The 57671-nt window shown below is 70.8% G+C and carries 46 protein-coding genes and 2 tRNA genes (2 of these 48 only partly in view); 31 read left to right on the top strand and 17 right to left on the bottom strand.

Annotated features, from left to right (window positions below):
- On the bottom strand, positions 1-4618 hold the 5' portion of the coding sequence (locus tag CFK41_RS06830) for an ATP-dependent helicase (protein WP_096798976.1). It extends 77 nt beyond the left edge of the window; 4618 of the gene's 4695 nt are visible here — the first part of the coding sequence; its start codon is at positions 4616-4618; its stop codon lies beyond the left edge, outside the window.
- Between the two features lie 165 nt (positions 4619-4783).
- Between CFK41_RS06830 and CFK41_RS06835 the strand changes: the two genes are divergently transcribed.
- Together CFK41_RS06835 and CFK41_RS06840 are read left to right on the top strand one after the other, a co-directional pair.
- Positions 4784-5413, top strand: coding sequence for a superoxide dismutase (locus tag CFK41_RS06835; protein WP_096800980.1), 630 nt, complete (start codon positions 4784-4786; stop codon positions 5411-5413).
- Positions 5414-6099: 686 nt separating this feature from the next.
- On the top strand, positions 6100-6621 hold the full coding sequence (locus CFK41_RS06840; protein WP_096798977.1) for a single-stranded DNA-binding protein: 522 nt from the start codon (positions 6100-6102) through the stop codon (positions 6619-6621).
- Positions 6622-6717: 96 nt separating this feature from the next.
- Here the strand turns inward: CFK41_RS06840 and CFK41_RS06845 are convergent, their stop codons facing one another.
- Positions 6718-7245 carry a PPA1309 family protein gene (locus CFK41_RS06845; RefSeq protein WP_096798978.1) on the bottom strand — a complete coding sequence of 176 codons (528 nt, stop codon included), beginning with the start codon at positions 7243-7245 and terminating at the stop codon, positions 6718-6720.
- Positions 7246-7427: 182 nt separating this feature from the next.
- Here CFK41_RS06845 and CFK41_RS06850 point away from each other — a divergent pair, with 182 nt between their 5' ends.
- The 3 genes from CFK41_RS06850 to CFK41_RS06860 all read left to right on the top strand — a co-directional run bounded on the left by CFK41_RS06850 (position 7428) and on the right by CFK41_RS06860 (position 11968).
- Complete coding sequence (locus CFK41_RS06850; RefSeq protein WP_096798979.1) at positions 7428-10502, top strand: UPF0182 family membrane protein; 3075 nt, start codon at positions 7428-7430, stop codon at positions 10500-10502.
- Between the two features lie 173 nt (positions 10503-10675).
- Positions 10676-10749: transfer RNA gene (locus tag CFK41_RS06855), tRNA-Met, on the top strand.
- Positions 10750-11338: 589 nt separating this feature from the next.
- The gene (locus CFK41_RS06860; protein ID WP_096798980.1) at positions 11339-11968 is read left to right on the top strand and encodes an SGNH/GDSL hydrolase family protein; all 630 of its coding nucleotides are present in this window, start codon (positions 11339-11341) and stop codon (positions 11966-11968) included.
- 22 nt (positions 11969-11990) lie between these two features.
- Here CFK41_RS06860 and CFK41_RS06865 read toward each other — a convergent pair whose 3' ends face one another.
- The 6 genes from CFK41_RS06865 to CFK41_RS06890 all read right to left on the bottom strand — a co-directional run bounded on the left by CFK41_RS06865 (position 11991) and on the right by CFK41_RS06890 (position 18048).
- The gene (locus tag CFK41_RS06865; protein ID WP_169928797.1) at positions 11991-12806 is read right to left on the bottom strand and encodes a C2 family cysteine protease; all 816 of its coding nucleotides are present in this window, start codon (positions 12804-12806) and stop codon (positions 11991-11993) included.
- Positions 12807-12838: 32 nt separating this feature from the next.
- On the bottom strand, positions 12839-14059 hold the full coding sequence (locus CFK41_RS06870) for a pyrophosphate--fructose-6-phosphate 1-phosphotransferase (protein WP_096798981.1): 1221 nt from the start codon (positions 14057-14059) through the stop codon (positions 12839-12841).
- Positions 14060-14179: 120 nt separating this feature from the next.
- A complete protein-coding gene (locus CFK41_RS06875; protein ID WP_096798982.1) occupies positions 14180-14974 on the bottom strand; it encodes an inositol monophosphatase family protein in 795 nt (264 codons plus the stop codon).
- A 104-nt stretch (positions 14975-15078) separates the two neighbouring features.
- Positions 15079-16155: a ribosome small subunit-dependent GTPase A gene (rsgA, locus tag CFK41_RS06880; protein WP_096798983.1), complete on the bottom strand. Its 1077-nt coding sequence runs from the start codon at positions 16153-16155 to the stop codon at positions 15079-15081.
- Positions 16152-17477: a 3-phosphoshikimate 1-carboxyvinyltransferase gene (gene aroA / locus CFK41_RS06885; protein ID WP_096798984.1), complete on the bottom strand. Its 1326-nt coding sequence runs from the start codon at positions 17475-17477 to the stop codon at positions 16152-16154. The genes rsgA and aroA overlap by 4 nt, the downstream gene beginning before the upstream one ends.
- A 4-nt stretch (positions 17478-17481) precedes the next feature.
- Positions 17482-18048, bottom strand: a complete 567-nt coding sequence (locus CFK41_RS06890) for a hypothetical protein (protein ID WP_096798985.1) — start codon at positions 18046-18048, stop codon at positions 17482-17484.
- Between the two features lie 278 nt (positions 18049-18326).
- Here CFK41_RS06890 and CFK41_RS06895 point away from each other — a divergent pair, with 278 nt between their 5' ends.
- Positions 18327-19031 carry a sigma-70 family RNA polymerase sigma factor gene (locus CFK41_RS06895; RefSeq protein ID WP_096798986.1) on the top strand — a complete coding sequence of 235 codons (705 nt, stop codon included), beginning with the start codon at positions 18327-18329 and terminating at the stop codon, positions 19029-19031.
- Positions 19028-19363: a zf-HC2 domain-containing protein gene (locus CFK41_RS06900; protein ID WP_096798987.1), complete on the top strand. Its 336-nt coding sequence runs from the start codon at positions 19028-19030 to the stop codon at positions 19361-19363. Before CFK41_RS06895 ends, CFK41_RS06900 begins: the two co-directional genes overlap by 4 nt.
- A 134-nt stretch (positions 19364-19497) precedes the next feature.
- Here CFK41_RS06900 and CFK41_RS18285 read toward each other — a convergent pair whose 3' ends face one another.
- From CFK41_RS18285 to CFK41_RS06925, 5 genes are all read right to left on the bottom strand, one after another.
- Positions 19498-19572 (bottom strand): 50S ribosomal protein bL37, encoded by a 75-nt coding sequence (locus CFK41_RS18285; RefSeq protein WP_376768834.1) that lies wholly within the window; start codon positions 19570-19572, stop codon positions 19498-19500.
- A 184-nt stretch (positions 19573-19756) separates the two neighbouring features.
- Positions 19757-20401 carry a GDSL-type esterase/lipase family protein gene (locus CFK41_RS06910; protein WP_096798989.1) on the bottom strand — a complete coding sequence of 215 codons (645 nt, stop codon included), beginning with the start codon at positions 20399-20401 and terminating at the stop codon, positions 19757-19759.
- An 82-nt stretch (positions 20402-20483) separates the two neighbouring features.
- Entirely contained in the window at positions 20484-24362 is a 3879-nt protein-coding gene (locus CFK41_RS06915; RefSeq protein ID WP_096798990.1) for a multifunctional oxoglutarate decarboxylase/oxoglutarate dehydrogenase thiamine pyrophosphate-binding subunit/dihydrolipoyllysine-residue succinyltransferase subunit, read from the bottom strand.
- Between the two features lie 123 nt (positions 24363-24485).
- Entirely contained in the window at positions 24486-25580 is a 1095-nt protein-coding gene (locus CFK41_RS06920; protein WP_096798991.1) for a HAMP domain-containing sensor histidine kinase, read from the bottom strand.
- Complete coding sequence (locus CFK41_RS06925; protein ID WP_096798992.1) at positions 25577-26404, bottom strand: response regulator transcription factor; 828 nt, start codon at positions 26402-26404, stop codon at positions 25577-25579. The genes CFK41_RS06920 and CFK41_RS06925 overlap by 4 nt, the downstream gene beginning before the upstream one ends.
- Before the next feature lie 423 nt (positions 26405-26827).
- Between CFK41_RS06925 and CFK41_RS06930 the strand changes: the two genes are divergently transcribed.
- From CFK41_RS06930 to CFK41_RS06940, 3 genes are all read left to right on the top strand, one after another.
- Positions 26828-27670, top strand: coding sequence for a M23 family metallopeptidase (locus tag CFK41_RS06930; RefSeq protein WP_227873239.1), 843 nt, complete (start codon positions 26828-26830; stop codon positions 27668-27670).
- On the top strand, positions 27667-28725 hold the full coding sequence (tsaD, locus tag CFK41_RS06935; protein WP_096798993.1) for a tRNA (adenosine(37)-N6)-threonylcarbamoyltransferase complex transferase subunit TsaD: 1059 nt from the start codon (positions 27667-27669) through the stop codon (positions 28723-28725). The genes CFK41_RS06930 and tsaD overlap by 4 nt, the downstream gene beginning before the upstream one ends.
- 78 nt (positions 28726-28803) lie before the next feature.
- A tRNA-Arg gene (locus CFK41_RS06940) sits at positions 28804-28876 on the top strand.
- A 135-nt stretch (positions 28877-29011) separates the two neighbouring features.
- On the opposite strand, the gene CFK41_RS06945 is transcribed toward CFK41_RS06940, so the two are convergent.
- Positions 29012-31294 (bottom strand): bifunctional alpha,alpha-trehalose-phosphate synthase (UDP-forming)/trehalose-phosphatase, encoded by a 2283-nt coding sequence (locus CFK41_RS06945; protein ID WP_096798994.1) that lies wholly within the window; start codon positions 31292-31294, stop codon positions 29012-29014.
- A gap of 334 nt (positions 31295-31628) precedes the next feature.
- Here CFK41_RS06945 and lysA point away from each other — a divergent pair, with 334 nt between their 5' ends.
- The 5 genes from lysA to rho all read left to right on the top strand — a co-directional run bounded on the left by lysA (position 31629) and on the right by rho (position 38971).
- Entirely contained in the window at positions 31629-33041 is a 1413-nt protein-coding gene (gene lysA, locus CFK41_RS06950) for a diaminopimelate decarboxylase (RefSeq protein ID WP_096798995.1), read from the top strand.
- Positions 33042-33160: 119 nt separating this feature from the next.
- Positions 33161-34528, top strand: coding sequence for a homoserine dehydrogenase (locus CFK41_RS06955; RefSeq protein WP_096798996.1), 1368 nt, complete (start codon positions 33161-33163; stop codon positions 34526-34528).
- 4 nt (positions 34529-34532) lie between these two features.
- Complete coding sequence (thrC, locus tag CFK41_RS06960) at positions 34533-35591, top strand: threonine synthase (protein WP_096798997.1); 1059 nt, start codon at positions 34533-34535, stop codon at positions 35589-35591.
- Positions 35588-36502, top strand: a complete 915-nt coding sequence (thrB, locus tag CFK41_RS06965) for a homoserine kinase (RefSeq protein ID WP_096798998.1) — start codon at positions 35588-35590, stop codon at positions 36500-36502. The genes thrC and thrB overlap by 4 nt, the downstream gene beginning before the upstream one ends.
- Positions 36503-36826: 324 nt before the next feature.
- The gene (gene rho / locus CFK41_RS06970) at positions 36827-38971 is read left to right on the top strand and encodes a transcription termination factor Rho (protein WP_096798999.1); all 2145 of its coding nucleotides are present in this window, start codon (positions 36827-36829) and stop codon (positions 38969-38971) included.
- 105 nt (positions 38972-39076) lie between these two features.
- Here the strand turns inward: rho and CFK41_RS06975 are convergent, their stop codons facing one another.
- From CFK41_RS06975 to CFK41_RS06985, 3 genes are read right to left on the bottom strand one after another with little or no spacing between them, the layout of a single operon-like run.
- Complete coding sequence (locus tag CFK41_RS06975) at positions 39077-39970, bottom strand: carbohydrate ABC transporter permease (protein WP_096799000.1); 894 nt, start codon at positions 39968-39970, stop codon at positions 39077-39079.
- Complete coding sequence (locus CFK41_RS06980; RefSeq protein ID WP_096799001.1) at positions 39967-40947, bottom strand: carbohydrate ABC transporter permease; 981 nt, start codon at positions 40945-40947, stop codon at positions 39967-39969. Before CFK41_RS06980 ends, CFK41_RS06975 begins: the two co-directional genes overlap by 4 nt.
- Positions 40944-42179 carry an ABC transporter substrate-binding protein gene (locus tag CFK41_RS06985; RefSeq protein WP_227873240.1) on the bottom strand — a complete coding sequence of 412 codons (1236 nt, stop codon included), beginning with the start codon at positions 42177-42179 and terminating at the stop codon, positions 40944-40946. The genes CFK41_RS06980 and CFK41_RS06985 overlap by 4 nt, the downstream gene beginning before the upstream one ends.
- 348 nt (positions 42180-42527) lie before the next feature.
- On the opposite strand from CFK41_RS06985, the gene CFK41_RS06995 reads away from it, so the two are divergent.
- The 16 genes from CFK41_RS06995 to CFK41_RS07070 form a co-directional block, all read left to right on the top strand.
- Positions 42528-44540 (top strand): aldo/keto reductase, encoded by a 2013-nt coding sequence (locus CFK41_RS06995; RefSeq protein WP_096799004.1) that lies wholly within the window; start codon positions 42528-42530, stop codon positions 44538-44540.
- A complete protein-coding gene (locus CFK41_RS07000; RefSeq protein WP_227873241.1) occupies positions 44510-45520 on the top strand; it encodes a LacI family DNA-binding transcriptional regulator in 1011 nt (336 codons plus the stop codon). The genes CFK41_RS06995 and CFK41_RS07000 overlap by 31 nt, the downstream gene beginning before the upstream one ends.
- Positions 45521-45698: 178 nt before the next feature.
- Entirely contained in the window at positions 45699-45911 is a 213-nt protein-coding gene (gene rpmE, locus CFK41_RS07005; protein WP_096799005.1) for a 50S ribosomal protein L31, read from the top strand.
- A gap of 116 nt (positions 45912-46027) precedes the next feature.
- A complete protein-coding gene (prfA, locus tag CFK41_RS07010) occupies positions 46028-47164 on the top strand; it encodes a peptide chain release factor 1 (RefSeq protein WP_096799006.1) in 1137 nt (378 codons plus the stop codon).
- Positions 47164-48069, top strand: a complete 906-nt coding sequence (locus CFK41_RS07015) for a N5-glutamine methyltransferase family protein (RefSeq protein WP_096799007.1) — start codon at positions 47164-47166, stop codon at positions 48067-48069. Before prfA ends, CFK41_RS07015 begins: the two co-directional genes overlap by 1 nt.
- Positions 48066-49088 carry an L-threonylcarbamoyladenylate synthase gene (locus CFK41_RS07020; RefSeq protein WP_096799008.1) on the top strand — a complete coding sequence of 341 codons (1023 nt, stop codon included), beginning with the start codon at positions 48066-48068 and terminating at the stop codon, positions 49086-49088. The genes CFK41_RS07015 and CFK41_RS07020 overlap by 4 nt, the downstream gene beginning before the upstream one ends.
- Positions 49085-50209, top strand: a complete 1125-nt coding sequence (locus tag CFK41_RS07025) for an MraY family glycosyltransferase (RefSeq protein ID WP_096799009.1) — start codon at positions 49085-49087, stop codon at positions 50207-50209. The genes CFK41_RS07020 and CFK41_RS07025 overlap by 4 nt, the downstream gene beginning before the upstream one ends.
- On the top strand, positions 50193-50693 hold the full coding sequence (locus CFK41_RS07030; RefSeq protein WP_096799010.1) for a hypothetical protein: 501 nt from the start codon (positions 50193-50195) through the stop codon (positions 50691-50693). The genes CFK41_RS07025 and CFK41_RS07030 overlap by 17 nt, the downstream gene beginning before the upstream one ends.
- A 337-nt stretch (positions 50694-51030) precedes the next feature.
- Positions 51031-51705 carry a F0F1 ATP synthase subunit A gene (gene atpB / locus CFK41_RS07035; RefSeq protein ID WP_265415463.1) on the top strand — a complete coding sequence of 225 codons (675 nt, stop codon included), beginning with the start codon at positions 51031-51033 and terminating at the stop codon, positions 51703-51705.
- Between the two features lie 79 nt (positions 51706-51784).
- Entirely contained in the window at positions 51785-52015 is a 231-nt protein-coding gene (gene atpE, locus CFK41_RS07040) for an ATP synthase F0 subunit C (RefSeq protein ID WP_096799012.1), read from the top strand.
- 11 nt (positions 52016-52026) lie between these two features.
- Positions 52027-52572, top strand: a complete 546-nt coding sequence (locus CFK41_RS07045) for a F0F1 ATP synthase subunit B (protein WP_096799013.1) — start codon at positions 52027-52029, stop codon at positions 52570-52572.
- Positions 52573-52581: 9 nt separating this feature from the next.
- On the top strand, positions 52582-53397 hold the full coding sequence (locus CFK41_RS07050; protein WP_096799014.1) for a F0F1 ATP synthase subunit delta: 816 nt from the start codon (positions 52582-52584) through the stop codon (positions 53395-53397).
- 98 nt (positions 53398-53495) lie between these two features.
- Positions 53496-55121: a F0F1 ATP synthase subunit alpha gene (atpA, locus tag CFK41_RS07055; protein ID WP_096799015.1), complete on the top strand. Its 1626-nt coding sequence runs from the start codon at positions 53496-53498 to the stop codon at positions 55119-55121.
- A 72-nt stretch (positions 55122-55193) separates the two neighbouring features.
- On the top strand, positions 55194-56105 hold the full coding sequence (locus tag CFK41_RS07060; RefSeq protein ID WP_096799016.1) for a F0F1 ATP synthase subunit gamma: 912 nt from the start codon (positions 55194-55196) through the stop codon (positions 56103-56105).
- Positions 56106-56170: 65 nt separating this feature from the next.
- Positions 56171-57643 carry a F0F1 ATP synthase subunit beta gene (gene atpD, locus CFK41_RS07065; protein WP_151904698.1) on the top strand — a complete coding sequence of 491 codons (1473 nt, stop codon included), beginning with the start codon at positions 56171-56173 and terminating at the stop codon, positions 57641-57643.
- Positions 57640-57671, top strand: partial view of a F0F1 ATP synthase subunit epsilon gene (locus tag CFK41_RS07070; protein WP_096799018.1) — the start only. Its footprint extends 250 nt past the window's final position; the window shows 32 of its 282 coding nt (coding positions 1-32); its start codon is at positions 57640-57642; its stop codon lies off the right edge, out of view. Before atpD ends, CFK41_RS07070 begins: the two co-directional genes overlap by 4 nt.

The following is a 57671-nucleotide window of genomic DNA, read 5'->3' on the forward strand; positions in this document are numbered from 1 at the left end:
ACGCGACCGCCTCGGCGTCGATCGGATGGCCGTTGATCCGCTCGATCCGCAGCTGGGGGAGTCGGGAGTCCTCAGCGACCGCGCGCACCAGCTGCGCGGCGACCTCGGCGGTCAGCTCGTCCTCCGCCCACCACAGCAGGTGCTTCGCCCCCCGATCCACCACGGCCGCGACCGCGCCGTCGCGCAGCAGCACGAGGGCTCCGGCCCGGCGGGCGGGCCTCACTGTGGTGCCCTCGGGCGGCAGGATCGTCAGCGACGGCCAGGGCAGGGCGGCGCCGTAGGGGTTCGCCGGATCCGTCGCCGCGAGGGCGAGGGTGGTCCCGGCACCGGCGGACTCCTCGCTCACGGCCTCCCGCTCCCGGTCGCGGAGCCGGTCCACGGCCTCGACCGGGGCGAACTGCGAGGCCCCCAGCCCGTCCACGAAGTAGCCGCGGCGGCAGCTGCCGTTCTCCTCGAGCACCGCGAGCACCCGGTAGACGGCGGCGAAGCCCCCGGGGATGTCCTCCACGTCCATCGCGCCGCGGGTGACGACCCCGTGCCGGTCCAGGAGCAGGGTGGCGAGCGCCGCGGACCGCGCCGAGGGATCCACGGCCTCGACCCGCACCGCGGACCACCTGCCTGCCCCGGCCGCGCCGGTCGCGAGCTCGGAGACGGAGGAGACCCCCTGTCGCATCATCGCCGCGGACAGTCGTGCGGCACCGCGACGGGACAGCGATCGCGAGCGCGCCGGGGCCCGCGCGGTGCGGGAGGCTCCAGAGCCCCGGTTGTAGGACCGCAGCACCTCGAAGGAGTCGTTGGTCAGCAGCCCGGAGAAGGCGAGGTCCCACAGTGCCTCGTGCAGCTCCGGCGGGGCGACCGCCGCGCCGTCGTCCGCCAGGGCGGTGAGGATCTCGCCGTGACGCAGCGCCCCGGGCGTCCCGCGCAGCAGGGCCAGCACGCGCGCGGCGACCGACCCCGCGGCCAGTGCGTCAGCGGAGTCCTCGAGCGCGGCGGCGTCGAGCCCGAGCGGCAGCGCGTCGGCGAGATGGAGCCGGACCCAGCCGTCGTCCCCGCCCAGCCGTCCGTGCCCGGTCCACACCAGCTCGCCGGAGGCGAAGGCGGCATCGAGCATCGCGGGGGTCAGGTCCGGCAGCCGGGCCGGCAGCACCTGCGACTCCCAGGCGGACAGCGGCAGCGAGACCCCGGCGAGCTGGTCGATCACCGAGAGCAGGCCGTCCTGGCCGTGCCAGGTCGCGCGGCCCCGTCGGCCGTCCTCGCGCCGGCCCGCCACATGCTGCCACTGGCCGAGGAACCGTGCGTACACAGGACCCTCGACGGGGGCGATCTCCTTGCGGGAGGCGGCGAGGCTCGCCCGACGGATGCGGCGCAGCACCTCGGCATCCACCCACTCCTCGCCCTCGCGGCCGGGAGTGAACTCGCCCTGCTGCAGCACCCGCTCGGCGGTGAGCTGCTCGAGCGCGCCCCGTGCCACGCCCGGGGCGAGGCCGAAGGCCTCCACCGGGGCATGCGCCGGGAAGGGGCCGCGGCCCCTCGCCCAGCGGGAGAGGAGCTGGGCGACGGCGCGGTCGACGGGGGCCAGGTGCGCCTCGGGGATCCCGGGCGGCAGCGCGGTGCCCAGGGCGTCGCGCAGCAGGCCGGCGTCCTCGATCGCGACGAGGTGCTCCACCCCGGACAGGCGCACCGTGAGGATCCGACGGGAGCGCTGGAGCTCCTCGAGCGCCGCGTCGAGGTCGAGCTCCTCGGCCCCGCGCCGCGCGAGCTCGGCGCGGGGGAGCGGGCCGAGCCGGCGCAGCGTGTCCGCGATCTGCTCGGGGCCGCGCAGGGCACGCTCCGCGGTGAGGCCCTGGAGACGCTGCTCCACCTCGGCGATGACCTCGGCATCCAGCAGCTCGCGCAGGCTCACCGAGCCCAGCAGCTCGGCCAGCAGCGACTGGTCCAGCGCCAGTGCGGCGGTGCGGCGCTCGGCGAGCGGCGCGTCGGCGTCGTAGATGAACTGGGCGAGGTAGCCGAACAGCAGCGAGCGCGCGAAGGGGGAGGGCGCCGGGGTCTCCACCTCCCGCACTTCGATGCGGCGCCGCCCCACCTGCGTCATGAGCTCGACGAGGGCAGGAAGGTCGTAGACGTCCTGGAGGCATTCGCGCGCCGCCTCGAGCATGATCGGGAAGTCGGGATGGGGTCGTGCCACCTCGAGCAGATGCGAGGAGCGCTGGCGCTGCTGCCACAGCGGGGAGCGCTGGTTCGGGTCCCGCCTCGGCAGCAGCAGGGCGCGGGCGGCGCACTCCCGGAACCGGGCGGCGAACAGGGCGGAGGAGCCGACGAGACGGCGCACCTCCTCCTCGATCTCCTCCGGCGTGAACACGAACAGGTCCGCGCCGGGCGGCTGCTCGCCGTGGGGGATGCGCAGCACGATCCCGTCGTCGGCCGCCATCACCTGGCCGTCCAGGCCGTAGCGCTCCTCCACGCGCGCTCCGACGGCGAGTGCCCACGGCCCGGTGATCCGCTGCCCGTAGGCGCAGTGCAGCACCACCCTCCAGTCGCCGAGCTCGTCGAGGAACCGTTCCACCACGAGCTGCTGCGGGCCCGGCACCGTGCCCGTGGCCCGGCGCTGCTCGGCGAGATGATCGAGCAGGACGGTGCGGGCGTTCGTCTCCAGGCCCAGGGCGCCGAGCTGCTCCTCCGCCTCGGCGCGGTCCAGGGAGGAGAGCTCGGACTGCGCGGCGGCGATCGCCCGGCCGAGGCTCGCGGGGCGGCCGTCGCCATCTCCGTGCCAGAACGGGATCCGGCCCGAGAGGCCGAAGGCCGGGGAGACGGTCACCCGTGACGCGGTGATCTCCTCGATCCGCCAGCTCGTGGTGCCCAGCGTGATCACGTCGCCGCGGCGGGACTCGTAGACCATCTCCTCGTCGAGCTCGCCCACCCGTCGGGGCTGGGAGTCGTCGTCCCCGGCGACCAGGTGCACGGGGTACAGCCCACGATCCGGGATCGTGCCGCCGCTGGTGACGGCGAGGCGCTGGGCGCCGGGGCGGCCAGAGAGGACCCCGGTCTCGTGATCATGCACCAGGCGCGGCCGCAGCTCGGAGAAGTCGGTGGAGGGGTAGCGCCCGGCGAGCAGGTCGATGGTCTGGTCGAAGGCCGAGCGCGGCAGCGCCCGGTAGGGATGGGCGGTGCGGACCAGGTCGAACCAGTCGTCGATCTGCAGATCGTCCATCGCCGCGGCGGAGACGGTGTGCTGGGCGAGGACGTCCAGGGCGTTGCGCGGCACCGTCAGCGGCTCGATGCGCCCGGAGACGGCCTCCTGCACCGCCACCGCGGAGCGCAGCACGTCCGCGGCATGCAGCGGGTGCAGCGACCCGGTGGAGACGGCGCCGACGTCGTGCCCGGCCCGACCGACCCGCTGCAGCAGGCTCGAGACGGACATCGGGGCGGCGACCTGCAGCACCAGATCCACGGCGCCCATGTCGATGCCCAGCTCGAGGGAGGAGGTCGCCACCACGCAGCGCAGCGTCCCGCCCTTCAGCTGCTCCTCGATCCCTGCCCGCACCTCCTTGGACATCGAGCCGTGGTGGGCGCGGGCGATGTCCTCGACCCCCTCAGGCTGCTCTGCCTCCTCGTGCCCCGGTTCCCCGTCGCCCGAAGCGGCGGCGACCCGACGCGCGTGGAGCCGGTTCAGCTTCCCTGTGAGCCGCTCGGCCTGGCTGCGGGAGTTGGTGAAGACGATCGTCGAACGGTGCGCGAGGATGCGCTCGAGCACAGCCCGCTCGACATGCGGCCAGATCGTGCCGGAGACGTCCTCGTCGTCGACCGCGTCCGCGGGCGGCTCGATGGCCTGCAGGTCCGCCACCGGCAGCGAGACCGTGAGATCCCAGCGCTTGGTGGACTCCGGTCGCACCACGGTGACCTCCCGGGCGCGCCCGGTGCCGGTGAGGAAGGAGGCGACCTCGTCCACCGGCTCCACGGTCGCCGAGAGTCCGATCCGCTGCGCGGGCGCGGCGAGCAGGGCATCGAGGCGGGCCAGCGAGAGCGCCAGATGCACGCCGCGCTTCGAGCCCGCGACCGCATGCACCTCGTCGAGGATCACCGTGTCCACGCCGCGCAGGGTCTCCCGCGCCTGCGAGGTGAGCATGAGGAACAGCGACTCGGGAGTGGTGATGAGGATGTCCGGCGGATGCGCGATCAGGCGCCGGCGCTCCGCGGCCGGGGTGTCGCCCGTGCGCACGCCCACGCTGATCGGCGCGTGCGGGATGCCGAGGCGTTCCGCGGTGCGTGCCGTGCCCACCAGGGGCGAGGTGAGGTTGCGTTCCACGTCGACGCCGAGCGCCTTGAGCGGGGAGAGGTACAGGACCTTCGTGCTCCCGACCGGTCGCTTCCGGCGGGAGGTGGGGCCGACCACCCGGGAGGCCGGTGCGGCCGGGCGCCCGGCGAGGGAGTCGATCGCGGTGAGGAACGCGGCGAGCGTCTTGCCCGACCCGGTCGGGGCGACCACGAGCGTGTCATCGCCCCGCTCGATCGCCTCCCATGCCGCGGACTGCGCCGGTGTGGGCGCGTCGAAGGACTCCTCGAACCACGTCGCCGTGGCAGGGGAGAAGGACGACGGGAGTGCCCGAGCGGTCGTGGCCATCCCCCCATTGTGGACCGCGCCGCCGACATCCGGCGGGAAAGGCATGTGCACTGCCCGCCGCGGGTGCCCGCCCTGCCAACTCACCGGCCATCGTGGCAGGATGGAGGGCACGGCGGCTCCCGCATCGACCGGGCCCGCGCACACCACGACGAAGGGATGATCCACATGGCGGAGTACACGCTTCCTGATCTCGATTACGACTACGGCGCGCTGGATCCCTCGATCTCGGGGAAGATCATGGAGCTGCACCACTCCAAGCACCACGCGACGTATGTGAAGGGTGCGAACACGGCGCTGGAGAAGCTGGCCGCGGCGCGCGAGAACAATGATTTCGCGACGGTGAACCAGTTCTCGAAGGATCTGGCGTTCAACCTCGGGGGTCACACGAACCACTCGATCTTCTGGAAGAACCTCTCGCCCGAGGGCGGCGACAAGCCGACCGGCGAGCTGGCGGCGGCGATCGATGAGTTCTTCGGGTCCTTCGATGGTTTCCGTGCGCACTTCACGGCGGCGGCTCTGGGGATCCAGGGTTCGGGCTGGGCTGTTCTGGCGTACGAGCCGATCGGTGGGAACCTGGTGATCGAGCAGTTCTACGATCAGCAGAACGGTGTGCCGGTGGCGACGATCCCGCTGTTCCAGCTGGACATGTGGGAGCACGCGTTCTACCTGGATTACCAGAACGTGAAGGCGGATTACGTGAAGGCGATCTGGGACATCGTGAACTGGGCGGATGTCCAGGCGCGGTTCGAGGCCGCGCGGTCCACCGGGTCGGGCCTCGTGATCCCGTCGGTCTGATCTTGATGGTCTGATCTTCGCGGTCTGATCCTGGCGGGCTGCGTCCCGCCCCCTCCGGCCCGTGCCCCCTGATGCAGGGGGTGCGGGCCGGAGGTCTGTCCGGGTGGATGCCGTCTCCGGGGTGGTGCCTGCGCAGAGGTGGTGTGGTCACCAGAGCCATCCGCGTCTCGAGTGGTGTCGCCGGAGGGCGTGTAGCAACGCGAGGTGGCTATATCGCCAGCTCGCGTCGCTATAGGCCATTACGCGACATGGGCGAGCTGCGGGCGGCACCGCGGTGCGAGATGGCCGGTCTGAGGGTGCGCTGGTGTACGGGGCAGCGGATCTGCGGCGCGGCGGTGCGGGGCTACGGGTCGGCGGCGGCGCCGAAGCTGTTCCGCACGGGCGCATAGCGACGCGAGGTGGCGATATCGCCACCTCGCGTCGCTATAGGCCGGTCCGTGACACGGGAGCGACGCTCGACCTCTCCAGGAGCGGGGCGGCCGGACCGATCAGCCGACGCTTCGCCTCCGGCCCCCGCGCCCTAGCCGCCCACCCGGGCCGGCATGCGTGCAACGGATCCTCCCCAGGACAGGGTCGTCCACAGGAACCGACAGGGGATGGAACGCAGGGGAGCGGGCCGCGACGCTGAGGGGCATCGGCACGGTGCCGACGCCGGGCAGGCCCGGCCCTTCAGGAAGGACACCGCCATGCGGGACATCCAGACGATCATCATGGGCAACGCGACCGCGGACCCCACCGCCCACACGCAGGAGGACGGCTCCATCACCGCCAAGCTGCGGGTCGCCGTCACCGGGCGCTACTACAACGCCTCCCAGCAGGACTACTCCGATCGGAAGACCGAGTTCCTGACGGTGTTCGTGCGGCGCCAGGTCGCACGCAACGTGCTGCTGTCGGTGCGCAAGGGCCAGCCGCTGATCATCAGCGGCCGGCTCCACACCTCGGAGTGGACGGGGGAGGACGGTGCGCCGCGCTTCACGCTGAACCTCCAGGCCGAGTCCGTCGGCCACGATCTCACCTACGGCACGGCGGCCTTCCGTCGACCGCTGCGCGGTGGTGACACCCCGGACATCGATCCGTACACCGGCGCCATGGTCGATCTGGGAGCAGGTCCGGCGAAGGACACGGAGGAGGACGGCGACCGCCCGGATGGCGATCCGCTCACAGAGGAGGAGAGCTCGGCGGAGGAGCTCGCCACGGCGCCCTTCTGACCCGCCACGGCACCCGTCAGAACGGCGCCCGTCAGAACGGCGCCCTTCTCGATGGTGCCGTCCCGGCACCCGGTCGCCGGATGGCGGCCGACGTGATCAGGCCGTCGGGCGGAAGGTCTGGACCAGGGCCTGCGCGATCTCCGGGAGCAGCGCGGTGCCGAGGACGTAGCCGTCCTCGCCGCCGTGGTGCACCGCCGACCAGGTGGTGCCGTCCTCCAGCGCGCCGACCACGACGCGCAGCGGGCGATCGGCCGGGAGCTTGCCCTCGGCACCGTCCTCGCGGGCGGTCCAGGCGGTGGGTGCGAGATCGCAGGCGATCGCACCACCGGCCGCCAGGTCCGGCCACTGCGCCCTCTCGAGCGCGGCCAGCGGATCCTTCGCCGTCGCGGTGCCGTCGTCCAGATCGATCGGGGTCAGGTGCAGCTCGTCGCGGGAGGTCTCGCCGTCCGCACCGAGAAGCGCGGCGAGCGAGGGGGAGGCGGTCATCAGCTCGGCGCTGCGTGCCAGGGCGAACAGTCGGGGAGCGGGAAGCGGGCCGTCCTCCACGTGGCGGGCGATCTCGAGGACGGCGGCCGCCAGCGCGGCGGTCGGGGCGTCGAGGGGGTCCTGGGCCGGAGTCGTCATCGGATCGAGAGGTCCCTTACAGGTTCGGCCTGACAGAATGGGGGCGACCGTCGCTGTGATGCGGCGGCACCACACTGTACCCGGAGCCTGCAGCCGCCCGTCTGCGCAGCAGCCGACAGGATCGACGGCTCCGATACCGACGCCCGAGGATATCTGTGAGTTTCTCCGCCCCGTTCGGCGACATGCCCCGGCCGCGCCCCCGGCCGGCCCCTGATTCGAGTTCGAGCGGTCCCCGGAGGGTCTCGCCGCTGGCCATCACGGTGGGGGTCCTCGTCATCCTCGTGGTGGCGCTGGTGATCGCCTCCGAGGTGTGGACCAAGTATCTGTGGACCTCTCAGCTGGGCTTCACCGATGTGCTGCTCACGCGCTGGGGCACCCAGGCGGTGCTGTTCCTCGGAGGGGCCGTGCTGTTCGCGGTCCCGCTGTTCCTCAGCCTGCGGATGGCCTACTCGCGTCGTCCGGTGTATCCGCCGGTCACGCGGGAGCAGGAGGCGCTGGAGCAGTTCCGCGCCGCCGTGGACCCGCTGCGACGCGGTCTCACCTATGGCGCCCCGGTGGTCATCGGTGCCTTCGGCGGTCTCGCGCTCTCGCGCCGCTGGCAGGACGTCCAGCTGTTCCTGCACCCGCAGGACTTCGGCGAGGCCGACCCGATCTTCAACAATGACATCGGCTTCTACGTCTTCACGCTGCCGCTGATCGACATGATCATCTCCTTCGGGCAGTTCGTGCTGCTGGTCTCGATCGTCGGTGCCCTGGTGGGTCACTTCATCTACGGGGGAGTCAGCTGGGGGCAGGAGAACGGGCTCGAGGTCACCCGCTCGGCCCGTCGCCATCTCGGGATCCTCGCTACCATCTACGTGCTGCTCCTCGGCGCCGGCCACTGGTTCCAGCGCTACGACCTCCTCACCGCGGTCCACTCGCGGTTCGAGGGCGCCTCGTACGCCGACGTCAAGGCGATCCTCCCCGCCCAGACCATCCTCGCGATCGCCTCGATAGTGGTGGCCGCGCTGTTCGTGGTGTGGATCTTCCGCTCCGACTGGCGCATCCCCGCGATCGGCGCCGGCCTGATGATCCTGTCGACCCTGGTGGTCGGCAACCTCTACCCCTGGGCGATCCAGCAGTTCCAGGTCCAGCCCAACGAGCGTGCGCTCGAGCAGCCGTACATCCAGCACAACATCGATGCGACCCGCTCCGCGTTCAACCTCGAGGACGTCAACGAGGTCCCGTACACGGCGAGCACCGACGCGGAGTCGGGGGCGCTGCGCGAGGATGCCTCGACCACGGCGCAGATCCGGCTCATGGACCCCAACATCATCTCGCCGACCTTCGGCCAGCGTGAGGCGAACCGTCGGTACTGGGGCTTCGACGACGTGCTCAGCGTCGACCGCTACGAGATCGATGGCGAGCTGCAGGACACCGTGGTGGGCGTGCGTGAGCTGCGCCCGGACAAGTTCGGCCTGTCCGACCGCTCCTGGGTCGATCAGCACATCATCTACACCCACGGCTACGGCACTGCGGCCGCGCACGGCAACCGTCGCAACGCCGACGGCGAGCCCAGCTTCCTGCAGTCCGGCGTGCCGGGCGACGGGGCGTTCGGCACGTACGAGGAGCGCGTCTACTTCGGTCGCCACTCCCCGGACTATTCGATCGTGGGCGCCGCTGAGGGGGCCACCCCGGAGGAGTTCGACTACCAGCGCGGCGGCACCGATGACGAGGAGGGCGGCGACCAGGTCTACAACACCTTCCAGGGCGACGGCGGCCCCTCCGTCGGCGGCTTCATGAACCAGCTGCTCTACGCGATCAAGTTCCGCGATCCGAACATCGTCATCTCGAACTACCTCAACGACGAGTCGCAGATCCTCTACGACCGCGACCCGCAGCAGCGGGTACGCGAGGTGGCGCCGTTCCTGTCGCTCGACTCCCAGATGTACCCGGCCGTCGTGGACGACCAGCTGGTGTGGGTGGTCGACGGCTACACCTCGACCACCGAGTACCCGTACGCCCAGTCGGTGAATCTCGACCAGACCGTCGACGACTCGCAGACCGATCCCAACGCCACCGCGGCCAACCGTGACCGCTCGGCGAACTACATGCGCAACTCCGTCAAGGCGACGGTCAACGCCTTCGACGGTTCCGTGACCCTGTACACCTGGGACACGGAGGACCCGATCCTGAAGTCCTGGTCGGAGGTGTTCCCCGAGGCGCTGAAGCCGGCGTCCGAGATCAGCGGCGAGCTCATGTCGCATCTGCGCTATCCCGCGGACTACTTCAAGGCGCAGCGTCAGATCCTGTCGACCTACCACGTCACCGATGCGGATGACTTCTTCACCCAGCAGGATTTCTGGCAGGTCTCGCCCGACCCCACCGTCGCCGCGCCGACCAACCCGGACGGCTCGGCGGGGGAGCAGGCTCCTCAGCCTCCGATGTATCTGACCATGCAGATGCCGGATGCCGACTCCCCGAGATTCATGCTCTCCTCGAGCTTCATCCCCTCCGAGGGGCAGAGCGTCCTGACCGGCTATCTGGCCGTGGACTCCGAGACCGGAGACACGCAGGGCAACCCGGCAGAGAGCTTCGGGGACATGACCCTGCTGGTCCTGCCCACCTCGAACCCGGTCAACGGGCCGGGCCAGGTGCAGGCGACCTTCAACGCGGAGCCGAACGTCTCACAGGCGCTGAACCTGCTGAAGTCCGGCAACTCCGAGGTCATCAACGGCAACCTCCTCACGCTGCCGGTCGGCGGCGGCCTGCTGTACGTGCAGCCGGTCTACCTGCAGTCCTCGCAGACGGGTGGCGGCACGCAGTATCCGCTGCTGCAGATGGTGCTGGTCTCCTTCGGCGAGAAGATCGGCTTCGCGCCGACCCTCGACGAGGCCCTGGACCTCGTCTTCGGCGGTGACTCGGGAGCGACCGCCGGCGATGCCGAGGTCTCCGACACCGACGCGCCCTCCGGCACGGCGGACACACAGACGGGAGAGGGCACCGTCGACGAGGGGGAGGACGCCCCGGCCGACGGCGGGGAGGAGTCCCCGGCCCCGGCGGCCGACGGCACCGCCCAGGAGCGGCTCGACTCCGCGCTGAAGGACATGGACACGGCCGTGACCAAGTCCGAGACGGCGATGGCCGAGGGTGACTGGACCGCCTACGGCGAGGCCCAGAAGGAGCTCTCGGACGCCCTGAACCGGGCGATCGCGGCGAACGAGGAGCTCGGCGGGAGCGGAGTCCCGGCCCAGCCCTCCGACGGCGGAGGCGGCTGACCTCTCGTAGAGCACCCGCTCTGGGACGCCCGACCGGCACCGGCTCACAGCTGGTCCCGGCCGGGCGTTCCGGCGTTCAGGCAGGTGAACGGCCTATGAACGTGTCATGGCACACGTTGAACCCCATCTGGTTGGACGAGGGGGTCGGGTCGACGTAGAGTTATCCATGTCGCCGCGGGGTGGAGCAGTTCGGTAGCTCGCCGGGCTCATAACCCGGAGGTCGTAGGTTCAAATCCTGCCCCCGCTACGAGATAGGGTCCCTGACCAGCAGAAATGCTGATCAGGGGCCCTAGTTTTTTGTGCCTGCGAGGCGTCGCCGCCTGGGAAGAGGGTAGAGCGAAGCCCGCGAGAGACGTGTACTGACCGATCGGCCGATGCCACGCTGGAGTGGCCATCGTCGTGGTCGACGGCCGTATCGGCCGTCGTGCCCGACGCACCAGGCAGACCCGACGCGAGCAGGAGAAGCTCAAGGCAGCACAGACTATTCCGGAACCGCCGGCGTCCTTCCGCGACGCCGGGAACCGTCACGACCAGGAGGCATGCCTCGGAGCTTCACCTCTGACGCAATCGTGGATGACCGGGGTCGGCTCTTCGAAGGGCATGACCAGATCAAGGCATGCAGCGACGAGGAGTTCATCGGCGTCCCGCCGCCTCGCCGAACGGCGGCACTCGGAAGACGTTGCGCAATTCGGGGAAGCCGCGCGGGTTCGCCACCCTCGGGGCGGGAGCGATGTCCCGGGCGATGCGTTCCGCGACCACCTGGGACCTCTCCCGCCTCTGCGGCCTTCTTGAGACGAGCTGACCCAGGGGAGCGGCGGCTCTGACAGGATTGCCGCATGACGACCCCCGCCGCCCCCGCGCCGCGAACACTCCTGTTCATCGGCGATTCCATCACCGACGCCGGCCGCCGCGAGGATCCGGAGGAGCTCGGGCACGGCTACGTGCGTCTGCTCGCCGAGCACTTCGCCGCGCACGAGCCCACCGCCACCGTGATCAACCGGGGCATTGGCGGGAACAAGGCCTCCCATCTGGTGGAGCGCTTCGACGCGGACTGCCTCGAGCATCGCCCCGATCTGGTGACCCTCTACGTCGGCGTGAACGACTCCTGGCACCGCTTCACCCGCGGCGAGCACGTCCTCGACGAGGACTTCGAGCGGGACTACCGCCACCTGCTCGACCAGCTCGCCGCCACCGTGCCGGAGGCACCCGTGGTGGTGATCGTCCCCTTCGTCGCGGACATCGACGAGCTGACCACCACGATCCACAGCGATCTGGACGGCAAGGTCGCGATCATCCGCGCCCTGGCCGAGGAGCGCGGGCTCGCCCTCGTGGATCTCGAGGAGGTGCTGGCGACCGCCCTGGCAGCGGGGCACACCACCGCGAGCATCGCGGCCGACGGCGTGCATCCCACCCCTCCCGGGCACCGCCTCATCGCCGACGCCTGGCTCGACGCCGTCGGGCGCTGACGCCGGCGGCGGCGCGCCCGCCTCAGCGCAGCGGACCGGTGACGTCCACCGAGAGGAAGCCGCGGCGGAATCTCCGGGCGTCGAGCACCAGGAGGTCGGCCGGGCGCACCGGGTTCCGCAGGTGGATGTGCCCGGTGCGCTCGTCGGCGCCGACGACCGCGAACACATGGCTCGGCGGCAGCGGCCCGGCGGAGGTCGGCACGAGCGGGCTCAGCGGATGCGTCGAGGCGGCGATCGCCCGTCCCTCGGCGCGCCAGGCCGCGATCTGTGCGGCGCTCGGCATCTTCAGCAGGGTGCGCACCCGCTCACCCAGCAGCAGCTCGAGACCGAAGCGGGCGAAGCCGCGCTGCAGAGAGGCGTAGTCCCCGGCGACATGGAGGGCGATCGCCTTCTCCAGCACGCCCACCCAGCCAGGGTTCCCGCCGTCGCGCCGCCCGTACTGGAAAACGCCCCGGTCATCGACGGGTAGCCGGCGGTCCACCCGGATCGGTGCCGAGACCCCCGGCAGGTGCACGGCGACGATCCCGTCGGCCTCCTCGACGAGCAGCCGGCGCAGACGCTCCGGCGCGGTCTCGTGGATCGCGAGCATCGAGGCCATCACCCAGCAGTCCCCGAGCCGTCCCTGCCGCGGCCTCAGCAGGCGCTCCGGAGCCAGGGGCCCACGATCCTCGCGCAGCGCGGTGGCGTGCGTCCCGGGGGCCGGCGGGGGAGCGCCGCCGTCGCCGGTGCCGTCCTCCGACGTCGGCACCCCGAGATGCGCAGCGCGCGCCCGCCACATCAGGGCGAGCGCGCGCAGGATGCGGCGCCAGGTGCGCACGCGGGGGCGGTGCTCAGTCATCTGCAGCCCGCCCCCGCCTGTCGCACCGGAGCTCAGTGGGCCTCGGCCGCGACGACCGGCTGGCCGATGCGGTCCATGACCTCGTGGAACCAGGGCTGCGAGATGTCGAAGGCCTTGTGGCCGGCGACGCGCTCGAACTCGACGGCGCGCAGCACGTCGCCCTGCTCCTCGTCGTGCCCGACGAGGCCGGAGCCGCCCTCGAGCGCGACCTGCACCGCGTAGTCGGTCATCGACTTGATCAGGCGCAGATCCTCGGGGTTGGCCTTCGCGGAGCGGGAGAAGTAGCCCGACTTCTGGACCATGACCTTCTCCGCGCCGAGCTTCTCCGCGAACTGCTTCGCGAACCACTGGCCGGGGTTGATCGTGTCGATCTTGACGTGGCCGAAGGGATCCTTCTCCGGCTCCTCGCCTCGGGCCTGCATCTCGGCGATGATCTCCGGGATGCCGGCGCCCTCGGACAGGAAGATGTTCACGCAGCCGGCGTCGTCCATGACGGCCTTCAGACGCTCGGCCTCGGCGTCGATGTCGAGCTTCAGCTCGGGCAGGTACACGGCGTGGACGTCCCAGCGCTCGGCGCGGTGGCCGATCCCGGGCAGCCACTCCTGCTTCGAGTGCCAGTCCTGGTAGTACTCCGCGGCCTGGGCGGTGAGGTACCCGCAGGCACGACCCATGATCTCGTGGATGATCAGCATCTTCGGGTTCGAGCCGTGCTCGGCGACGATGTTCTGCGCGTAGATGCTGGACTGCTCGGCGGCGGACTTCGCGCCCAGGGACTGACGGATCGGCACGATGTCGTTGTCGATCGTCTTGGGCAGGCCCACGACCTGCAGCTCGTGGCCGTTGTCGTGGAGGTACTTCGCCAGGTCCGCGGCGGTGGTGTTGGTGTCGTCGCCGCCGATGGTGTGGAGCACGTCCACGCCGTCGTCCTTGAGCTTGTTCGCGGCGACCTCGAGGGCGTTCTCGCCCTCCTGGATCAGGCCGCGCTTGACGAGGTCCGCGGTGTTGGTGAGCTTCACGCGGGAGTTGCCGATGGGGGAGCCGCCGTAGTTGTGCAGCAGGCCGGCCTTCGCGCGCACCTCGTCGTCCACCACGAGCTTCTCGCCGGAGAGCAGTCCCCAGTAGCCGTGCTTGTAGGCGATGATCTCGACGTCGGGCACCAGCTCGGTGTACCGCTCGATGAGGCCGCCGACGGCGGAGGACAGGCAGGGGGCATAGCCACCGGCGGTCAGGAGGGCGACGCGCTTGACGGTCATGGAGAGGGAGTCCCTTCACGGGTCGGGGTCAGATGCCCCGGAGTCTACCGAGAGGAGCTGGGCGCGCCGTGCGGTGGCTCCTCCCGTGGACGCCCCGCCGGGAGGAGCCGCGAGCAGAGCTCAGGACTCGCGGGCGGCGAGCGCCTCGAGGATCTCCTCGTGCAGGTGCCCGTTGGTGGCCACGGCGTCCCCGCCGAAGGGGCCGTCCTCCCCGGCGAGGGAGGTGAAGCGGCCGCCGGCCTCGGTGACGATCGGTGCCAGCGCCACCATGTCGTGCAGGGCGAGGGCCGGTTCGCAGGCGGCATCGACCGCGCCCTCGGCCACGAGCATGTAGGACCAGAAGTCGCCGTAGGCGCGGGTGCGCCAGAACCGCTGCATGAGGTTGAGCATCTGGGGCAGGCGGTCGCGCTCGGCCCAGCCGTGCAGCGAGGAGTACGAGAGGGAGGCCTCCTCGATCGAGTCCACCGAGGAGACCTGGAGGCGGCTGGCGCTGTTGATCCGCGAGCCGGTCCAGGCACCTGCGCCCTCGCCGCCCCACCAGCGGCGGTTCAGCGAAGGGGCGGAGACCAGGCCCACCACGGGACGGCCGTCCTCGATAAGGCCGATGAGCGTGCCCCACACGGGCACGCCGCGCACGAAGTTGCTGGTGCCGTCGATCGGGTCGATCACCCACTGCCGCGGGGAGGCGCCGGTGCTGCCGAACTCCTCTCCGATCACCTGGTCGCGGGACCGGGACCGGGCGAGCTGGGAGCGCACCAGCTGCTCCGCGGCGCGGTCGGCATCGGTGACCTCGGTGAGGTCGGGCTTGGTGGTGACCTCGAGGTCCTGCGCCTTGAAGCGGGACATCGTGAGCTGGTCCACGGCATCGGCCAGCACGTGGGCGAGGCGCAGGTCATCGGCGAATCGACTGGACATGGGCCCACAGTACGGGCCGTGGGCGCCCGGCCCGCGCAGCGACGCGGGAGCGTGCCGCGCCGAGACCCTCGCAGGTGCCTCGGCGGGCGGTCCTCACCGGCGTCTCACATCTCCCAGGGGTCGTTCCGGCGCAGCGCCGTGGCGAGCCGGCGGTAGGAGATCAGCCGGGCGGGACCGGCGCTGCCCGCGCCGCCGGCCGCGACCTGGTCGTCCAGGGAGCAGTCCGGGGCGTCCTCGAGGTGGGTGCATCCGCGCGGGCACTGCTCGGCCAGCTCGTCGAGATCCGCGAAGGCCTCCAGCAGCTCTTCGGGGTCCACGTGCCCGAGGCCGAAGGAGCGCACGCCGGGCGTGTCGATCACCCAGCCGTCATCCTCCGGCAGCGGCATCGCGAGCGCCGACGAGGAGGTGTGGCGGCCGCGCCCGGTGACGTCGTTGACCACGCCGATCGCGCGATCGGTGCCGGGCACGAGCGCGTTCAGCAAGGTCGACTTGCCCACGCCCGAGTGGCCGATGAGCACGCTGACACGACCGGAGAGCCGCTCGCGCAGCTCCTCGAGCCCCACGATCCCCGGCGCCTCCGCGCGTCCCTCCTCGGCCGCCTGCTCCGGCGTCTCGCGACGCGTCACCACGTGCTCGAGACCCAGCGGGGCGTACGTGGTGAGGAACTGCTCGGGGGAGCGCAGATCGGACTTCGTGAGCACGAGCAGGGTGTCGATCCCGGCCACATAGGCGGCGACCAGGCAGCGATCGATCATCCCGCCGCGCGGCTCCGGCTCGGCGACCGCGGTGACCATGACCATCAGGTCCACGTTCGCCACCAGCGGCCGCTCCGTCGAGTCGTCGTCGTCCGCGCTGCGCCGCAGGAAGGAGCTGCGCTCCTGGATGCGCACGATGCGGGCGAGGGTGCCGTCGCGCCCGGAGGTGTCGCCGACGAGCCCCACCAGGTCACCGGGGACGATGGGGGAGCGGCCCAGCTCGCGGGCGCGCATGGCGGTGACCGCACGCTCCTCGGGGGTGCCCTCGGCGAGGATCGTCCGCCAGCGCCCGCGATCCACGGAGACCACGCGGGCGATGACGGCGTCCTCATGCTTGGGACGGTCCTTGGTGCGTGGACGGGAGCCGCGCCGCTGCGGGCGGACCCGGACGTCGCTCTCGTCGTACTCCCTCGCGGAGCGCCTCACGCGTCGTCCGTCGCCGGCTCCGGATGCAGCATCGACAGCCACATCCCCACGAAATCGGGCAGGGTCTTCTGGGTGGTGCCGATGTCGACCACCCGCAGATCCGGGACCCGCAGGCCGATGACCGCTCCCGCGGTGGCCATGCGGTGGTCCTCGTAGCTCTCGAAGACGGTGCCGCTGAGCTCGCCGGGGTGGATCTCCACCCCGTCCTCGAGCTCCTCGGTGCGGGCGCCGACCTTGGTCAGCTCCGTCGCCAGCGCCTTCAGCCGGTCCGTCTCGTGACCGCGCAGGTGTGCGATCCCGGTGAGCCGGGAGGGGGAGTCCGCCAGGGCGCACAGGGCCGCCACGGTGGGGGCCAGCTCGCCGACGGCGGACATGTCGGCGTCGATGCCGTGGAGGGTCCCGGTGCCGCGCACGCACACCGCGCCGTCCTCGCGCCACACCTCGCCGCCCATCCGGGCGAGCAGATCACGGTAGGCGTCGCCGGGCTGGGTGGTGGTCTCGGGCCAGTCGTCCACGGCGATGGTGCCGCCCGTGACCATCGCGGCCGCGAGGAAGGGGCCGGCGTTGGAGAGGTCGGGCTCGACGGCGACCTCACCGAGCCGGATCTCGCCGCGCCGCACCCGCCAGGTGTGCCGGCCCTCCGCATCCAGCTGGTGCGAGGCGTCGACGCCGGCCTGGCGCAGGGTCTCCACGGTCATCTCGATGTGGGGGAGGGACGGCAGCACCGCGCCAACATGCACCAGCTCGACGTCCTCCTCGGCGCGCGCGGCGACCAGCAGGAGGTTGGAGATGAACTGGCTGGAGGCGCTGGCGTCGACCTGCAGACGGCCGCCGCCGAGGCGGCCGGTGCCGTGAACGGTCAGCGGCAGCCGGCCGGGCTCGCCGTGCTCGGTGACCTCGACGCCCTGCTGGCGCAGGAGGTCGATCACCGGATCCATCGGCCGCGCCAGCGCGGCGTCGTCCCCCGTGAAGCGGACGTCGCCGTGGTGCAGCGCCGCGAGCATCGGCACGAAGCGCATGACCGTGCCGGCCAGACCGGTGTGGATCTCGACCGGCTCTGCCGGCTCCTCGGTGGGAGCGGGAATCGGCGTGATGTGCAGCGCCCCGTCCTCGACGGCGAGCACGGCGCCCAGACGCTCGAGCGCATCGCGCATCAGGCGCGTGTCCCGGGAGACCAGCGCGCCGCGGAGCACCGCCGGCTCCGCCGCGGCGGCCGCCAGCAGCATCCACCGGGCCGTCAGGGACTTGGATCCCGGGACCCGCACCAGGGCGTCGACCGGCCGATCGGCGACCGGTGCGGTCCACAGCACCTCCGAGGCCACGGCGTCAGCCCCGCTGGTCGGCGAGCTGCTTCTGCGCGGTCGCGACCGCGCCCTTCGCCTTCTTCTCCAGGCTCCCGGCCTTCTTCTCGAGCTCGCGCTGCTTCGCGGCGGCCTGCTTCTGGCTGCGCTCGATGAACTTGTTCGCGCGGTATCCGAGCGAGGGGCGGCCCGCGTGGTCCACGGCGGCCAGCAGCACGCCGCCGAGCAGACCGGCATCGGTGAGGATGGACTGGACCTCCTGGGTCAGCTCCTCGCCGCGCAGCTCCCAGACCTTCTTGCGACCGGCCCAGCCGATCGAGGTGGTGGCCAGCAGGGTCACGGCCGCGGCGCGCGGGTAGCGGTTGGTGGCGTACAGGACGCCCGCACCGGCGGCGACGGCGCCGGCGACCCGGACCACGGTGCGTGCATCGACGACGTCGGGCACGGAGCTCTTGGCGATCGCCGAGTCGACGGCGTCGAAGGCCTGCGGGTAGACATCGATCTCGCGCTCGGGGTGCAGGGCGGTGCGCACACCCTCGAAGACGAAGGGGGCGGCGAGCAGCGGCCGGGCGATGCGACGGACCAGAGACATGGTGTCCTCACGTTCTCGACGGGGTCAGGAGGTCGGGCGGCCCGGCCATGTCGGCCAGGTCACCGGCGCCCAGACTACCGTCCGGGGAACATCCGGCGTGCCCGACGCGTTGCACCGGACGGTGCGACCATCCGGTCGCCGCCTCATGACGGCCCGGCGACGGGTGCATGACCACAGCACGAGACGACGCCGATCGGCGCCGTGAGGACGGAGGACGAATGCCCACCTCGGTGCTCGAGCAGGCCCCGCCCCGGCGCGGTGGCGTAGGTTTGAGGGTGATGACCCGTACAGATCCCGCCCCGAGCCCCGCCGCGGGCGCGCCGGACCCCGCCGTCGAGCCGGAGGAGCCGGGGACGGTCGACGCCCCGGACTTCGACTTCGAGGCCGAGGCGCTCTCCCACCTGGACTCCCTCTACGGCGGTGCGCTGCGGATGACCCGCAACCCGCATGACGCCGAGGACCTGGTCCAGGACACCTTCGTCAAGGCGTTCCGCGCCCGTGAGCGGTTCACCCCGGGCACGAACATGCGTGCCTGGCTGTACCGCATCATGACCAACAGCTACATCTCGATCTACCGCACCAAGCAGCGTCGGCCCAAGGAGGCGTGGTCCGACACCGTCGAGGACTGGCAGCTGGCCGAGGTCGCGGGGCACACCAGCGGCGGCCTGCGCTCCGCGGAGACCGAGGTGCTCGACCACCTGCCGGACTCCGCCGTCAAGGACGCGCTCGGCGAGCTGCGCGAGGACTACCGCATGGCGGTCTACCTCGCCGATGTCGAGGGCTTCGCCTACAAGGAGATCGCCGAGATCATGGACACCCCGATCGGGACCGTCATGTCCCGCCTGCACCGGGGACGGCGCCAGCTGCGCGAGCGGCTCTCGGACTACGCCTACCGCAGCGGCTTCCTGCGCGAGGATCCGTCGGCCGACGGATCGGCCTCGGGCACCGCGCAGGGAACCCCGGACAGGGAGGACGCACGATGAACCAGGATCGACCCGTCGGTCGCGACGACTCCGCGGATCGCGACCTGCGCTACGGGCTCCAGGGCGCTCTGGACGGCGAGCTGCCGGCCGAGCTGGTCCAGCGCATGCAGAACCACACCGAGGGCTGCCCGGAGTGCGCCGAGGAGTGGGAGCAGGTGCGCCTGATCAAGGAGCTGGTGCGCCGCAGCTGCGCCGATCGTGCCCCGTCCGAGCTCAAGGAGCGCATCGCCGTCCAGTGCCGCACCGTCTCGGTGACCCGCACGGAGGTCGACGGCAGCACGGTGCGCGTCACCCGCACCTCGACCGTGCGGCGCGAGTATCCCGGCACCTGAGCCGCACGGCCGCACGGCCGCACGGCGACCTGTGCGCCGGCGGCCGGGCAGCCAAGTGCCCCGGCAGACATGACGACGGGCCGCACCCGAGAGGGGAGCGGCCCGTCGTCATGTCGCACTCGGCGACGTCACGGTCAGCTGTTGGGGCGCTTGCCGTGATTCGCGCCGTTCTTACGGCGAGACTTGCGCTTGCGTCCTCGCTTGCTCATCACGATCTCCTTCCTTCGCCCGGATGACCAGACGATTGTGCCACATGGGGTCCTGTACGGCGCCGCGCGGAGGGAGGTCCGCACGGGGCTGAGTCCGAGGTCACTCGCCGTCGTGCCCTGTCGGTGCACGACGGGGCTCTTCGGACGGAGCGGGGGTGGCCCGGGCGGGGCCGGCGGGGCGAGGTCAGCTCGAGGTGCCGAGCCAGCGCCCGAATCCGCCGTGGAGCACCAGCCAGGCGATCAGGCCGTAGCCGGTCTGTCCAGGGTGGCCGCCGCCGGAGCGGGTGAGGTCCGACTCCCACTGCTCGTGGCCCACCAGGCCGCCGACGGTGTCGACGTAGGGGATCCGACGACGGGAGCAGACGTCCTCGAAGGCGCCGGAGAGCTCCCGCACCGCGGCCGTCGTCCCGGGATCGCTGCTGGGGGTCGGACCCACCACGAAGGCGGGGATGCGCAGCCGCTCCAGACCATCGAGGACCTTGGCGAGGTTCAGTCGCGAGCGCGCCAACGAGATGCCGGTGCCCACGTCGGCGCGTCCCAGCGAGATCACCACACGGTGGTCGACCGAGCCGTCGGCCTGTCCCTCCTGCGAGAAGCGGCGCTGCACCTCGTCGTCCCAGCGCTCCGCGAGCTGGGCGGAGGTCTCGCCGGGAAGCGCCGCGCTGAACACGTCGATGCGGCTGGACGCACCCTGCTCGCTGGCCACGGCGCGGCCGAGCCAGCCCAGCGCGCGGGCGTCACCGACCCCGGCGAGGAGCTCGTCTCCGAGCGCGATGATCCGGATCCGGGGTTCCGGAGACGAAGCGGGCGTCATGGGCACGGTGGGCACCGGGACCTCCTGGACGGGGACGGGGAGCGTCAACTCTAACGGCGGTGCGGGCCACGGGCGAACCCGTGACCCGCGATGGTGCTCAGGACTCGAAGGCCCGCGTGAGCAGATCCTCCTGCTCGACCTTGTGCGTCGAGTTCGACCCGGTCGCCGGGGAGGCGGAGGCGGGACGTGCCACGATACGCAGGGTACGGCCCACCTCGACGGCGAAGTTCATCGCCATGAAGCTCCAGGAGCCCTGGTTCTGCGGCTCCTCCTGGACCCAGGTGAGCGTCGCGTCCGGGTAGCTGTCCAGGACCGCCTGCAGCTGTTCGGTGGGCAGCGGGTAGAGCTGCTCGACCCGCACGATCGCGGTGTCGCTGGTGCCGAGCTTCTCGCGCCGGGCGACGAGGTCCCAGTAGACCTTGCCGGAGGTCAGCAGCACGCGGGTGACGCCGGAGGGATCCACGGTGGTGTCCGGGAGGACGGGCTCGAAGGTCCCGGTCGTGAAGTCCTCGACGGAGCTGACCGCGGCCTTGTTGCGCAGCATCGACTTCGGGGTGAAGACGATCAGCGGCTTCTTCGGCTCGGTGAGCGCCTGCTTGCGCAGCAGGTGGAAGTAGCTCGCCGGGGTCGACGGCGCCGAGACGCGCATGTTGTTCTCCGCGCACAGCTGCAGGAAGCGCTCGATGCGGGCGGAGGAGTGGTCCGGTCCCTGGCCCTCGTAGCCATGGGGCAGGAGCATGACCACGCTGGAGTTCTGGCCCCACTTCTGCTCGGAGGCGGAGATGAACTCGTCGATGATCGTCTGCGCGCCGTTGACGAAGTCGCCGAACTGCGCCTCCCACAGCACCAGCGACTGCGGGCTCTCGACCGAGTAGCCGTACTCGAAGCCGAGCGCGGCGAACTCCGAGAGCGAGGAGTCGTACACGTTGAAGCGGGCCTGGTCCTCGGAGAGGTTGGTCAGAGGGGTCCAGGTGTCGCCGTTCTCGTGGTCGATCAGGACGCTGTGCCGCTGCACGAAGGTGCCGCGGCGGGAGTCCTGGCCGGCCAGTCGCACGCGATGGCCCTGCATCAGCAGCGAGCCGAAGGCGATCAGCTCGCCGAAGGCCCAGTCGATGCCGCCCGAGGTGGACATCTGGGTGCGCCGCTGGAGGACGGTCATCAGCTTGGGATGCACGGAGAAGGAGGCGGGGACCTCCGACTGGACCTGGCCGATCCGTTCGAGGACGCCGGTCTCGATCGAGGTCGTCGCCTCGCTGGGTCCTCCGGCGGCCTTCTGCGAGTCCGGAAGCTCCAGGCCCTGGACGTTCTCCTGGGAGGAGGACTCGGAGGACTGAGAGGCGCGGGTGGAGGCGAAGGCCTCGTCCAGGTGCTCCTGGAAGTTGCGCACCAGCCCGTCGGTCTCCTCCTCGGTGAGGTCGCCGCGCTCGATGAGCGTCTCCATGAACAGCTTGCGGGTGGAGGGCTTCTCCGAGATGAGCTTGTACATCTCCGGCTGGGTCATCGAGGGGTCGTCGCCCTCGTTGTGCCCGCGACGGCGGTAGCAGACCATGTCGATGACCACGTCGCGGCGGAACTTCTGCCGGAACTCGAAGGCGATCTCGGCGACCCGCACGCAGGCCTCGGGATCGTCGCCGTTGACGTGGAAGATCGGCAGCTGCGTCGACTTCGCGACGTCCGTCGAGTAGAACGACGAGCGGGAGGAGTCCGGCAGCGTCGTGAAGCCGATCTGGTTGTTGATGATCACGTGGATGGTGCCGCCGGTGCGGTAGCCGCGCAGCTCCGAGAGGTTCAGGGTCTCGGTGACCACGCCCTGACCGGCGAAGGCGGCGTCGCCGTGCACGAGGACCGGCAGCACCGGGAACTCCTCGGGACGCTCGAGGCGGTCCTGCTTGGCGCGCACGATGCCCTCGAGGACCGGGTTGACGGCCTCCAGGTGGGACGGGTTCGCAGCGAGGTAGACCTTCGTGGAGCTGCCGTCGCGCGAGGTGTAGGAGCCCTCGGTGCCGAGGTGGTACTTCACATCGCCCGAGCCGAGCTTCCTGCCGTAGTTGCCCTCGAACTCCTGGAAGATCTGACCGTAGCTCTTGCCGGCCAGGTTCGAGAGCACGTTCAGGCGACCGCGATGCGACATGCCGATCGCGACCTCGTCCAGTCCCTGGCCCGCCGCGCGGTCGAGCACCGCGTCGAGCATCGGGATGACGGCCTCGCCGCCCTCGAGGGAGAAGCGCTTCTGGCCCACGAACTTGGTCTGGAGGAAGGTCTCGAACGCCTCGGCGGAGTTCAGACGATCCATGATGTGGGTCAGCTCGCCCTTGTCGAAGGGGCTGCGCGGCGTCTCCATCTTCTGCTGGATCCAGTCGCGCTCCTCCGGATCGGAGATGTGCATGTACTCCACGCCGATGGTGCGGCAGTAGGCATCGCGCAGCACGCCGAGGATGTCGCGCAGCGAGAGCTCGTCCTTCCCGCCGAGGCCGCGGGTCGGGAAGCGCCGATCCAGGTCCCACAGGGTGAGCCCGTAGGTCTCGACGTCGAGGTCGGGGTGGGTGCGCACCTTGTACTGCAGCGGATCGGTGTCCGCCATCAGGTGCCCGCGCACGCGGTAGGCGTGGATCAGGTCCATCACCCGGGCGAGGCGCTCGGAGGTGGTGTGGCGGAAGGGGTTGTCCGGCACCCAGCGGACCGGCTGGTAGGGCAGGCGCAGCGAGGCGAAGACCCGGTCGTAGAAGCCGTCCTTGCCCAGCAGCTTGTCGCCCATCCGCTTGAGGAACTCGCCGGAGGCGGCGCCCTGGATGATGCGGTGGTCGTAGGTCGAGGTCAGCGTCATGACCTTCGAGACCGCGAGCTCGGCGAGGGTGGCGGGGCTCGCGCCCTGGAACTGCGCGGGGTAGTCCATCGCGCCGACGCCGACGATCACGCCCTGGCCCTGCATGAGGCGGGGGATCGAGTGCACGGTGCCGATGCCGCCGGGGTTGGTCAGGGACACGGTGGTGTGCGAGAAGTCGTCCATCGTGAGCTTGCCCGCGCGGGCCTTCTTCACGACCTCCTCGTAGGCCTTCCAGAAGCCCTGGAAGTCGAAGCGCTGGGCGGCCTTGATGCTCGGCACGACGAGGCCGCGAGAGCCGTCCGGGCGCGGCATGTCGATGGCGAGGCCGAAGTTGATGTCCTCGCGCTTGAGCAGGAGGGGCTTGCCCTTCTCGTCCACGTCGAAGCCGTTGTTCATGTCGCCGACCTCGGTGATCGCCTCGATCATGGCCCAGCCGATGAGGTGGGTGAAGGAGACCTTGCCGGCGCGGTGGCGCTTGAGGTGGTTGTTGATCACCAGGCGGTTGTCGAACAGCAGCTTCACCGGCACGTCGCGCACCGAGGTGGCGGTGGGCACGGCGAGGGACTCGTCCATGTTCCGCGCGACCGCGGCGGCCGGGCCGCGCAGCTTGACGACCTCGGGCTCCCGCAGCTCCACGGCCGGGATCTGCGCGGTGGTGGTGGGGACCTTCGCCGGGCGATCCGAGGTGGTGGAGACGGCGGGGGCCTTGGCGGAGGCGGATTCCGGGGCAGGATCGGCGTTCACGGCGGGGGATTCCTTCGAGGGCTGGGAGGCGGCGGCGGGGGCGTCGGCCGGGGTGGAGGTGGAGGCGTCGCCGGCGGGGCCGGAGGTCTTCGCGGACGTCGCGGAGGCAGGGGCGGCCGTCGAGGCCGAGGCCTCGGCATCGGCCTTCTGCCCGGCGGGGTCCTTCGCGGCGGGGGTGTCCTGCTGCGCCGCACCGGTGGGTGCGGTCTCCGCGGGCGTCGACGCTGACGTCGCGGGGGTGTCGGTGGGGGAGGAGTCGGTGCTCACCGAGCCCTGGGCGGAGAAGAACTCCGCCCAACTGGGGTCGACGCTCGAGGGGTCCTCGCGCCACTGCTCGCGGAGTGCGTCCACGAGCCACTGATTCGGGCCGAACTCCGCGGAATCGGAGTCCTGTGTCTGCTGTGACACTCTGAGATCGCCAGCCTTCTCACGGTCGGGTGATACGGAATGCAGCCAGCCTAGCCGCAGGAGATGCTCGCCGTGCACCGTCGTGTGTGCTGGACCGGCGAAGATGCTGTGGAGTGTGTGACATCACGGCCCGGCCGGGGTGTCCGGGAGGACCACCCGGATGAGGGAGGAGCGTCCCTCGGCGGCGTGCTCACGACGGGGATCGTCGAGCACCTCGATGGTGCCGCCGTGCAGGCCCACCGCCCAGCGGGCGATCGCCAGCCCCAGACCGGTGCCGCCGGAGGCGTCGGCCAGGCCGCCGCGCTGGAACCGTTCGAAGACGCGCGAGCGGTCCTCCCGAGCGATGCCGGGCCCCTCGTCGTGGACGTCGATCCGCACCCCGTCGTCCTGGGCGGTGCGGTGAGCGGAGACGTGGATGCGGCCTCCGGCGGGGGAGTGGCGGGCCGCGTTCTCGAGCAGGTTGTGGATCACCTGGTGCAGGCGCGCGGCGTCCGAGGCGACCACGAGGTCGGCCGGCTCCACCTCGATGATCCAGCGCACGTCACGACCGCCGGAGGCGAGGGCCGCGGCGTCGACCACCTCATGGAGGAACGGGGTGAGCTCCACGTCCTCGACGTCTAGCTCGACCACGCCCGCATCGAGCCGGGAGAGATCCAGCAGATGGTCCACGAGCTGGGAGAGGCGCTCGGTCTCGGTCAGCGCCACCTCGAGGGCCGCCGGGTCCGGCTCGGTCACCCCGTCCACCAGGTTCTCCAGCTGGGCGCGCAGCCCGGCGACCGGGGTGCGCAGCTCGTGGGAGACGTTGGCGACCAGGTCCCGACGCATCCGGTCGGTCTGCTCGAGCTCCGAGGCCATGGTGGAGAAGGCCGCGGCCAGCTGACCGACCTCGTCCCGGCTGGTGGTGCGCACCGTGCGGCTGTAGTCGCCGCGCGCCATGGCGCGAGCCGCTCCGGTCATCTCCCGCAGCGGGGAGGTCATGCCTCGGGCGAGGAGCTGGGTGAACACGAGCGCCACGATGACCACCAGCGGCAGGGCCAGCAGCGGTTCGATCCCGGCCCGGATGCTCACCTGGGTCAGCAGAGCCGCGACAGCGACGCTCGCCCCGACCAGGATCCCGAGCTTGACCTTGAAGGAGCCGAAGCGCTCCAGCGGCCGGACATCCAGGCGCTCCGGGACCCGGCGGTGAGGGTCGCCGGCTCCCTCCGACGGTGAGGTCACGAGTCGTCGTCGGGGAGGTTCGGGGTGGCCAGCGAGGAGAGGTCCGACGGATCGGCGGCGCGCTCGTCACCGGTGCCGGCCCCCTGGTCCTCGGGATCCGCCGGGATCTCGAGGGCGTAGCCCACGCCGTGGACCGTGCGCACGAGATCCGAGCCGAGCTTCCGACGCAGGGCCTTGACATGCGAATCCACGGTGCGGGTGCCGGTCGCATCCACCCAGTCCCAGACATCCGCCAGGAGCTGCTCCCGGGTGAGGACGGTGCCGGGCGCGTTGGCGAGGCAGAGCAGGAGGTCGAACTCCGTGGGGGTGAGGTGGGCCGGGACACCGGCGCGCATGACCCGTCGGCCGGCGCGGTCGATGACGAGGTCGCCGAACTGGAGCGCCACCTGCTTCTCGGTCTCGGTCGGGACCGGGGCGGCGACGCGACGCATGCGACGGAGGAGGACCTTGAGGCGGGCCACCAGCTCGCGCATGGAGAAGGGCTTGGTCATGTAGTCGTCGGCACCGACCCCGAGCCCGACGAGCATGTCGGTCTCGTCATCGCGGGCGGTGAGCATGAGGACGGGGACGGGCTCGTCGGCCTGGATGCGTCGGCACACCTCGAGTCCGTCGAAGCCGGGGAGCATCACGTCCAGCACCACCACGTCGGGGCGCACCTCGGCGACCGCGCGCACGCCGGAGGGGCCGTCGGGGGCGGTGGTGACCTCCCACCCCTCGGCGGTCAGACGATCGGCGATCGCACGGGTGATCGTCAGCTCGTCCTCGATCACGACCACGCGCACGGGCGCGGTGCCGGGGGCAGCGTTCTGGTCCGGGGTCGACATGGCGCCACTCTAGACGGCCGCCCCTGGACGCGGACCGGGACGCGCCCGCCCGCGATCGCGCAGGACGTCCTCGCGATCGCGTACGACGCCCTCGCGGTCCGGGCGGCGCGCGATGCGGACCGACGCCCCGGGGCGGGACCGCTCGACGCGGAGCACCGGTGCCGCTGTGACCCGCGGGTCGCCCCGCGCCCCGCCGACGTGACCTGTCACCCGCGACCCAGGGCCCTCTCGTCAAGACCGGGCAACCTTTGGGGCATCTGGGCAAAAACTTGGCAATGTCCCGGCTCGCACCTCGTCTGTCCAGGTGGGAGGCACGTAAGTTGTTCGAGGTTGTTCGGCGACGCGTGCTTCCCCTGTCCGGCGTCACGATCGGACAGACGTGTGAACAAGTACAGCTCCAGTCGAATCGGAAGAGGTCACCACGTGGCGAATCACCGCGCCGTCGGTCGTGCAGAGGTGCGCAAGCACCGTCTCGCGGGAGGCACCCACCGCGACTCCGCGATCTCCGCCGGAGCGGTGAAGGTCGGAGTCCTCGGCGTCCTCGCCACCGCCACCATCGCCGCCCCTCTGGCAGCAGCCGCCGCCGGCGTCGAGGAGTCCGCCCCGCAGGGCGAGACCATCGCCCAGGCGCAGCCCGTCGCCGCCCCGCAGGCACCCGCCCCGGTCGCGCTCCCCGCCGCCGACGCCGCACAGGTGGCGTCCGCGGTCCGTGCCGACGGCGACGCCGCGAACCGGTCCGAGGAGCGCACCTCCCCCGCCTCCTCCGAGAAGACCGAGAAGGCGCAGCCCGCCGTGACCGCCGAGCCGGAAGCCTCCGGCATCGAGGTCTCGGTCCCCGCTCCCGTCGAGGAGGCCGCCGCCGCGCAGCCCGTCGGCCATGAGGGCTACCTCCGTCCGGTCGACGGCCCGATCACCTCCGGCTACGGCGGCCGCGTGCACCCGGTCCTCGGCTACTTCAAGGGCCATGACGGCGTGGACTTCGGTGCGGCGTGCGGCACGCCGGTGCACGCGGCCCAGGCCGGCACCGTGGTCGCCGTCGAGCACAACAGCGCCTCCGGCAACCGTGTGAAGGTCGATCACGGCAACGGTGTCATCACCGGGTACTACCACCTCCAGGGCTTCAACACCTCGGTGGGCGCCACCGTCGCCGCGGGCGACACCATCGGCTATGTCGGCTCCACGGGTCGCTCGACCGGCTGCCACCTGCACTTCGCCAAGATGGACGAGGCAGGCAACTACTCCAACCCGATGTCGATCCTGCGGTGACCACCCTCGGGTCGCCGATCGTCCTCGGAGTCGAGTCCTCCTGCGACGAGACCGGCTTCGGTTTGGTCTCGGACGGAGTCCTGCTGGGACAGGGGCTCGCCTCCAGCGCCTCGCAGCATGCCGACTTCGGGGGAGTGGTCCCCGAGATCGCGGCCCGAGCGCATCTGGAGGCCGTCGTCCCCACGCTCCGGATCGCCCTGGACGACGCCGGTGTGGATCTGCGGGAGATCTCGCACGTCGCCGTGACCTCCGGTCCCGGCCTGGCCACTGCCGTGCACGTCGGCCTCGCCGCGGCGAAGTCGATCGCCTGGGCGCTGGGCAAGCCGCTGTACGGCGTCCACCACCTGGCCGGTCACGCAGCCGCCGACACCCTCGAGCACGGCCCGCTCCCCGAGCGGAGCATCGTGCTCATCGTCTCCGGCGGCCACACCTCGATCCTCGCTGTGGGCGACCTCGTGCGCGATCCCATCGAGCACCTCGGCGACACCCTCGACGACGCCGCGGGCGAAGCCTTCGACAAGGTGTCCCGGCTGCTGGGACTCGGCTACCCGGGCGGGCCGGCCATCTCCCGAGCCGCCGTGGACGGGGACCCGAAGGCCTTCTCCTTCCCGCGCGCGATGCTGCGCCCCAAGGACGCACCGTTCACCTTCTCCTTCTCGGGGCTCAAGACGGCGGTGGCCCGCACCGTCGAGACCCTCGAGCGCGCCGGAGACCCCGTGCCGGTGGCGGACATCGCCGCTTCCTTCGAGCAGGCCGTGGTCGACGTCCTGGTCAAGAAGGCGCTGCGCGCGGTCCGGGAGCGCGAGCTCGACACTCTCGTGATCGTCGGAGGCGTCGCCGCCAACGCCCGGCTGCGCGCCGAGGCGCAGTCGGCCTGCGATGCCGCGGGCATCGAGCTCCGCGTCCCACCCATGCACCTGTGCACCGACAACGGGGCGATGATCGCTGCGGTCGGCGATCTGCTGGTGCGCTCCGGCGCCGAGCCGAGCGGTCTGCACATCGCGGCGGATCCCTCCGCCGTGCTGCACGGCGCCCAGCTGCCGCTGCTGCGGTGAGGTCCCGCTCACACCGGCCGCCCGCCGGCGGTGCTGAGGGCCGCGACGCCCGCAGATGTTGCTAGACTTCCCACGTCCGCCCGCGTAGCTCAGTGGATAGAGCGTCTGCCTCCGGAGCAGAAGGTCGTAGGTTCGAATCCTGTCGCGGGCACCCCTGGAATCCCCGGTCAGAGACCCACTCGGTCACTGATCGGGGATTCCTGCGTCCCAGCGCGTTCCCGCCGGCCCCGGGGCGCGGGGCACCGGGCCCTGCACGCGTGCGGGACCGGCGGCGCCTCTCACGGCCTCAGCTCTGCTCCGACCTCAGCTCCAGCAGCCGACGCAGCAGATCCCGCGCCGTGGACGTGTCCGAGATCCTCCAGGTGGCGGCGGTGTCCCCACCGCCCACCTTGACCGCCACGTCGCGCTCTCCGAGCTGCCCGAAGACGGATTCATCGGTGACGTCGTCGCCGAGGTACAGCCAGGCGTCGGCGGCGCTCGCTCGCGACAGCGCGTCGATCGCCACGCCCTTCGAGGTGTGGACGACCGCGAACTCCACGACCTCCTTGCCCGGCGTGACGGTCACCTCCGGCAGGGTGGTCGCGTACTCGAGGGCGGACTCGGTGGCGTTGATCCCACCGCGCCCCGTGGCGTTGCGGGTGTGGAGAACCGCTGCGGTCGGCTTGGTCTCGACCTCCGTGCCGGGGTGGGCGCGGGCGATCCGTCGCAGCGTGGCGGTGATCTCTGCGAGCTGCTCCTCCTTCTCCGCGGTCATGGTCAGCGCGGACTTGTCCAGCACCTCGGCCTGCATCCACGGCGGGAGCGCCCCCACCTCGGCGCCGTGCGAGCCCACCAGGACCACGGAGCTCGGCATCGAGGTGTGGGAGTCGAGGTCGGCCAGCGCGCGACCCGAGACGAGGGCCACCGCCACCCCCGGGAGATCGGAGAGCTCCCGCAGGGCGGCGAGGGCGTCGGGATCGGGCTGCACGGCATCGCGGTCCTCGATGATCGGCGCGAGGACGCCGTCGAAGTCCGAGGCGATCAGCAGGCGCGGCACCTCCGTGAACTCCCGCAGCGCCACATCGAGCTGAGCGGGATCGCTGGGCTCGTCTCCCGTGAGCCGGACCGCCTGCACCGCGGCCACCTGCGGCGAGCCGGTCGCCGTGAGGCGCTCGAGGAACTCCTTCGCCCAGAGCTGCACGTCGTGCTCCATCACCTGGTGGCGCAGCGAGCGCATCGCCTCCTCCTGCTCCTCCGGCGGCATCGCCAGCGAGCGCAGGATCGCGGCCTTGAGCTCGTCGATGTCGTGCGGGTTCACCAGCACCGCGGCGCGCAGCTCGTCGGCCGCGCCGGCGAACTCGCTGAGCACGAGCACGCCCTGCAGATCCGGGCGGGAGGCGATGTACTCCTTGGCGACCAGGTTCATCCCGTCGCGCAGCGCGGTCACCAGGACCACATCGGCCGCCATGAACAGCGCCGTCATCTCCCGGCGGTCGAAGGAGTGGTGCTGGTAGGAGACCGCGGGCCGGCCCAGCGGGGCATGCTCCCCGTTGATCCTGCCCACCGTCAGCTCCACCTCGTCGCGCAGCTGCTGGTAGGCCTCGACCCGCTCCCTCGACGGAGTGGCGATCTGGATCATCACGGTGTCGTGCGGGTCGATCGAGCCGTCGTCGAGCAGCTCGCCCCAGGCCTTGAGGCGGTGGCGGATGCCCTTGGTGTAGTCCAGACGATCCGCGCCGAGCACGATCCGCTGCGGATCGCCGAGGTCCCTGCGCAGCTGGGTCGCCCGCTCGCGGATCCCCGGGTCCTCGGTGAGGGCGGAGACGGCGGCGGAGTCGATCGAGATCGGGAACGTCTGCACCACGACCTCCCGCACCGGTGCGGCGCCGATCCCCGGCACCGAGATCGTCATCCCGTCCACGTGGAGCCCCAGCAGCTTGCGGACCGCGGAGAGGAAGTTCAGGGAGTCGCTCTCGCGCTGGAATCCCACCAGATCCGCGCCCAGCAGGCCGCGCAGGATGGAGTTGCGCTTGGGGAGCTGCGAGAACAGCTCGACCGGGGGGAACGGGATGTGGTTGAAGAAGCCGATCCGCACATCGCTGCGGCGGTCCCGGATCAGGCGGGGGACCAGCTGCAGCTGGTAGTCGTGTACCCAGATGGTCCCGCCCGGGGCCGCCACCGGTGCGGCCACCTCGGCGAAGCGGCGATTGGCGGAGAGGTAGGTGTCCCACCAGCCTCGATGGAACTCGGGGTCGACGATCACGTCGTGATAGAGCGGCCAGAGGGTGCCGTTGGAGTAGCCCTCGTAGTACCGCTCGACGTCGATCTGGTCCAGCGGCACCGGGTAGAGGCTCATGCCGTCGGCCTCGAACGGGGCGGGGGCCTCGCCCGGCGACCCGGCCCAGCCCACCCAGGCGCCGGAGTCGACGGTGCGCATCACGGACTCCATCGCGGTGACGAGGCCGCCCGGGCTGGTGACCCATTCGGTGGCGCCGTCGGGCAGCGTGCGCGAGTCGACCGGCAGCCGGTTGGCGACGACCACCAGCTCGTGCTCGCCGGGACGGTCCTGGGCCGTGGGTGTGGTGGGCACCGGTACTCCTTCGCAAGGCGTCGATGTCGGAAGCGGAGGAGGGGCGGTGCCGTCCCGGGGGACGGTCCGCACCTGCTGAGCCGACGTCTCGACACTACCAAGTGCGATCGGTCACGCGGGACGCGGTCGGTCCGCGTGGCCCTGTCGTGATCTGCTGTTCTGACCTGCATGGACCGCTCCCTACCGGATGGACGGAGGGTGGGGCGGTGCTCTGCTCGCGGGCCGGACGCGAGTGCGGCGACCTCGACCCGCCGCCTACCCTCGAAGGGCGCCGATGGCGCGAGCCGCCCGGCGAGACCGCGGGGCCGGGACCGGTGCGAGACCAGGAGCAGACATGCGCGCCCACGAAGCCGGAGCACTGCACGGCAACGACGCAGCCCCCACCTGGCTGCCGTACCCCAGCGACGTCAACCACCTCATCGAGGGGCTGTGGTCGCGGAACACCACCCGCAACGCCGACGGCGCGGTCGAGGTGGGCGGCGTGGACGTGCGCCGCATCGCCGAAGAAGTCGGCACCCCCGCCTTCGTGCTCGACGAGGACGACTTCCGTCATCGCGCCCGCTCCTTCCGCGACGCCTTCGCCGAGGCGTTCCGCCCTCATCGCGGGGCGGAGGTCTACTACGCCGGCAAGGCCTTCCTCTGCGGCGCGGTGGTGCGCTGGGTCCAGGAGGACGGTCTGGGACTGGACGTCTGCACCGGCGGCGAGCTCGCCGTCGCCCTGCGTGCCGGCTTCCCGGCGGAACGCATCGCGCTGCACGGGAACAACAAGTCCGAGGCGGAGATCCGCCGCGCCCTCGAGGCCGGCGTGGGCCGCATCGTGATCGACTCGCTCGACGAGATCGATCTCGTCGACGCCGTCGCCGCCGAGCTCGGCCTGCGCGCCTCGGCGATGCTGCGGGTGACCACCGGCGTGGAGGCCCACACCCACGAGTTCATCGCCACCGCCCACGAGGACCAGAAGTTCGGCCTCTCGCTCACCGGCGGCGCCGCCTTCGAGGCGGTGCGACGGGTCCTGGACGCCCCCCACCTCGATCTGCTGGGACTGCACTCCCACATCGGCTCGCAGATCTTCGACACCGGCGGCTTCGAGGTCGCCGCCCGGCGCGTGCTCGGTCTGGTCGCCCAGGTCCGAGACGAGCTCGGGCACACCATCAACCAGCTCGACCTGGGCGGCGGCTTCGGCGTCATGTACAACACCCAGCACACGCCCTCCACGCCGGAGTCCCTCGCCGACGGGATCGCCGGGATCATCGAGAAGCAGTGCCACGAGCTCGACCTCGAGGTCCCCCACCTCTCGTTCGAGCCCGGCCGCGTGATCGCCGGGCCCTCCACGCAGACCCTGTACTCCGTGGGGACCGTCAAGGACGTGCGCCTCGGCGGCCCCCACCACCGCGTGTACGTCTCCGTGGACGGCGGGATGAGCGACAACGTGCGCACGGCGCTCTACGACGCCGACTACTCCTGCCTGCTCACCGGCCGGTCCTCGGACGCCCTGCCCGAGGTGGTCCGCGTGGTCGGCAAGCACTGCGAGAGCGGCGACATCGTGGTCAAGGACGAGTACCTGCCCGGGGACGTGGCGCGCGGCGATCTGATCTCCGTGCCGGTCACCGGCGCCTACTGCTACTCCCTGGCCTCCAACTACAACCACGTGCCGCGCCCGCCCGTGGTCGCCGTGCGCGACGGGGAGATCCGCACGCTGATACGGCGCGAGACCGAGGAGGACCTCCTCGGCCTCGACGTCGGCTGACCTCAGACCGCCCCGTCGCATTCGTTCACGCCGGGACACATCGGACGGCAGCCCTCGACTAGAGTGCGAGAGCCCGTCCCCGCCCGCCCGTCGGACCTTGTGGAAGGACCATTCCGCCCATGTCACAGCACCCTTCCGGCAGCCCAGCATCCGGGGAGCACCCCGCCCTCTCGGCGCTGCCCACCCTCCGCGTCGCGGTCCTCGGGGCCGGCACCGTCGGCGGCGAGGTGCTGCGCCTGATCTCCCAGCAGGGGGAGGAGCTCGCCCATCGCGTCGGGGGTCGCCTCGAGGTGATCGGCGTGGCCGTGCGGGACCTGGACCGGGATCGCGGTGAGCACGTGCCGGCCGAGCTGCTGACCGCGGACGCCGCCGGTCTGGTCCGCGACGCCGACCTGGTGGTCGAGGTGATGGGCGGCATCGAGCCCGCCAGGACGCTGCTGCTGGACGCCATGGCCAACGGCGCGAGCGTCGTGACGGCGAACAAGGCTCTGCTCGCCCAGGACGGCGCGACCCTCTACGAAGCCGCCGACGCCCACGGCGTGGACCTCTACTTCGAGGCCGCCGTCGCCGGGGCGATCCCGCTGGTGCGCCCGGTGCGCGAGTCGCTGGCCGGCGACCGCATCCAGCGCGTGCTGGGCATCGTCAACGGCACCACCAACTTCGTGCTCGATGCGATGACCCGCACCGGCGCCGATTTCGCGGACGCGCTCGCGAACGCCCAGCAGCTCGGCTACGCCGAGGCCGATCCGACGGCAGACATCGAGGGCCACGACGCCGCGGCCAAGGCCTCGATCCTGGCCTCCCTCGCCTTCCACAGCCGGGTGCGCCTGGCCGACGTGCACTGCGAAGGAATCACCCAGGTCTCCGCCCAGGACATCGCCGCCGCGGCCCGGATGGGACGCACCATCAAGCTGCTCTCCATCGTCGAGCGGATCGAGGAGGAGAACGGCGAGCGCATCTCCGCGCGCGTCTACCCCGCGCTGATCCCGCTGGACCACCCGCTCGCGTCGGTCTCCGAGGCGTACAACGCGGTCTTCATCGAGGCCGACGCCGCCGGTTCGCTCATGTTCTACGGCCAGGGTGCCGGCGGGGCGCCCACCGCCTCCGCGATCCTCGGCGACGTGGTCTCCGCCGCCCGTGCCCGTGTGCACGGCGGGGTGGGGCCGCGGGAGTCGCGCTACGCGGAGCTCGAGTCGATCCCCCTCGAGGAGCTGCGCAGCGCGTTCTACGTCTCGCTCACCGTGGAGGACCGCCCCGGCGTGCTCGCCGAGATCGCCGGCACCCTCTCCGGGTACGGGATCTCCATCTCGACCATCCATCAGGAGCTGCTCGAGCAGGAGGAGGACGCCACCGAGCCGGCGCGGGCGCACATCGGGATCAGCACCCATCGTGCGCTCGAGTCCGCGATGACCGCGTCCCTGGACGTGTTCTCCTCCACCGCCACGGTGCTGAGCATCGATTCCGTCCTGCGCATCGAAGGAGAATGACCACATGGCACACCAGTGGCGCGGCGTCCTCGCCGAGTACCGAGAGCATCTTCCGTTCGCCGAGAACGACACCCTGCTGACCTTGGGGGAGGGCGGGACCCCGCTCATCCCCGCGCCGGCGCTGTCGACGGCGGTCGGGGCAGACGTCCACATCAAGGTCGAGGGCATGAACCCGACGGGGTCCTTCAAGGACCGCGGCATGGTCTCCGCCATGTCCAAGGCCCTGAACGACGGGGCGACGGCCGTGGTCTGCGCCTCCACCGGCAACACCAGCGCCTCCGCCGCCGCGTACGCCACCGCTGCGGGGCTCACCTGCGCGGTGCTGCTCCCGCAGGGCAAGATCGCCGCGGGCAAGCTGGCCCAGGCGGTCGTGCACGGCGCGAAGCTCATCCAGGTCGACGGCAACTTCGACGACTGCCTCGAGATCGCGCGCAAGCTCGACGCGGAGCACCCCATCGAGCTGGTGAACTCCGTGAACCCGTACCGCCTCCAGGGACAGAAGACGGGCGCCTTCGAGGTGTGCGACGCCCTGGACGGCGCCCCGGACATCCACATCCTGCCCGTCGGCAACGCGGGGAACATCTCCGCCTACTGGATGGGCTACCGCGAGTACCGCGACAAGGGCATCACCGACTCCGTCCCGCAGATGTGGGGCTTCCAGGCGGCCGGGGCCGCGCCCTTCGTGGCCGGTCACCCGATCTCCGATCCCGAGACCATCGCGACCGCGATCCGCATCGGCGCCCCCGCCTCCTGGCACCTCGCGGTCGAGGCGCGCGACGACTCGGGCGGCCTCATCGACGCCGTCTCGGACCAGCAGATCCTCGATGCCCAGAAGCTCCTGGCCGGCGAGGTCGGCATCTTCGTCGAGCCCGCCTCGGCGGCGGGCGTGGCCGGTCTGCTGCAGCAGGCGGAGCGCGGGCTCGTCCCGGCCGGGGCGCGGATCGCGATCACCGTGACCGGCAACGGGCTGAAGGACACCGACACCGCTCTGACCCAGCACGATCTGACCCCCACCGTCGTCCCCGTGGACATCGCGGCGGCGGCGGAGGCCATCGGCCTGTGAGGATCCAGAACACACGGGTCTCCGTGCAGGTCCCGGCCACCTCCGCGAATCTCGGCCCTGGCTTCGACACCTTGGGCCTCGCCCTCGAGCTCTGCGACGACCTGATGGTCGAGGCGACCACGGGCGCGGTCGAGATCGACGTGCGCGGGGAGGGCGCCGGCATGGTCCCCTCGGGGGAGGAGCACCTCGTGGTGCGCGCCCTGCGGCGAGGGCTCGATCACGCGGGGGCGCCCCAGACGGGGCTGCGGCTGCAGGCGACCAACCGCATCCCGCACGGCAGCGGCCTGGGATCCAGCGCGGCGGCCACCGTCGCGGGCCTGCTCCTGGCGCGCGGGATGATCGCGGACCCCGATGCGCTCGACGACCAGGTGGTCCTCCAGCTGGCCACCGAGTTCGAGGGGCATCCCGACAATGCCGCGCCTGCCCTGCACGGCGGGGCGGTGCTGTCCTGGATGCAGGGCGATGCCGCTCGTGCGGTCCCGCTCACGGTCGCCGATCATGTGCTGCGGCCGGTGGTGCTGCTGCCCACCACCACCTTGTCCACCCATCAGGCGCGGGGACTCCTTCCCGCCGAGGTGCCGCATGCCGACGCGGTCTTCAACGCCTCGCGGGCGGCCCTGCTGGTCCACGCCCTCGCCGGGGAGCCGGAGCTTCTGCTCGAGGCGACGGAGGATCGCCTGCACCAGGAGCAGAGGGCGGCGGGCATGCCCGAGAGCGTCGAGCTGATGCGCGTGCTGCGCCGCGAGGGACACCCTGCCGTGGTCTCGGGCGCCGGACCGTCGGTGCTGGTCATGGCCGGGAATCGGGCCGAGCTGGCCCCGCTGGTGCGACGCTTCGTGGCCGATCCTTCGAGCTGGCGGATCGCCGGGGTGGCGCTGCGGAGGATCCCCTCTGCCCCTGTGGTAGGTTGAGCCTGCGTCCAGGCGACATCGCGCGACGCTGACCCTGCCGAGGATCCCCTGTGGATGGCAGACTCCGCGTTCCGATGTGCTCCCTGAACAGCGCCCCGTACGGACCTCGCGCCAACTTTTCCGTGACGTTCCCTGCAGGTACGTGCGCCGCCGCTGACGCATCCCGAATCACACCGGCAGGCCCCCCGAGGATGCCTCGCATCGCGGGGGAGACCCCTGTGCGGACCCGTCGCGACAGCACCCGGAGACACGACGTTCCCGGCGCTGGGCGACACCCAGACCAGACATGAGCCGGCCAGGCCGGCTCGACAGGAAGGAACCCGGGTGAACGACACCACCTCCGGCGCAGACCTCGCGGCGAAGAAGCTCCCCGAGCTGCAGGCCCTCGCGGCCGAGCGCGGCATCAAGGGAGCCCGCCGACTGCGCAAGGGCGAGCTGATCGACGCGATCCTCGGAGGCGGCGCGCCGTCCTCCGCTCCCGCCGCGGCGCCCGCCGCGACCGAGGCTCCCGCTGCGACCGAGGCCCCGGCCCGGTCCGCGCGCACCTCGGCGCCGGCCGAGCAGGCTCCCCAGGACGAGACCGGCTCCGCCGAGTCCGGACGCGCAGAGCGCAGCCGGTCCCGGTCGCGCTCCCGCGCCACCAGCACCTCCGGCGACCGCGGCGAGACCGCCGCTCCGGATCTCGGCTTCGAGCTGCCGGCCGGGCCCGAGCAGCAGGACCAGAGCGGTGGCGACGCCGCGAGCCGCGAGGGTCGTGACGGCTCTCGCGAGTCCGGCCGACGCCGCTCGCGCGGCGGCGATGATCGTCGCGACGGCCAGGACCGCTCCGAGAGCCAGGAGCGCAACGACGGCCAGAGCCGCAACGATGGGCGCGACCGCAACGAGGGCCAGAGCCGCAACGACGGCCAGGGCCGCAACGACGGCCGTGACCGCAACGAGGGCCGTGACCGCAACGAGGGCCGTGACCGCATCGACGGCCAGGGCCGCGGCGGCCAGCGTCGCCGGCTCGAGGACATCGAGCTGCCGGACCGCTCCGGCGAGCAGGACGAGGACGGCCGGGACGGCCGTGACAACGACGGCTACGACGACGACCGTCGCGGTCGTTCCCGCAGCCGCAACCGCTCGCGGGACCGCAAGCGTCGCGGGCGCGGCGGCCAGGGCGACGACCAGGGGTCCGAGCGCGGTCAGGGCGGCGGCAACGGCGGCCAGGGCTCGGGCCAGCGTGAGGACAGCCCGGCCCGTGAGGGTGACGAGCTGATGACCATCGCCGGCATCCTCGACATCCGTGACAACAACGCCTACGTGCGCACCACCGGGTACCTGCCCGGTCCGAGCGACGTGTACGTGACCATGAATCAGGTCAAGCGCGCCGGGCTGCGCAAGGGAGACGCGATCACCGGCCAGGTCAAGGCTCCCCGCGACGGTGAGGACTCCCAGCCGGAGCCCCAGCAGCAGAACCACGGCGGCGGCCGCAACCGTCGTGGCAAGGGCGGTGGCGGCGGCAACCAGAGCAAGTACGCGGCTCTGGTACAGGTCGACACCGTCAACGGCATGCCCACGGACCGTGCGCGCCAGCGGGTGGACTTCAGCAAGCTCACCCCGCTGTACCCGGACGAGCGACTCCGTCTGGAGACCGCTCCCACCGCCATCGCGCCCCGCGTGATCGACCTCGTCTCGCCGATCGGCAAGGGCCAGCGCGGCCTCATCGTCGCGCCCCCGAAGGCCGGCAAGACGATCATCATGCAGCAGATCGCCAACGCGATCACCACGAACAACCCCGAGGTCCACCTCATGGTCGTGCTCGTCGACGAGCGCCCCGAGGAGGTCACCGACATGCAGCGGACGGTCAAGGGCGAGGTCATCGCCTCGACCTTCGACCGCCCCGCCTCGGACCACACCATCGTCGCCGAGCTCGCCATCGAGCGCGCCAAGCGCCTGGTGGAGATGGGCCGCGACGTGGTGGTCCTGCTGGACTCGCTCACCCGTCTGTCCCGTGCCTACAACCTCGCGGCCCCGGCCTCGGGCAGGATCCTCTCCGGCGGTGTCGACGCCTCGGCGCTCTACCCGCCCAAGCGGTTCTTCGGCGCGGCGCGCAACATCGAGCACGGCGGCTCGCTGACGATCCTCGCCTCGGCGCTGGTGGAGACCGGCTCCAAGATGGACGAGGTCATCTTCGAGGAGTTCAAGGGCACCGGCAACATGGAGCTGCGCCTGTCGCGCAACCTGGCCGACAAGCGGATCTTCCCGGCCGTGGACGTCAACGCCTCGGGCACCCGCCGCGAGGAGGCGCTCATGGGCAAGGAGGAGCTCGCCATCATGTGGAAGCTCCGCCGCGTGCTCGGCTCCCTCGAGCAGCAGCAGGCTCTCGAGCTGCTCATGGAGCGCGTCAAGAAGACCCAGTCGAACACCGAGTTCCTCATGACGGTCCAGAAGAACACCCCGAGCGCCACGGGGCGCAGCTCCGACTGAGCCGCCTCGCCCTCACGCCGACGGGCCGCCCCGCACCACCTCACGGTGGACGGGGCGGCCCGTCGGTCGTCGGGGTCGATCAGCCCCATCGATCCGTCCGGTCGATCAGCCCTTGATCGCTCCGGCGGCGATGTTGGCGATGAAGTGCCTCGAGCCGATGATGAACACCCCGATGAGGGGCACCACGCTGATCAGCGCTCCCGCCATGACCATCCCGTAGTCGGTCAGGTACAGCGAGTTGAGGTTCTGCAGCGCGGTCTGGAGGGTCTGTCGTTCCGGGTTCACCAGCACGATCAGCGGCCACACGTAGTCGTTCCAGGCCGTGATGAAGGTGAAGATCCCCAGGAACGCGAGTCCACCGCGGAGCAGCGGCACCCCCACCCTCCAATAGGTGGTGAAGAAGCCGGCACCGTCGATCCGTGCCGATTCCACGAGCTCGTCGGGGATGGATCCCGCCGCCATCTGCCGCAGCAGGAAGATGCCGAAGGCGTTCGCGGCGCCGGGAACGATCAGCGCCTGCAGCGTCCCCACCCAGCCCAGCTCCGACATCAGGATGAAGCTCGGGACGAGGGAGAGGCTTCCGGGCACCAGCATGGTGGCGATCAGCAGGATGAACAGCGGCTTCTTGCCCGGGAAGTCGAACTTCGCGAACGCGAAGGCGGCCAGTGAGTCGAAGAACATCACCAGGGCGGCGCTGGCCGTGGAGATGATGATCGTGTTCACCAGGGCCTGCAGGAGGTCGACGCTGGAGACGACGTTGCGCAGGTTCTCCGCGAAGCTGCTGCCGAAGGTGAGCTTCGGCGGGTAGCCGAAGATCTCTCCGGTGGTCGAGGTCGACATCACGATCAGCCAGTAGAACGGGAAGATCGACAGCAGCACGCCGATGATCACGCACAGATGGGTGACGACGGCGGCGAGCCGTCCGCGGGCGACGTAGTGCTCCTTCGGTCGGCGTGCATCCGCCGAGCTCTTCGGTGCAGCGGGTTTCAGGGCGGTCATCCTCGGGCCTCCTTGGTCCGTACGGCACGTCGCACCGTGTCGTCTCCGCGTCCGGAGACCAGACGCCAGTTGATGATCGCGAAGATGGCGGCGATCAGGAACAGGGCCCAGGCGATCGCCGAGCCGTAGCCGAAGTCGAACTGGGTGAACGCCTGGTTGTACTGGTAGAGGACGATCGTCATGCCCGCCTCGCCGGCACCACCGGAATCCCCGAGCAGCACCTGGGGTTCGGTGAACAGGCTCAGGCCGCCGATCGTCGAGGTGATCACCGTGAACAGGATGATGGGTCGCATCATCGGCACCGTCACCCGGAAGAAGACCTGCCACAGGTTGGCGCCGTCGACCTTGGCGGCGTCGTACAGGTCCGTGGGGATGGACTGCAGGCCGGCGAGGTAGATGATCGCGTTGTAGCCGGTGAAGCGCCAGATCACCATGACCGCGATCGTGATCTTGATGCCCCAGGGGCTCGACAGCCACGGAACGGCGTCCAGGCCCACGGCGGTGAGAGCGGAGTTCACCAGCCCGAAGGTGTCGGAGAAGACCGATCCGAAGACGATCGCCATCGCCACCATCGAGGTGACGTTGGGTAGGAAGAAGGCCACCCGGTAGAACTTCGTGAACCGGATGTTCTGGTGCAGCAGGAACGCGATGGCCATCGCGAAGAACAGCATCGGGATGGTCGAGAGGAACCAGATGATGAAGGTGTTGCCGACGGAGTTCCAGAAGCGTCCGTCCGTCAGGAGGAACTTGTACTGCGCCAGGCCCACGAAGGACATCTCTCCCATTCCGTCCCAGTCCATGAAGGACAGGACGATGGAGAACAGGATCGGGAACAGGCCGAAGACGGCGAACAGCAGGTAGAAGGGGGAGATCGCCAGGTAGAGCGGCAGCACCTCGCGGATCTTCTTCTTCCGCTTGGCGGTGGGATCCGCGGGGGTGAGGGGCTCGCGCGATCGCGCCGGGGCTGCGGTGCTCATGAGAAGACTCCTCGCTTGAGGAGGACGCGCTCCGCCTGGGCGAGCGCATCGTTCCAGGCGGACTCCGGATCCTTGCCGGAGGTCTCCACGTTCGAGAGCTCGAGGACGAACTTGCCCATGATGAAGGTCTCCGCGTTGCTGATGAACGAGGAGGGGACCGATTCCGCGGCGGTGGAGAAGAATGCGAGCGGATCCTGGTCCCCGTAGAAGTCTCCGGAGTAGGTCAGCTCGTCGAAGGAGGCGGGCGTCGAGGGGAACAGCTGCACGTCCTCGTACGCCGCGGCCTGATTCTCGGCGGAGTTGATCCAGGTGATGAAGGCGAGCGCGGCCTCCGGGTCCTTGCAGGTGTGGGGGAGTGCGGCGAAGGAGCCGCCGCTGTTGCCCGGGCGGACCGGCTGGGAGGCGAGGCGCCAGGCGCCTGCGGTGTCGGGGGCGGATTCCTGGAGGACCTGGGCCCACCAGGCCGCCCCGATGTTCCCGGCGGTGCGGCCGCTGGCCCAGGCGGCGTTCCGGTCGGTGTCGCGCTCGCGGGGGATCTTTGCTGTCACGCCTGCATCGATGGCGGCGATCGAGGTGTCCCAGGCCTGACGGACGGCGCTGTCTGGCTGGAGGTAGAGAGCTTTGTCGTCGGTGTCGAAGAAGCGTTCCGGGCTCGCGTTCAGGAATTCCTCGAAGACGTTCAGAGCATCGTTGACGAGGAAGGCGTCGCCCGCTCCCTTGAGCTCGGTGCCGAGCGCGATCCAGTCCTCCCAGGTGGTGATCGCCGCCGAGACGTCCTCGGGAGTGCTCGGCAGGCCCGCCTCGGCGAAGATGTCCTGGCGGTAGAAGAAGCCGGTCGGGCCGATGTCCAGGGGGAAGAAGCAGAAGCGACCCGAGGGCGTCGTCCCCAGATCCCACTTCCATTCGTAGAAGTCGTCCTTGACAGAGTCCGCGCCGAGCTCGGACAGATCCAGGAAGAGGTCCTCGTTGGTGAAGTAGAGGGCGTTGTTGGAGTTGATGTAGGTGATGTCTGGGATGTAGGCGTCGCCGGCCAGGCTGGTGCGGAGCTTGGTGTCGAAGCTGGTGCCGATCACGTCGGCTCGCAGATGGCGGTCGGTGCCGGGGATCTTCTGGCTCGCCTGCTCGAGAAGATCTCGACTGGCGGATCGGTCCCAGAACCACAGCACGAGTTCGTCGGGGTCCTCGGAGATCGATGGATCCGAGCCGCAGCCGGCGAGAGCCAGGGGGAGCATCCCCGCCGCGCCGAGCATCAGGGATCGTCGTGACGGACGACCGGGCCGTGGGGAACTTCGTAATGGACGTCGTGTGAGCGCAGCGCTCATACGAACCCTCCTCGTTGAGTGGCAGTCACAGGACCGTGAACGTTCACGGGTGACGCAGATCATGTCACCGTGACACCGGTGCGTCAACGGTTCCGGACACGCACCGTCCTCGTCGACCAGATGCGGTCATCGTGGCCGATCCGCTCCGAGCAGTTGTCGACCTGCGCTTGTGGGACCGTGGCAGGCGGGATAGCGTAGAGCATCCGTGAACGTTCACGGTCCGTAACGATCTCGATCTCGAAGGACGACGACGTCTCCATGAGCACCACCTCTCCCTCGTTCCGCTGGGCCGTCCTCGGCCCCGGCTCCATCGCGCGCCGTTTCGCCTCCCAGCTGCCCGCCTCGCAGGAGGGAGTCCTGGTGGCTGTGGGCAGCACCTCCCCGGAGCGCGCCCGCGCCTTCGCCGAGGAGTTCCCCCTCCAGGGCGCAGCCCTCATCGGCGACTACGACGAGATCCTCGCCTCCGAGGACGTCGACGCCGTCTACATCTCGACCGTGCACACCGGCCACGCCACGCTGGCCGCGGCCGCCCTCGAGGCCGGCAAGCACGTGCTGTGCGAGAAGCCGCTGACTCCGAACTCGGGCACCACCATGGCGCTCACCGACCTGGCCGCGCGCAGCGGAAAGGTCCTCCTGGAGGCGTACATGTACCGCTTCCACCCGCAGACCGTGCGCGTCCTCGAGCTCGTCGCCGACGGCGCGATCGGCGACGTCACCCACGTCGATGCCTCCTTCGCCTTCGACACCGGGGGCCGCAGCGGCCGCCTGTTCGACACCGCCACCGCGGGCGGCGGGATCCTCGACGTCGGCTGCTACCCGCTGTCGTTCGCCCGCTTCGTCGCCGGCGCGGCCCAGGGCAAGGCATTCGTCGACCCGACCGCGCTGCAGGGCAGCGGCACCCTCGGCGAGACCGGCGTGGACGAGTGGGCCACCGCCGAGGTCACCCTCCCCGGCGACATCACCGCGAGCCTGCGCACCGGAGTGCGACTGTCCGATCCCCAGTCGGCGACGATCACCGGATCCCGGGGCGTCATCCGTCTGTCCGATCCGTGGGGTCTGTCGGAGAAGCAGGTCATCGAGCTCGACGTGGTCGGCGAGGAGCCGCAGCGCATCGAGATCCCGGCCGCCTCGGCATATGCCCTGGAGGCCGACGCCCTGGCGAAGGCCGCGCGCGACGGAGGAGTCGTCCCCGAGGTCACGCCCGAGAACACGCTCGGCCAGTCCCGAGCGCTGGACCTCTGGCGCGAGGAGATCGGCCTGCGCTTCCCGTTCGAGGCCGACGACGCCGACATCCCGACCCTCACCGGGCGCCCGCTCGCCGCATCGAGCGTTCAGTCCGGGCCCGCGATGGCCTACGGGACCATCCCGGGGGTCGACAAGAAGGTCTCGCGCCTCGTCATGGGCTGCGACAACCAGATGAACCTCGCGCACGCCTCCGCGATGTTCGACGCCTTCTACGAGATCGGCGGCACCACCTTCGACACCGCCTACATCTACGGCGGCGGGTACATCGAGAAGCTGTTCGGGAAGTGGGTGCAGAACCGCGGCGTGCGCGAGGAGATCGTCGTCATCACCAAGGGCGCGCACACCCCGCACTGCGATCCGGAGTCGATCACGCGTCAGCTCGGCGAGTCGCTCGAGCGCCAGGGGACCGAGTACGCGGACCTCTACATGATGCACCGCGACAACCCCGACGTCCCGGTGGGGGAGTTCGTCGACGTGATGGACGAGCACCTGCGCGCCGGTCGCATCCGCGCCTACGGCGGCTCGAACTGGACCCCGGCCCGGGTGGACGAGGCGAACGAGTACGCACGGGCGAACGGTCGCACCGGATTCACCATCCTCTCGAACCACTTCGGGCTCGCCGAGGCGCTCGACGTGCCGTGGGCGGGCTGCGTCCATGCCACCGACGCCGACTCCAAGGCCTGGCTCGAGGAGCGTGGCATCGCGCTGCTGCCGTGGTCCTCGCAGGCGCGCGGCTTCTTCACGGGCCGTGCCCACCCTGAGGACCGCTCCGACGCGGAGCTCGTGCGCTGCTACTACAGCGACGAGAACTTCGAGCGACTGGCTCGGGCCGAGGCGCTGGGCGCCGAGCGCGGGGTCCCCGCCACCGCGATCGCGCTGGCCTTCGTGCTGCACCAGAAGTTCCCGACCTTCCCGCTGTTCGGCCCCCGCAGCATCGCCGAGATGCGCTCGTCGACCCTCGGGCTCGGGGTCGAGCTGTCCGAGAGCGATCTCGCATGGCTCGACCTGCGGTCGCCGACGCGGTGAGCACGCCGGGGCGCCGGCCCACGATCATCGACGTCGCGGAGCGCGCCGGGGTGTCCCGGCAGACGGTCTCGCGCGCGATGAACGACATGGCCGGCATCAGCGCCGCCACCCGCGATCGGGTTCTCCAGGCCGCCCAGGAGCTCAGCTACCGCCCCTCCCGCTTCGGGAGGGGCCTGGTCGAGCAGGGGCCCATCACCCTCGGGCTCGTGGTGATGGACCTGACCAACGCGTACTACGGGGAGCTGGGCACGGCGGTGGTGCGGGCCTGCGCCCCGTACGGGTGGAACGTGGTCCTGGTCGAGGCGGAGAACGCTCCGGATCCGGAGAACGCCGCCGCCGAGCTGGCACGCCGGGTCGACGCGATCGTCGGCTACGGCGTGGGCACGGGCGACATCCGCGGCGGCACGGGCATGCCCGTGGTGCAGCTGGACGGCGGGCGCAAGCACGTCGACGCCGGAGGCGTGGTCGAGCAGCTGTTCAAGGAGGCGATGCCCGACCTCGTGGCGCACCTGCGGGACGTGGGCGTGCGGCGGCCGCTGGTGCTGGACCTGACCGGTGGCCCCATCGGCGGCCGGGCGCTCACCCTCGCGGAGGCTCTGCGCCCCCTGACCGATGACGGTGAGGTGCTGATCCAGGAGGTCGATGGTCGCACCGGCCACCGGGAGGCCCTCGAGACGGCCCTGGCCACTGGGGCCGATGGCCTCATCGCCTTCAACGACGAGCTCGCCGTGCGCCTGCTGCGTGCGCTGCGCTCGATGGGGGTCGAGGTGCCCGGCCAGGTACGGCTGGTGGGCGTCGACGGTCTCGAGCTCGGGGAGCTGGTCACCCCGGAGCTCACCTCGCTGAGCATCGACCTCGACGCGGTGGCACGGGAGACCGTCGAACTGGTGGCGGGGATGCTCGAGGGGACGGTCCCGCTCACGGGCGAGGACGCCCATCGCACCGTGCCCTACCACCTCGAGGTCCGGGCCTCGACGTGAGGGCCGGGCGGGCGCTTCGCCTCCGGATCCGGTGCGCCCGCTCGTGGGGAAGGCGATGTTGCGCACGCCGCATCCCGATCGCTCGCCCGCAGGGGTGAGCGCATGGCAGACTGTGACGTCGGTTCTGGTTCACGGTGCCCGCCGGGCGCCGACCCAGCGACCCCGAGCAAGGAGAGACATGAAGGCTGATATTCACCCCGCATACGTCGAGACCACGGTGACCTGCACCTGTGGCAACTCGTTCACCACCCGCAGCACGAAGACCGACGGTGCGATCAGCACCGAGGTCTGCTCCGCGTGCCACCCGTTCTACACCGGCAAGCAGAAGATCCTGGACACCGGCGGCCGCGTCGCCCGCTTCCAGGCTCGCTACGGCAAGAAGGACGCCTGATCCGAGGCGTGGTGAACGCCTGAGAGCATTCTCCGACGCCGGTGCGCGCCCCAGGGCGTGCACCGGCGTCGTCGCATGTGGGGGCGGATGATCCGCCCGTGGACCGAGGAGCATCGATGAACGAGCACGACGGAGGCGATCGTCTGGCGCCGCTGCGCCTCGAGCACGCCCGTCTGCAGGAGTCGATGGCCGACCCGTCGCTGCACGAGGATGCCGGCCGCGCACGCCGCGTGGGGCGCCGCTACGCCGAGCTCGAGGGGATCCTCGAGGCCTCCGCCCGCCTGGAGTCGACCGCGGCGGACCTCGAGACCGCACGCGAGCTGGCGGCGCTGGGGGAGGACGACGAGGAGATGGCCGCGGAGGCCGAGCTGCTCGGGGCGCGGCTGGTCGCCGAGCGCGAGCACCTCGAGGACCTCCTCGCCCCCCGCGATCCCGACGACGCCCGCGACGTGATCCTCGAGATCAAGGCAGGGGCCGGCGGCGAGGAGTCGGCGCTCTTCGCCGCGGAGATGCTCCGCATGTACCGCGCCTACGCAGAATCCAAGGGATGGCGGGTCGAGGTCCTCACCTCGGCGGAGTCCGATCTCGGTGGGCTGAAGGACGTCACCGTCGCGATCGCCGCCCGCGGCGCCGGGGGACCCGGCACCGGCGTCTACGCGCATCTCAAGCACGAGGCGGGCGTGCACCGTGTCCAGCGCGTCCCGGTCACGGAGTCCCAGGGCCGCATCCACACCTCCGCCGTCGGCGTCCTGGTCCTTCCCGAGGCCGACGAGACCGACGAGTCCGAGCTGCTCGCCGAGGCGATGGCGCCCGCGAATCTCCGCATCGACGTCTTCCGCTCGAGCGGGCCGGGCGGTCAGAGCGTGAACACCACCGATTCGGCCGTGCGCGTCACGCACCTTCCCACCGGGGTGGTCGTGTCCTGCCAGGACCAGAAGAGCCAGCTCCAGAACCGTGAGCAGGCGCTGCGCATCCTGCGCACCCGCCTGCTGGACGCGCGTCGCGCCGAGCAGGTGGCGCAGGACTCCGCCGCCCGACGCTCCCAGGTGCGCACCGTGGACCGCAGCGAGCGCATCCGCACCTACAACTTCCCCGAGTCCCGGGTGGCGGATCATCGCACCGGCTACAAGGCGGGGAACCTCTCCCAGGTCCTCTCGGGAGATCTCGACGACCTCATCGCCTCCTCCCGCGACGCCGAGCGTGGAGCCCGACTGGCGGAGGCGCAGGCCGGCGGCGACGGGGAGTTCTCCTGATGCACGGCGAGGACCTCCGCACGCGGCTGCGCTCCGCCCTCGCCACGACGACCGCGCGGCTCGGCGAGGCCGAGGTCCCGTCCCCGAGCGCCGACGCACGGGCTCTGATCGCCCACGCCGCGGACACCGACGAACCCCTGGTCCTGCTCGATGAGCTGCCGGAGGACTTCGATGAGCGCCTCGAGCGGGCCACCGCCCGTCGCGAACGGCGCGAGCCTCTCCAGCTGATCCTGGGCAGGGCCCCCTTCCGTCGTCTGGTGATCGACGTGCGCCCCGGCGTGTTCATCCCGCGGCCGGAGACCGAGCTGGCCCTCGACCTCCTGCTCGAGCATCTCGACGAAGCTCCCGCCGCGGTGATCGACCTCTGCGCCGGCTCCGGTGCCCTGGGCGCCGCGGTGCTCGACGAGCTGCCGTGCTCGCGGGTGCTCTCGGTCGAGGTCGATCCCGCCGCCGCGGCGCTGACCGCCCACAACCTCGAGCGCGCCGGGACCGGTCGAGGTCGGGTGATCACGGCCGATCTGCTCGGCGAGGTGCCGGAGCTGGCGCATCTCGAGCCGGTGGACGCGGTGCTCTCGAATCCCCCCTACATCCCGCCCGAGGCCATCCCGCGCGATCCCGAGGTCCTCGCCCACGATCCCCATCGCGCCCTGTTCGGCGGCGGGGACGACGGACTCGAGGTGCCCCGCGCCGTGATCGGCTGGGCCCGGCACCTCCTGCGACCCGGCGGCGTGCTCGTCATGGAGCATGCGGATGTGCAGGGCGAGGAGGCGCGTGATGCAGCAGCCGCGATCGGCGGCTTCGACCTGATCAGGACCCTTCCCGACCTCACCGGCCGGGACCGATTCCTGGTGGTGCGCCGCGCCCCCGGGGAACCGACCAGCAGAAGTGAGAGACTGACCCGGTGACTGTGCACGACACCCAGAACCCTGAGTCCCGCGAGGCCGCCCTCGCCGCCGCCGTCGACGCCGTGCGCGCCGGCGACCTGATCGTCCTGCCGACGGACACCGTCTACGGCATCGGGGCGGACGCCTTCACCCCCGACGCCGTCACCGCGCTGCAGGAGGCGAAGGGGCGCGGCCGCGACACCCCGCCGCCGGTGCTCATCGGGGACCACGCCGTGCTGCTGGCCCTGGCGGCGGACATCCCCGACTACGTCGAGGACCTCACGGACGAGCTGTGGCCCGGTGCGCTCACCCTCATCCTCACCGCCCAGCCCTCGTTGACCTGGGACCTGGGGGAGACCCGGGGAACCGTCGCGCTGCGCATGCCCGACGACGAGCTCTCCCTCGAGCTGCTCCGTCGGACCGGTCCGCTCGCCGTCTCCAGCGCGAACCGCCACGGCAAGCCCGCCGCCGTGAGCATCCTCGATGCCGCCACCCAGCTCGGCGACTCCGTCGAGATCTATCTCGACGGGGGACCGGCCCGCATCGGCGAGAGCTCCACCATCCTGGACACCACCGTGACCCCGGCGGAGATCGTGCGGGAGGGCGCGATCACCAAGGAGCGGATCATCGAGGTGGTCGGCGACATCTTCACCGCGCCCGCGGTCGAGGAGGAGCCCGAGGAGGGCGTCTCCGACGACGCGGCGGCGATCGGAGAGGCCGAGGCCACCGAGGAGGGCTCCGCGGACACCACCGCCGAGCCGACCACCGTCGCTGGGTCCAGCGCTGCCGAGTCCACCACCGACGGATCCACGACGGCGGGAGCCGAGGCATCCGAGCCTGCTGATCAGTCCGATCCGGCAGAGGGCGCCGCGGCACCGCCGAGCGCTCCCGTGCTCGACCTCCCCTCCGAGCCGGAGGTCGCCGCCGCTCCCGAGGCGCCGGCCGCCGAGTCCCCGCTCTCGCCGCTCGGCGAGCAGGCCCCCAGCGAGGACCCGCGACCCCGGGCGACGGGTGACGGCGCGGAGAGCACGCCCGGGTGAGGATCTACCTGTTCCTCCTGCTGCTCGCCGCTGCGATCACCTTCCTGGTGACTCCTGCGGTGAGGCTCCTGGCCCGACGGGCCGGTGCGATGACGGCAGTGAGGGACCGCGACGTGCATGACGCGGTGACGCCGCGGCTGGGCGGGCTCGCGATGCTGCTGGGCGTGGTCTGCGCGATGCTGGTCGCGAGCAACGTCCCCTTCCTCGAGGGATTGTTCAGCGACACGCGCCAGCCCTGGGCCATCCTCGCCGCCGGCACGCTGGTGTGCCTCCTCGGAGCGGCCGACGACCGCTGGGACCTGGACTGGGTGACCAAGCTGGCCGGGCAGGTGCTGGCCGCGGTGCTGCTCGCCTGGCAGGGCGTGAGCCTCGTGACCCTCCCCATCAACGGCGTCACCGTGCTCTCGGGGCGCACCGCGCTGATCCTCACGGTGCTCGTGGTGGTGGTGAGCATGAACGCGGTGAACTTCGTGGACGGCCTCGACGGGCTCGCAGCCGGGGTGATGGCCATCGGCGGCTCCGCCTTCTTCCTCTACGCCTACACGCTCACCCGCAGCGCCTCCGCGACGGACTACTCCTCGCTCGCGGCGCTGCTGACCGCGGTGATGATCGGCGCCTGCATCGGCTTCCTGCCGCACAACCTCACCCGGGCCCGGATCTTCATGGGGGACTCCGGGTCGATGCTGCTGGGACTGCTGCTGGCCGCCGGCACCATCGCCGTGACCGGGCAGGTCGATCCGGGGAAGCTCTCCGGCGCGGACTTCTTCGGGCAGTTCCTGCCGATCCTGCTGCCGATCGGCGTCATGGTCATCCCCTTCCTCGACTTCGCGCTCGCGGTGATCCGACGGATCGGCTCGGGCCGGTCCCCGTTCCATGCCGACAAGGCGCATCTGCACCACCGTCTGCTCAGCCTCGGCCACACCAAGTTCACCGCCGTGCTGATCATGTACACGTGGACCGTCGTCATCTCGGTGGGGCTGCTGCTCCCGCTGCTGCTGCCGATGCGCTCGGTCTACATCTTCTGGGTGCTCGGCCTCCTGTTCGCCGTCCTGCTCACCTTCGACCCCCTCAGATGGCGCTCCGCACGCCACCGGAAGGACTCCGATGTCCCCTCAGCCTGACACCCCCTCGACCTCCGGCCGCACCGGCTCCGAGCGGCCCCGGCGCGGCACGGCGGGCGACCGCGCGATGCAGCGCGCCACCGTCATCGCCGTCGCGATCGGACTGGTGCTGGACCTCGTGGTCATCGCCCTGGCCGCGACCCGGCCCGAGGCCACCGCGCTGAACGGCGCCCTCGTCGGCACCGGACTCACGCTGATCGTGGTGCTGCCCTCGGTCGTCATCGCGTTCGTCGGCCCGCGGCTGACGCCGCTGAGCATGGCGGCGACGGTCCTGGGCTCGTGGGCGGTCAAGATGTTCGTTGTGATCCTGATCCTACTGCTGGTCCGGGACCACCCCGCACTGTCCACGCAGTGGATCGGCCTGGCCCTGCTGGTCGGCGCGGTCTCGGCGATGATCGTCGAGGCCACGCTGCTGCTGAGGACCCGTCAGCCCCTGGATGTGGCACCCGTCGCGGAGCAGCGTGAACCCCCGGTGGGGGAGTGACTCTCTGTTATGCTTGCGGAGGTGCTCGAGCGCTGATCACGGTGCATTACCGCGATGAGTCCGACCACTGATCGACCACCCGGAACGCCCAGCGCGTCGTCCATCGCCGAACGTACGGTGGCCGCCCCGGGGAGGCTCTGATCGAGAATGACGGCCCTGGCCGACGCGACGCCGTCGGACCACACGACCACGGGAGATCGAGCTGAACACCGCAGACCTCAGCCCCACGCTGTACGCCGAGGGCGATTCGCTCTTCCACGTCCCGACCCTGGACGAGTTCTTCCCGGGCGCGATTCTCTTCGACGGGACCTGGTTCGAGTTCAACCGTGTCCAGCTCGTGCGGCTCATCGTGCTCGCCGTCGTGCTCATCGCGATGTCGGTCCTCGCCGCCCGCGCCAAGCTGGTCCCGGGACGTGCGCAGAGCATCGTCGAGCTGCTCATCGAGTTCGTCAACGGCACCATCATCAAGAACACGCTGGGGCTGCGCGCGGGCAAGCAGTTCGCGCCCTTCCTCATCACCCTGTTCTTCTTCCTGCTGGCCATGAACCTCGCGGGCGTGGTCCCGGGGCTCAACCTCGCCGGCACCTCCGTGATCGGCCTCCCGCTGCTCGCGGCGCTGTGGACCTTCGTGGTCTACGTCTCCGCCGGTGTGAAGAAGCGCGGCATCGCCGGCTACCTCAAGCACGAGACCGCCCCGCCCGGCCTGCCCAAGGCGATCTACCTCCTGCTGGTGCCGATCGAGTTCCTCCAGGTCGTCCTGATCCGCTGGGCGTCGCTGACGATCCGACTGCTCGCGAACATGGTCGCCGGCCACATCATGCTGGTCGTGTTCATCGGCCTGACCCAGGGGCTGCTGCTCTCGGGCTCGTGGCTGGTCGCGATCTCGCCCTTCGCCGGGGCGCTGGCCATCGGCATCTACGGCTTCGAGATCTTCGTCGCCGCCCTGCAGGCCTTCATCTTCACGATCCTCGCCGCGGTGTACATCCAGATGGCCACCTCCGACGAGCACTGATCTGCACGCAGACCACCAACACCCCCTGACATGACCCTGTCCGCCGCCCTCCCGGGCGGCACAACGAAAGGAAACCCCTGTGGACCCGATGATTCTCTCCGCACTCGAGGGCAACGTCGCATCGATCGGCTACGGCCTGGCAGCGATCGGTCCCGGCATCGGCATCGGCATCATCGTCGGCAAGACGGCTGAGGCCACCGCCCGCCAGCCCGAGCTGCGCGGCCAGCTCCAGTCCACCATGTTCATCGGTATCGCCTTCACCGAGATCCTGACGCTGCTGGCGATCGTCACCGGCCTGCTCTTCGGCTGAGGCTCACCCCCATGATTCTTGCCGAAGGAGCACAGTCAGTCCCGAGCTGGCGTCTCCTGGTCCCCCTGCCCTCGGAGATCATCTGGTCGCTCGCCTTCCTGATCATCTTCGCGGTCGTCTTCATGAAGTTCATCCTGCCGCGGCTCAACGCCGTGCTGGACGAGCGGGCGGAGAAGATCGAGGGCGGTCTGCGCAACGCGGAGAAGGTCCAGGAACAGGTCGACCAGCTCAAGAGCGACCAGGAGCAGGAGCTCGCGGCGGCACGCCAGGAAGCGGCCGCCATCCGCGAGAAGGCTCGTGCCGATGGTCAGAAGATCGTCGACGAGGCCCGTGCCCGCGCCGAGGGGGAGAACGAGCGTCTGCTCACCTCCGGCCGTCAGCAGCTGAGCGCCGAGCGCATCGCCGCTTCGACCGAGCTGCGTGGAGAGGTCGGGACGCTCGCGAGCGACCTCGCCTCCAAGATCGTCGGGGAGTCCCTCACCGACGACGAGCGCTCCCGCCGAGTGATCGACCGGTTCCTGGACGACCTCGAGTCGAGCCAGGCCACCACCCGATAAGGAACCGTGATGCGAGGAACCTCCTCCACCTCCTTCGCCGAGGTGCTCCAGCACGTCGAGGCCGCCCACGCGGCCGACGGCGCCGCGCTGGACGCCGAGGCCCAGGAGCTGTTCTCGGTGGCAGACGCCATCGATTCCAGCAACCAGCTCGTGCGGCTGCTCTCCGATGGCGGCCGCCCGGTCGGCGTCAAGGAGTCCGCCGTCCGTGCCCTGCTGGAGAACCGCGTCAGCCCGCGCGTCCTCGAGGTCACCCTCGAGATCGTGCGACGCCGCTGGTCCGAGCAGGAGGACATCCTCGATGCCCTCGAGCTGCTCGGCGTCACGGCCCTGCTGGACCAGGCGCACTCCGAGGGCGTCCTCGAGCAGGTCGAGAGCGAGCTGTTCGAGGTCTCCCGGCTGATCGACGGCAGCGGTGAGCTCACCGTGGCCCTCGACGGCGAGCGGGACGAGCCGGCACGGCGCGCGACCCTCCTCGGGCGCGTGCTGGACGGTCGCACCCACCGGCTCACGGCCGCCCTCGCGGCTCGCGCCGTCGGGCGTCGCACCGAGTCCAAGCCCGCCCGTCGCGTCGAGGAGTTCGCTCGCTTCGCCTCGGATCGGCGCCGGCGCGCCTTCGCGTCCGTGTCGAGCGCCGTGGCGCTCGACGAACGCCAGCAGGCCCGCCTGGGCGGGGTTCTCGAGGCCATCTACGGCCGCGAGATCCAGCTGAACCTCACGGTCGATCCCTCGGTCGTGGGCGGTCTCCAGATCCAGGTCGGCGACGACCTCTACGACGCCACCGTGCTGGCCCGGCTCTCGCGAGCCCGGTCGCAGCTCGTGGCCTGACTCATCCCCGACGCCGGAACCTCCTCGAGGCCGCGGCGTCCCCAGCATTGTTCAGACCATCCCCGGCACGGGGAGACCGAGAGGAAGCGAAGCAGCAGATGGCGGAGCTCACGATCAGCCCGGAGGACATCCGGAACGCCCTGGACACCGCGGTGTCCACCTACCAGGCAGGCGCCACCGAGCGCGAGGAGATCGGCCGCGTCAGCGAGGCCGCCGACGGCATCGCTCGCGTCGAGGGTCTCCCCAACGTCATGGCCAACGAGCTCGTCAGCTTCGAGGACGGCACCCTCGGCCTCGCCCTGAACCTCGAGCTCCGTGAGGTCGGCGTCGTCGTCCTCGGCGAGTTCTCCGGCATCGAGGAGGGCCAGCAGGTCCGCCGCACCGGCCAGGTGCTCTCGGTTCCCGTCGGCGACGGCTACCTCGGCCGCGTGGTCGACCCCACCGGCGCCCCCATCGACGGCCTCGGCACCATCGAGACCGTCGGCCGTCGCGCTCTCGAGCTGCAGGCTCCCGGCGTCATGCAGCGCAAGGCGGTCAAGGAGCCGATGCAGACCGGCCTCAAGGCCATCGATGCGATGACCCCGATCGGCCGTGGCCAGCGTCAGCTGATCATCGGCGACCGCCAGACCGGCAAGACCACGATCGGGATCGACACGATCCTGAACCAGAAGGCCAACTGGGAGTCCGGCGACCCCGAGAAGCAGGTCCGCTGCATCTACGTCGCCGTCGGCCAGAAGGGCTCGACCATCGCCTCGGTGCGCGCGACGCTCGAGGAGAACGGCGCGCTGGAGTACACCACGATCGTGGCGGCCCCGGCGTCCGACCCGGCCGGCTTCAAGTACATCGCCCCCTACACCGGCTCGGCCATCGGCCAGCACTGGATGTACGAGGGCAAGCACGTCCTGATCATCTTCGACGACCTCTCGAAGCAGGCCGAGGCGTACCGCGCCGTGTCGCTGCTGCTGCGCCGCCCGCCGGGCCGTGAGGCCTACCCGGGTGACGTGTTCTACCTGCACTCCCGTCTGCTCGAGCGCTGCGCGAAGCTCAGCGACGAGATGGGCGGCGGTTCGATGACCGGTCTGCCGATCATCGAGACCAAGGCCAACGACGTCTCGGCGTACATCCCGACAAACGTCATCTCGATCACCGACGGCCAGTGCTTCCTGCAGTCGGACCTGTTCAACGCGAACCAGCGCCCGGCGGTCGACGTCGGCATCTCGGTCTCCCGCGTCGGAGGCTCGGCGCAGACGAAGGCCATGAAGGCCGTCTCGGGCACCCTGAAGATCGACCTCGCGCAGTTCCGCGATCTCGAGGCCTTCGCGATGTTCGCCTCCGACCTGGATGCCGCCTCCAAGCAGCAGCTGAGCCGTGGCGCCCGCCTGATGGAGCTGCTGAAGCAGTCCCAGAACTCGCCGTTCCCGATGGAGGAGCAGGTCGTCTCGATCTGGGCCGGCACCAAGGGCAAGTTCGACGACGTCGAGATCGAGGACGTCCGCGAGTTCGAGGGGCAGCTGCTCGAGCACCTGCGCCACAACGGCGGCGTGCTCGAGGCCATCCGCAGCACGGGCAAGTTCGAGTCCTCGACCGAGGAGGAGCTCTCGGGCATCCTCGATCAGGTCAAGCAGGACTTCCTGGCCGGCAAGGGCCAGGACGCGGCGCGGAACGACGAGGATGGTCGTCTCGCCGCTGACCGGATCGAGCAGGAGCAGATCGTCCGCGGCTGATGCGAGACGCCGCCGTCCTCACGGGGACGGCGGCTCCCGCCCAGGACGCATCGATCCCGCACGAGGAGAGACATGGGAGCCCAGCAGAGGGTATACAAACAGAGGATCCGCTCCGCACAGGGGATGAAGAAGATCTTCAAGGCCAAGGAGATGGTCGCGGCGTCGCGCATCGCCAAGGCGCACGCCCGGGTCGAGGCGACGACGCCCTACGCCGATGCGCTGACCCGCGCGATCGGATCGGTGGCGACGCACTCCAGCGAGGTCTCGCATCCGTTCCTGGACACCGATCGGAAGCAGACCGGCCGCGCCGGCATCCTCCTGATCACCGCGGACCGCGGCATGACCGGCCCGTACTCGCACAACGTGATCCGCGAAGCCGAACAGCTCGCGAACACGCTGCGCGACGAGGGCAAGGAGCCCGTGATGTACGTCGTCGGCCGCAAGGGCGACTCGTACTACCGCTTCCGCAACCGTGAGCCGCAGCGCTCGTGGACCCCGTACAAGGAGAACGAGCTGCCGTCGCTCGGCCGCGAGATCGCCGCGGCGGTCACCGAGGATCTCGTCACCGAGGACCCCACGGTCCACCTCGACGAGCTCTACGTGGTCTCCACGCGCTTCGAGAGCCGCTTCGTCCAGAACGCCCGCTCGGTCCGCATGGTGCCGATGGGTCTGGGGGATGTGCGCGGCGAGAACGCGCCCACCTACCCGCTGTACGAGTTCGTGCCGGATGCGGAGTCGGTCATCGGCGAGCTGCTGCCGCGCTACATCGAGTCGCGCATCATCAACATCCTGCTGCAGGCGATGGCTTCCGAGCACGCCTCCACGCAGCGAGCGATGAAGACCGCGACCGACAATGCGGAGACCCAGATCAACAAGTTCACCCGGCTGGCGAACTCCGCCCGCCAGGCGGAGATCACCCAGGAGATCACGGAGATCGTCGGCGGCGCCGACGCCCTCTCGGGATCCGGCCGCACCGAACGCTGAGACCCAGGCCGACGACACATCTGGCCGACGATGCCCCGCGTCGGCACGACATGGAGAGAACGCACATGACCACCACCACTGACAGCCAGGCCCCCGCCGCCCCGGCGGCCGGCGCCACCGGACGCGTCGCCCGCGTCACCGGCGCCGTCGTCGACATCGAGTTCCCGCCCGGGAACATCCCTAACCTCTACAACGCGCTCACGATCCAGATCGAGGACACCGGCTCCGGCCTGGAGGCCTCGACCCTGACCCTCGAGACCGCGCAGCACCTCGGCGACGGCATGGTGCGCGGCATCGCGCTCAAGCCCACCGACGGCGTGGTCCGCGGCCAGGCCGTGACCGACTCCGGCGCTCCGATCTCGGTGCCCGTCGGCGACGTCACCCTCGGCACGGTCTTCGACGTGGTCGGCAACCCGCTGAACAAGCCGGCCGACCAGCTCGAGATCACCGAGCGCTGGCCCATCCACCGCAAGGCTCCGAACTTCGACCAGCTCGAGTCCTCGACGGTCATGTTCGAGACCGGCATCAAGTCGATCGACCTCCTCACCCCGTACGTCAAGGGCGGAAAGATCGGCCTGTTCGGCGGCGCGGGCGTCGGCAAGACGGTCCTCATCCAGGAGATGATCTACCGCGTGGCCAACAGCCACGACGGCGTCTCCGTGTTCGCCGGCGTCGGCGAGCGCACCCGTGAGGGCTGGGACCTCATCGAGGAGATGACCGAGTCGGGCGTCATCGAGAAGACCGCACTGGTCTTCGGCCAGATGGACGAGCCGCCGGGCACGCGTCTGCGCGTGGCCCTGTCCGCGCTGACCATGGCGGAGTACTTCCGCGATGAGCAGGCGCAGGACGTGCTGCTGTTCATCGACAACATCTTCCGCTTCACCCAGGCGGGCTCCGAGGTGTCGACCCTGCTGGGCCGCATGCCCTCGGCCGTGGGCTACCAGCCCAACCTGGCGGACGAGATGGGTGTGCTCCAGGAGCGCATCACCTCGACCCGCGGTCACTCGATCACCTCGATGCAGGCGATCTACGTGCCGGCCGATGACTACACCGACCCGGCCCCGGCGACCACCTTCGCCCACCTCGACGCCACCACGGAGCTCTCCCGTGAGATCGCCTCGCGCGGTCTGTACCCGGCGATCGACCCGCTGTCCTCCACCTCGCGGATCCTCGACCCGCGCTACGTGGGCCAGGACCACTACGACACCGCGGTGCGCGTGAAGCAGATCCTCCAGCGCAACAAGGAGCTGCAGGACATCATCGCGATGCTCGGCGTCGACGAGCTCTCCGAGGAGGACAAGGTCATCGTGTCGCGTGCACGACGGATCCAGCAGTTCCTCTCGCAGAACACCCACCTCGCGAAGCAGTTCACCGGTGTGGACGGCTCGGACGTCCCGCTGAAGGACACCATCGAGGGCTTCAAGGGCATCGCCGACGGCGAGTTCGACCACATCACCGAGTCGGCCTTCTTCAACGTCGGCGGCATCGACATGGTGCTCGAGAACCAGCACCGCATCGACAAGGAGCTCGGCGCGTGAGTGCGCTCGAGGTCACCTTCGTCACCGC

The organism is Brachybacterium ginsengisoli (assembly GCF_002407065.1).
Lineage (GTDB): Bacteria > Actinomycetota > Actinomycetes > Actinomycetales > Dermabacteraceae > Brachybacterium > Brachybacterium ginsengisoli.

Coding starts and splice junctions, on each gene's coding strand:
- CFK41_RS06860 (WP_096798980.1), top strand. CDS start 11,339: ATGACGACCCCCGCCGCCCCCGCGCCGCGAACACTCCTGTTCATCGGC.
- CFK41_RS07015 (WP_096799007.1), top strand. CDS start 47,164: ATGCACGGCGAGGACCTCCGCACGCGGCTGCGCTCCGCCCTCGCCACG.
- CFK41_RS06975 (WP_096799000.1), bottom strand. CDS start 39,970: ATGACCGCCCTGAAACCCGCTGCACCGAAGAGCTCGGCGGATGCACGC.
- CFK41_RS06875 (WP_096798982.1), bottom strand. CDS start 14,974: ATGTCCAGTCGATTCGCCGATGACCTGCGCCTCGCCCACGTGCTGGCC.
- CFK41_RS06980 (WP_096799001.1), bottom strand. CDS start 40,947: ATGAGCACCGCAGCCCCGGCGCGATCGCGCGAGCCCCTCACCCCCGCG.
- atpA (WP_096799015.1), top strand. CDS start 53,496: ATGGCGGAGCTCACGATCAGCCCGGAGGACATCCGGAACGCCCTGGAC.
- CFK41_RS06835 (WP_096800980.1), top strand. CDS start 4,784: ATGGCGGAGTACACGCTTCCTGATCTCGATTACGACTACGGCGCGCTG.
- CFK41_RS06985 (WP_227873240.1), bottom strand. CDS start 42,179: ATGCTCCCCCTGGCTCTCGCCGGCTGCGGCTCGGATCCATCGATCTCC.
- CFK41_RS06850 (WP_096798979.1), top strand. CDS start 7,428: ATGCCCCGGCCGCGCCCCCGGCCGGCCCCTGATTCGAGTTCGAGCGGT.
- CFK41_RS06895 (WP_096798986.1), top strand. CDS start 18,327: ATGACCCGTACAGATCCCGCCCCGAGCCCCGCCGCGGGCGCGCCGGAC.
- lysA (WP_096798995.1), top strand. CDS start 31,629: ATGCGCGCCCACGAAGCCGGAGCACTGCACGGCAACGACGCAGCCCCC.
- CFK41_RS07045 (WP_096799013.1), top strand. CDS start 52,027: ATGATTCTTGCCGAAGGAGCACAGTCAGTCCCGAGCTGGCGTCTCCTG.
- thrC (WP_096798997.1), top strand. CDS start 34,533: ATGGCACACCAGTGGCGCGGCGTCCTCGCCGAGTACCGAGAGCATCTT.
- CFK41_RS06955 (WP_096798996.1), top strand. CDS start 33,161: ATGTCACAGCACCCTTCCGGCAGCCCAGCATCCGGGGAGCACCCCGCC.
- CFK41_RS06870 (WP_096798981.1), bottom strand. CDS start 14,059: ATGACCGTCAAGCGCGTCGCCCTCCTGACCGCCGGTGGCTATGCCCCC.
- atpD (WP_151904698.1), top strand. CDS start 56,171: ATGACCACCACCACTGACAGCCAGGCCCCCGCCGCCCCGGCGGCCGGC.
- CFK41_RS06840 (WP_096798977.1), top strand. CDS start 6,100: ATGCGGGACATCCAGACGATCATCATGGGCAACGCGACCGCGGACCCC.
- CFK41_RS06900 (WP_096798987.1), top strand. CDS start 19,028: ATGAACCAGGATCGACCCGTCGGTCGCGACGACTCCGCGGATCGCGAC.
- CFK41_RS07030 (WP_096799010.1), top strand. CDS start 50,193: ATGTCCCCTCAGCCTGACACCCCCTCGACCTCCGGCCGCACCGGCTCC.
- CFK41_RS06865 (WP_169928797.1), bottom strand. CDS start 12,806: ATGACTGAGCACCGCCCCCGCGTGCGCACCTGGCGCCGCATCCTGCGC.
- CFK41_RS07050 (WP_096799014.1), top strand. CDS start 52,582: ATGCGAGGAACCTCCTCCACCTCCTTCGCCGAGGTGCTCCAGCACGTC.
- CFK41_RS07060 (WP_096799016.1), top strand. CDS start 55,194: ATGGGAGCCCAGCAGAGGGTATACAAACAGAGGATCCGCTCCGCACAG.
- CFK41_RS06995 (WP_096799004.1), top strand. CDS start 42,528: ATGAGCACCACCTCTCCCTCGTTCCGCTGGGCCGTCCTCGGCCCCGGC.
- prfA (WP_096799006.1), top strand. CDS start 46,028: ATGAACGAGCACGACGGAGGCGATCGTCTGGCGCCGCTGCGCCTCGAG.
- CFK41_RS07000 (WP_227873241.1), top strand. CDS start 44,510: ATGGCTCGACCTGCGGTCGCCGACGCGGTGAGCACGCCGGGGCGCCGG.
- CFK41_RS06845 (WP_096798978.1), bottom strand. CDS start 7,245: ATGACGACTCCGGCCCAGGACCCCCTCGACGCCCCGACCGCCGCGCTG.
- CFK41_RS06925 (WP_096798992.1), bottom strand. CDS start 26,404: ATGTCGACCCCGGACCAGAACGCTGCCCCCGGCACCGCGCCCGTGCGC.
- rpmE (WP_096799005.1), top strand. CDS start 45,699: ATGAAGGCTGATATTCACCCCGCATACGTCGAGACCACGGTGACCTGC.
- CFK41_RS06890 (WP_096798985.1), bottom strand. CDS start 18,048: ATGTCTCTGGTCCGTCGCATCGCCCGGCCGCTGCTCGCCGCCCCCTTC.